We start from the raw sequence: 55,355 nt of genomic DNA, 5'->3' as shown, positions 1-55,355 counted from the left end.
GATCCGGATGATTCTCGATGGCGTCCACGATGGGAACATCGTCATCTTGGAGGAGGGCCTGTCTCCGGACGAAGAGAGCCGACTCATCGAGGTGACGATGGCTGAGATCAGTCCTGACGAGTTCAACGGTATCGAGATCGAGACGTATCCGAAATCGGAGGCGCGCAGTTCCTCGCTGCTTGGCCGCATCATGGGCGGCGACGAGTCAGCGGCGAAGCTGACCGTCATCGGTCCAGCTAATCAGATCGAAACGCTCCACAAGGACGAAACGCTGATCAGCGCACTCGTGTCTCGAGACTAATGCCACACGAATGTACGAACTGCGGCCGAACGTTCCCTGACGGATCCAAAGAGATGCTGTCAGGGTGTCCGAACTGTGGTGGGAACAAGTTTCAGTTCGCACCCGCTGGGACGACGAGTGGGCCGACCGAGTCGGCGCCGTCGAAATCAGCCGCTTCGAACGGTGAAAACGCCGTAGATACTTCCGGGACAGGCAACTCCTCCGGAACTGTCAAACGCGCCGCAGAGACTGTTCGTGGGTGGGTTTCGTCAGAGTCGGAGCAGTCGGTCGACCACGGTGTGACAGATCACAATCTGTCAGCTACGCCGACTGAGCCCAGTGAGCAGGCACACTCCGACGAACGAAGCCGTTCGGCCGACAAAACTCCGCACGAGCAGCCTGACGGTACCTGGCCTGGACAGGAGAATCCAGTCGAAACCGACCAGCCCGCCGAGACAGCGGAGTTCAGCGAGTGGCCAGAGACGGCCCGTCGACCCGAGAACCGATCGACAGCACCGAACGGTGAGTCTGGCCACACCCAGCGTGAGCGCGCCACCTTCGAGCCCGCATCTCCCGTCGATGCGTCGTCTGATCCGTCGAACACGAACGTCGGTCACTCGACACACGAAGAGAGCGAAGACACGGCCCAGGCCGACGCCCGAAGCGAGGTGGTTTCGTCGGCCGATCTGCCCACCGACACCGCTCAGCATGAGCCGGCTGCAACGACTGGCGAGCCGACGCCGTCGACTGATCCAGCCGGTGACGTGGAATCACAGCCACCGGAGCATGGCCGGGTTGTCAGCGAACCGTCGGGCGACCAGCCATCCATCGAAGAGCTTCGGGCGGAGCTCAACGAGCAGTTCGAGAGCATCAAGATCGTCAGCCCCGGCCAGTACGAACTCAACTTGATGGAGCTGTACAACCGCGAGGAATACATTATTTCGCTGCAAGAGGATGGCCGCTACATCATCGACGTTCCTGACTCGTGGCATGCCGATGACGGCGCATAACGGCTCTTAATTCTGCGTCAGTGACACCCCTCTGTTTCGACTGTAACCCTCTATTACACCATCTTCCGTGTGTGTTTGTGGCCAAATCCGGCTCCAGATGAACTGGTGGTGTGTCTGTCGATCACATAAACTGGTGAAACGATTTTCTATCGCGACTCGTCAAGGGCTCCCCGTCCCGTGTTTTCTCGAGACCGTTTCGGTCGAGAAAGATGGATTTAAGCGACGTGACTGAGTGGGGTTCTGTATGAGCACACCAACCAAGGTCGTCCTCACGACGATCGCTGCATCGGCACTGCTGTCGCTGCTGGTCATCTCGCAGATGGTCCTCGTCTGATGTTCGACGGCCGCGAGCTCTCGAGTCCGGTCGAGGCAGTTCGGGACGTCTACGCGCCCGACGTGCAGGTACTCGACTGTGAACGTGATTTCGAGACGCTGCCGCCTGCACAGGCGGAGGATCTTGGCCTCCTCGTCGACTCGCTCGAGCCCGCGAGCTATCCGACAGCGTGGCTGCCCGACGACGCACCAACCCTGCTTGCTCGCTACGCGAGTTCGGACCTGACGATCGGGATGCCTGGCGATGGCAGTGTTGTCTGGACGCGCCAGACCGATCCGCCACTCGTCATCGTCAAACCTCGTGTTGAGGGGTCGCCAGACGCCTTCGTCGACTTTCTGCTTGCCGAGGCGTTCGTTGAACTCGATCTCGAGGTGCCCGAACAGTTCCTCGGCTTTTTCAAGGCCGACTACCGCGAACTCGATCGAGCGGTCGCGCTCGGCCCGAGTAGCACGTATCAGGTGGCGGCAGCGCTGTACGATGGCTGGGTCGGCCTCCAGACACGGGACGTCTTTGCGGGCTGGCACGATGATCATCCCGAACTCGCTGCGGCCTGGCAGGACGCCGGAACTCGACTCGAGGATCGCGTTTCGGGGCTGCCGCGTGCGGTTGCCCGCGGCGAGACGGAGTTTGCGGACGCGACAGAGCTTGCGTGTGCAGCGATCAAACACGCAATCGAGTTGCCAGCGCCGTTTGCGGCGCTTGACACCGACGCCTACCGGGATCATGGTCCCGAGTACGCGATCAAGTGGGCTGAGAAAACGTTTGAATCGCTCGCTGACTAACGGCCAGACGAGTTATTTACACCGTCTGTGACCACCGCGGGTACCGGTTCGCTGTGACTGAAATCCACGCAGCGATCAGTGCAGAGTGTGGCCGTGGCCACGCCCCTCTATTTCGCGTCGACCGTCGTTTCGGGGCGTATTTTTTGGGTCGAACGGCAGCTCGCATGTGCTACGCAGTGCGTGGCACGATTTGTCTCGAGTGGATGAGCCGAACCCAGTCGTCGCTGTGCGATTGCAGTTTGGGACCGAACCAAGAGGTTGACAGCGAGTCGCGACGCCGGTCAGAACTCGGCGTCGATGCTGCCGTCTGCGTCCAGATCGATGATACCGTCGAAGCGAGTGCGGAACTCGTCGACGAGTGATTCGTCGTGCGGTTCTTCGGAGACGTGGAAGAGCCCGACAGCGTCGTGTTTCTCGAGCAGGTTCAGGATGCGTTCGACGGCGTCGAGCGCTTCGTCGTCGCCGGCGTAGTAGGCGAGTTCGGTGACGGAGTCGAAGCTGAGCCGGAGTTTGCCGTCGTGGGCCTCGAGGAAGCCATCGATGTGTTCGACGATGCCGTCGACGTCGTCGGGGGCGGCGACGTAGTGGACGGTGTCACTCGTTCGTCGAGAGTAGCCTCGTTCGATGCTCAGCGTGTCGAGAATTTCGGCGCATTCTTCGTCGACGTCGTAGTACTCGAGTTTCTGTCTGACTTCGCGGGCAGTTGTTCGGGTGGAGACGACGAGGAAGTGGTCGGTATCGGTTTTGAGGAAATCAGTGTCGATACGGTCGGTTTCGCCGGTGCTTGGATGCAACAACAGAACGCCTGTCCCGCCAGGTACTGTGTCCGGTGTGCCGTCGATCTCGAGCGAGTACTCCATTATTGGCGTGAACAACTTTCGGGATTGACTTAAGATTGCGGGTGTGGCTCTTGCTGGTGGTGCACACTCGCGTCGTCTGTTTCAAGTGGGAACCAGGCGAACCCGTGATCGGCCGCGAGTTCGACGGTCACCGGCGCGTTGAGCTCGAGGCGATCGGAGTGGTTGTGCATCGCCTCGACGACCTCACCGCTCTCGAGTTCGACCCGATAGAGGACGGTTGGGCCAAGATACCGGCGATAGATGACCTGACCATCGGCGTCACTGGCCGCCGCTGGGCGAGCCAGGAGGTCATCAGGGCGGACCAGAACGTCGATTTCGGTTCGGTCGTATTCGACTGAGAGGCCGTGGATTCGGTCCCGACCGATCGGGCCGAGCGTGGTTCGGACGCGGTCGCCGTCGACGTCGCCGGACAGAAAGCTCGCGTGACCGAGGAACTCGGCGACGAATCGAGATTTCGGCCGCTGGAACACCGCTTCAGGAGTGTCGACCTGCTGGAGTCGGCCATCGCTCATGACGGCGACCCGATCAGAGATCGACAACGCTTCTTCCTGGTCGTGGGTGACGGAGATGGTCGTAACACCCGCCTCCTTGACGATTCGCCGTACTTCCTCGCGCATCTCGACGCGGAGATCGACATCGAGGTTCGAGAACGGCTCGTCGAGCAAGAGGACGTCGGGTTCGGGTGCAAGCGAGCGGGCGAGTGCGACGCGCTGTTGTTGCCCCCCAGAGAGGGTCTCCGGGTAGGCCTCCTCTTTGTCGGCCAGTCCGACGAGCTCGAGTAACTCAGTGACGCGGTTGTCCGTGCTGTCGTCGTCTAACTCCTGGAGGCCGAAGGCGACGTTTTCGCCGACGGTCATGTGGGGAAAGAGTGCGAAATCCTGGAAGACGACGCCGACGTCCCGGTTTTCGGGCGGGGCAAACGTTCCACTCTCGGGGTCGGCGACGCGGTTGCCGTCGAGGTCGAGCCGCCCCTCGTCGGGGCGCTCGAGACCCGCGATCAGGCGAAGGGTCGTCGTCTTCCCACAGCCGGAGGGGCCGAGGAAGGTCAGAAACTCCCCGTCCCGGACCGAAAGGGAGAGTTCGGAGACTGCTGTTTCCGCGCCGAAGCGTTTCGTGACGCCGGCGACCTCGAGGATGGTCTGACTCGAGGTCTTCGTTCTCGCGGCGGTCTGTTCGTCGGTCGTCGGTTCCCCGTGCTTTGAGAGTTGGTTATCAGTTGACATCGTTGTCCTCCTGTCGTAGCAAGACGAGCATCGAGAGCCCCGAGATGAGAACGAGGATGAGCGCCGGGAGTGCGGCGTAGCGGTAGTGGGCGGTTCCGTGGGCGCTCCAGATGAGCGTTACCAGGGTCTCCATCCCGATCGGCTGAAGCATTAGGGTCGCAGGAAGTTCCTTCATCGTGGTCAGGAAGACAAGGACGCCGCCGGCGACGACCCCTGGCGCGATCAGTGGCAAGGTAACCCGACGGAAAGTCTCGATCTGACCCGCGTTGAGTGTCCGTGCGGCCTCCGGGAGCTTTTTGTCGACCTGGAGGACGGACGTGCGCGTGGTGCCGACGGCCTGTGGGAGAAAGCGGACAACGTAGGCGAACACCAGCAGTGGCACGGTCCGGTAGACCCACGAGGCGTAGTTCGCGCCGAAGAACACGAGTGCGAGCCCGATGACGATCCCCGGGACCGCGAAACCGACGTAGGTCCCCCGCTCGAAGAGCCGGGCAAGCGTCGAGTCAGAGCGCGCCGAGAGGTAGCCGACGGGAAGCGCGAGGATACACGCGATCAGTGCCGCCAGCGCGGCGAGGTAGACGGAATTGATCGCATAGCCCCACTCGAAGGCGTACGACGGCGCGTCACCGCCCGTCCCGCGAACAACCCACATTCCGAAGATCGCGACCGGAACGACCAGTGTCACGATACCGAGCGTTGCGACGCCACCCATCGCGGGCCACTTCCACTTGCCAAGCCGGATCCGTGCGCCACTTGCTCCGCCGCCGCTCGCGTCCTCGTCTCTGCCGACTTTCGCTTCGATCAGCAACACGACGGCGGTTACGGCGAGCAACTGCAAGGACAGCAAGGCCGCATACTCCACGTTGAACGCGCCGAACTCCCAGTAGATCGCGCTCGTGAAGACGGTGACCTGCATGAACGCCGGCGTCCCGAAGTCCGAAATCGCATAGAGGGCGACAAGCAGCGAGCCCGCGGCGATCGCCGGGCGGATCTGTGGCAGGGTCACCCGGCGGAAGGCTTCGAGGCGGTCGGCGTTCAGTGTCCGGGCGGCGTCGACCAGTGACGAGTCCATCGAGAGCAGTGCCGCCCGCGTCGTCAAGAAGACGTAGGGATACGTATAGAGGGTAATCACGAGCACTGCACCGGGAAGGTTCTGAACGTCCGGGAGGCCGAGACTGAACACGGAACTCAACTCGCCGCGGGGCCCGAACGCGGAGACGAACGCGAACGCCCCGATGTAACTCGGGATCACGAGCGGCAAGGCGGCGACGATCGTCCACAGCCGTCGATAGGGAAGGTCCGTCCGCGTCGTCAGGACTGCTAGTGGAACTCCGATGAGAATCGAGAGCACCGTTACCCCGGCCATCAGGCCGAGGCTCGTCCCCAGAATCTCGGCGGTTCGAGTCGAGAACACGAGGGACACGGCCCGTCCCGGATCGACCTGTAACGCTCGCAGGACGATCCAGATAAGCGGCGAGGCGACGGCGACGGCGATCAGTCCACTGAAGACGAGTAAGGCGGCTGAGGACTGGTCTTCGTTCACACTCGCTAGGTTTTCGAGGCGATTCGATCCCACGGTAGACATCCAATAGGTGATCCCGGAGGGATTTAGGCTTTCCTAAAACAGTGGTCCCGGTCGATCGTGGTGACAACAGCGGTTCCGTCCCCGACAACTGCGGTGTTGTCCGAGCTCAGAGCATCCCCTCTTCACGCAGGAGGTCGTTGACGTGTTCGGTGTCCCCGAGCTTGTTCAGGTCGAACTCGAGGGGGTCGATCTCCTCGAGAGTCGGCAGGTCGCCGACGTACTCGACGCCCTCGAGGACGGGGTACTCGCCGTTCGTTTCGACGAAGAACTCCTGGCCTTCCCTCGCGAGGAGGTGGCGGGTAAACTCCGCGGCGAGGTTCGGCGTCTGTGCGCCCTCGAGGATCGCGACCCCGGAGACGTTGAACAGACAGCCGGGGTCGTTTCGGGTGAAAGCGACGTCGATCGGTGCGTCAGGATCGTTCTCGAGGATGCGTCCGGCGTAGTACTGGTTACCGAGGGCGATCTCCTGTTCACCGTCCGCGACGGCCTCGGCCTGTTCCGTTCCCCCGTTGTACAGCGTCGCTTTCTGGTCGTCGACCATTGCCCTGACCCACTCACGAGTGCGATCTTCGCCTTCTTCTTCGATCATCGCGACGATGAACGAACGGAAGGTCCCGGAGTTCGGACGCGTCGAGATGACGTCTCTGAACTGCTCGTCTTCCGCGTACGCGAAGATGTCGTTGGGAAGCTCGTCGCCATTGAAGTGGTTCGTATTGTACTGGACGGCACGAACGCGACCGGAGGCACCCGTCCACTGGCCGTCGGTGTCGCGGTAGTTGTCCTCGACGGCGTCGACGATGTCGTCGGGGAGGTCGCGTGCGAGCTCGTTGTCTTTCACCTGTGCGAGTTCACCCGAGGACTGCGTGTAGAAGAGATCGGCCGGGCTGTTTTCCCCTTCCTCGAGGAGACTCGCCAGCTGGTCGCCCTCGTCGTCGTAGTCGATGCTGATCTCGAAGTCGTCGTACTCGTCTTCGATCCGCCCGAAAAGCGGGTTGATCTGGTCTGAGGTTCGCGCCGAGTAGATCACCAGCTCGCCCTCGAGGTCGCCGAGATCGTCCCAGGAGACGGCACTGGCTTCGACGGGCGACCCCTGTGGTCCGTAGTCGTCGAAGGGGTCCTCTCTCGCTCCGCCGAGACAGCCCGCAAGCCCCGTAACCGCAGCCACGGAGACAACCGTGGTGGCGATAAAGCGTCGGCGGCCGATCGCCGAACTCGTCCCCGATGTCGTGTCGTCGTGTTCTGGCATATCTAGTTTTAGGCCGACCTAAAACATAAATACCTTCCGAAATTACACGGTACAGTAGATGAAGGGCGAAGGAAGCAGGAGCTGGTTGGTCGATGAAACCCGGATGCCCACGGGTTTTCGGCTGACCTAAACCCTCCGAGACGTGTCTTTTTAGGCTATCCTAAAGAATGTGTCGGTGGTTGACTTGCCGAGGGTCGAACCCGTTTAGTCACGCGCGGACGAATCGCTCGATATGAGCGTTCGCGAGGAGTTCGACGACTGGGCTACGGAAGGACGTGACAAGGGAATGGAAGCGCGCCACTGGCACACTGCCAAACACGCGCTCGCGCGGATGCCGGTCGAAGCCGGCGACGTCGTCCTCGATATGGGCTGTGGCAGCGGCTACGCCGGCCGTGCCCTGCGGGATACCTACGATGCGAGTGCGGTCTACGGGCTCGATGGCTCCCCCGAGATGACCCGAAACGCCGCCGACTACACCGACGATCCGCAGGTCGGTTACGTCGTCGGCGATTTCGGTTCGCTCCCGTTCGCCGACGACTCGATCGACCACGTCTGGTCGATGGAGGCCTTTTACTACGCTGCGGACCCGCATCAAACCCTCGAGGAGATTGCCCGAGTTCTCCGGCCTGGTGGAACGTTCTACTGTGCGGTCAACTACTACGAAGAGAATATCTACTCCCACGAGTGGCAAGCAAACATCTCGATCGAGATGACTCGCTGGGATCGCGATCAGTACCGAGAAGCGTTTCGCGACGCCGGCCTCTACGTTGCCGAACAGGACCACGTTCCGGATCGTGAGATCACGATCCCCGATGCGGATGCGTTCCCGACCGACGACTGGGATGCTCGCGAGGCGATGGTCGAACGTTACCGCGAACTCGGCACGCTGCTTACTGTCGGCGTCGCCCCCTAATTTCGACTCGACACCCCGCCGACTGGCAACCCCTTTCTTTCGACTCGAGCCACGCCTCCCTCGGTGGGTTTTCAAGCTGAGACTCGAGTGGAAGCCACCCTCTACTCGAATCGCTCGCCGGCCGGAATCGTTATCTCGAGCCAGTTTTCTTCCGGTGGGAGTGGGCAGTCGAACGTCTCGCTGTAGGCACAGAACGGCGAGTACGCCAGGTTGAAATCGACGACGAGTTCGTCGCCATCTGCGGGGTCCTGATCCGGCGACAGTTCCATGTAGCGGCCGCCCTGGTAGCTCTGCTGGCCGGTCGTCTTATCGCGGAACGGGATAAACAGCGGTTCCTCGTTCGGACTCTCGAGTTGGTACGCCGCGAGTTCGTAGGTGCCGTCCTCGAGGGCCTCGTCCTCGCGCTCTAAGTCGAACTCGAGGGTCGCCACGCGCAGATAGCGCATCTCTCGGCCCGCGCTCGTCTCCATCAACACGACGTCGGGGTCGTCGTGGGCCTCGACGGTCGCGGTCACGCGGTACTCCGGGTCCGGCGTGAAGTACTCGAGGCCGTCGAACGCGTCGCGTTCCTCGGGTGGGATCGGCGACTGCGGGTGCTCGGCGAAGAAGTCGTCTTTCTCGTCGCGTTTCGACTCGAGTTCGTCGCGCCAGCGCTCGACATCGACGTCGCTGTCAGTGTCAGTGGAATCGCTCATACTGGACCTACCGTCGCAGCAGGGGAATGCGTTGTGTTTCGCTCGAGCCGATTTCGCACTCGGGGATGCGTGTCAGTGCTAGTGGCTGCGTCTCAGTCCGGTGTCGACGGCAGGACTGGCGTCAGTCCTCGATCGTCAACACGCCGTTGTGGACCGAGACGTCGCTGGCTTCCGGCGGCAGTTCGAACTCGAACTGCTCGTCGTCGGTGACGATAATCGCTATCGAGCCGACGATATCGACGGCGATATCGGAAGCCGAGGTTCCGAAGTCGACCGCGATGACGCTGCCGTCTTCGTACTCGAGGGTTCGAACGACTGCGCCGCCGTCATCGACGTTCCGGAGGGATTTGGGGACTTTCATAGCTATACTAGGGGCTCACCGAATTAAAGTGACACCCCTACACACGCTCCCGGTGGTACCGACGGTCGGTTGCCGAATTTGACCCAGCTGCGAGACCAAGTCGACACCGACGAAGGTTTATAACCGATGACGCGGCCAACACACTCCGTCAACGCTATGCAGGACCGACGATGAGTACGGGAGACATGACGGACTGGCGCTCGATCTTCGGCCACGCCGAGCCCTACGACGAGCAGGTCGACGGCATCGAGACAACGATCGACACCGCTCGAGACGACGGCTACACCGTCGTCGAGGGGGCCTGTGGCACCGGCAAGACGATGATCGCGCTCACGGCGGGGATCGACCTCGTGCGCGATCCCGAGACCGACTACGAGCGGGTGTTCGTGCTCACGAGCGTCAAACAGCAACTGCGCCAGTTCGAAGCCGACCTCGAGACGATCAACGAGAACCTGCCCGACGACTGGACTCCGGTTTCGGGGCTCACCCTCGTTGGCAAGGCCGACGTCTGTCCGTACAACCGCGAAGGGGCGGGTGGGATCGACGACGGCAACGTCTACGACCGCTGTGAGACGCTGCGGGATCGAACTCGTGATCTCTCCGGCGAGGGAGGCGAGACGACCGCTGCAAGCCTCGCCGCAAGCGCACGCCAACAACAGACCGGCCTCGCTGACAGCGGCCGCTCCGGTCCGAGCGGGCGGTTTCTCGAGACTGCCGGCGAGACGGCTGCCTACCCCCCGGAGATGCCGACCTACTCGGACGGCGGCCCCGTCGGTGCCGAAACAGAGTACTGCCCATTTTATGCCCAGTATCTCGAGGATCTCCCCGAGGAAGGCAGTGACGGCGACGCGAGCGAGGCGATTCCCTACGATTTCACCGAGGCCGGCATGATCACGCCCGAGGATCTCGTCGCACGCTCAGTAGCTCATGGCAGCTGTCCGCACTCGATCATGGGGGCCGTCCTCGGCCACGCCGAGGTCGTGCTCGGGAACTACTATCACGCGTTCGACCCGCGGACGACTGGCTCGTTTACCGGCGCGTTGCTCGATGACTCGACGTTCGTCGTCTGTGACGAGGCGCATATGCTTGAGCCGCGCGTGCGCGATCTCGTCAGTGACGGCGTCGCCGACACGACGCTGCGCGACGCCGAGACCGAACTCTCGAGAGTTATCCAACCGATAACGTTCGAACGCGAAGGTCGACATGCCGAGGGTGGCTCGAAGACGGCCGACGCCGACCTCGTGCGCGCGGAACTGGACGACAGCGACGTCTCCTTCGAGGAACTCAACCGTACCCTCGAGTTCATCCGCGACCTCCGGGAGGAACTCGATCGTCGAGTGACGGCGTATCTCGAACGAAATCACAGAGGGTGGCGGTCAAATCTCCACGAGCTTTCCGATACAGAAATTCCGCTTCGCGATCCAGCCGAGCCGGCAGAAGACGAACTCACCGCGTGGGCGCGCGAGGCAGGCCACAGCGACGCCGAGTGGGTCCGCGCCGAATCCGTCGGAGCCGTCGTCGAACGGATTTTGAACGAGGCTGAAGAAGAAGACCGAACCCGTGCTGCGCCCGCGGTGGGTCGCATCCTCGGGGAGTGGTACCGACGAGACCATACCGACTACTTCCGCGAGATCGAACTCGAGCGCACGTGGGACGAAACCGAGCCAGCCGACTCCTGGCGCCGGGCTTACAGCGCCCGACTCGCTCTGCACAACTGCGTGCCAAGCGACGCGATCGGTGACCGGCTTGGATCCTTTGGCGGCGGAATTCTCATGAGTGCAACGCTGGAGCCGATGGACGCGTTCACCGAAGTGACGGGTCTCGACTATCTCGCTCGCGAGGAAGACAGACCCGTCGTCGAGCGACGCTACGGGTTACACTTCCCCGCGGAAAACCGCGAGAGCTTCGCGGTGTCCGTCCCGAAATTTACCTACGATAACCGCGGGAGACCGGGTGAGGAAAACCCAACCAGAGCGGCGTACACCGATGCGATTTCGAGAATCGGCCGCCTGCCGGGCAACGTCCTCGTCGGAATGCCAAGCTACGCCGAGGCCGAGTGGATCGCCGGTCAACTCGAGGCTCGCCTCGAGAAACCGGTGTTGCTCGACGCTGCAAGCGACGATGAGACGACCCAATCGCTCAAACACGAGTTCTTCGCGGGCGAGGGGAAGACTCTCGTTACGAGTCTTCGCGGCACCCTGACTGAGGGCGTCGACTACAGCGGCGACCGGCTCTCCGCGGCTGTTATCTGTGGTGTGCCGATCGTCAACACCTCGAGTCCACGAACCAAAGCTGTGCGACGAGCCTACGACGACGCGTTCGGGGACGGCTTTACGTATGCGCTAACGATCCCCGCCGTCAGGAAGGCTCGACAGGCGATCGGTCGCGTTATCCGCTCGCCCGAGGACATCGGTGTTCGTGTCTTGCTGGACGAACGGTACGCTCGCGAGAGCTGGGATTCCGTGCAGTCGTATCTGCCCGACGACGGCGAGTTCCAGACGGTGAGTCCCGATATGCTCGAGTTCGGCCTCGAGCGGTTCCGATCTCGACTCGAGTCGGGGTCGTAGTCAGCTCTCGAGGCGTCTGCTCGTCGTTGTCGTCGTCTGGCCGAGTGGCTGTTGGCGCTGTCTCAGTCGGAGCGGCGCAACGTCACTGTCGTCGTTGTCGTCGTCTTGGCATACAGCGAGTACAACAAGATCATGAATCCTCCAGCGGTGAACGAACTCTGGATCGTCACGCCGAGTGCGACGCTTCCCCCGAAGAGGTGGGCGATTGCACCGCCCAGCGAGCCGACGACGATAAAACTGAAGCCGATGGCGACTGCGCGTAACGCCCCTGATCCAGTTCGCCGAAAGGCTCGGTAAGCGAGCAGTGCAACGGCGCCACCAGTGAGCAGTGTTGCGGTGTTTGCGACCGCGATGAGGAGGCTGTATTCGTTCATGGATCGTCTGACTCGACGGCGTGTCCAGATTGTGGACGACCGGCGCTCGCTCGAGCACCAGCGTTGTTATCGAGCAGTCGGCTACTCTCCCACTTTAGTAACGCTGTCTGTTCTCAGTTTGAGGGAATTCGTGACGGAAGGCAGAGTCGTTGGGCTCGAGCGCTGGCAACCCACCCATGCCGATCAGTCACGTCGCATCGGTCCGTTCTGCCTCGAATCGATCTGTCCAGCCTGTGAGCCACTCGTCGATCTGCCCGCGAAGTTCGGTGTAGCTCGTTGCAACCGACGCTGGTGGTTCGCGCGCCGCTTCTTCGAACAGTGGTCGGGGGCCGACGTCGTCGACGGCCGGAAACTGGACGTTCCGTCGGGCGAGTTCGAGCTGGGCCTCATCAGTGAGGAGGAACTCGAGAAACGCGTAGGCGAGATCGGGCTCCATCGTCGCGTCGAAAATCCCCATCCCTTCGGGAACTGCATACCCTTGCTCGTTCAGGAACGCGACCTGGTGGCGCTCGGGGTCGCGCTCTTCGACCGCCGCAAAGACGGGATCGGTCGAGTAAGAGACCACCATCGGTCGATGCTCGTCCAGATAGGCGTTGTAGTAGGCGTCGCTCCAGGAGTCACGTATCTCGACGCCGTTTGCCACGAGCTCTTCCCAGTACTCGAGGGCGTTTTCCACTCCCATCGCGTCGATCGTCCACAGCAAGAACGCCTGGCCTGGCATGGAGTGGGTGGGATGTTGGGCTAACAGCGTCTCTGCGTACGCTGGCTCGAGCAAGTCGTCGAACGTTTCGGGTGCGTCAACGACGGTCTCGTCGTAGACGAGGCTGACGTATCCCGTGTCGTAGGTGAGTGCGCGGCTGTGTGGATCGCCCCACTCGAGTTCATCGCGGAGACGCTCGCTCCTGTCGATCCGATCGAGATTGAGCTCACGGAGCAACGCACCCTCTCCAGGGCTGTCGTCGATCCGCGCGAGATCGCCGACGGTGAATCCGAGGAGGACGTCGACATCGATCTCAGCACCGTACTCGCCGCGTCGAACGTAGTGTTCGACACCCTTCTCCGGAACGATCCACTCGAGGTCGGCATCGGGATACGTTTCTAAAAACGCCTCCTCGAGCCACGGACCGGCCGGATTCGGTCCCGTGACCATCGATCGGTAGGTGGCGATTCGGAGCGTGCCATCGTACTCTGGCTCATCAGGCTCTGGGTCGCCGTTTTCGGGGCCGTTCGGTGGCTCATCATCGCCGTTTCTGGTGAGACAGCCAGCGAGGCTAGCCACTGCGCCGACGCCTGCTGTTCCAATTGTCCGAACGGCCGTCCGGCGGTCCATTCACCGGATGTATGCAGTCGAGACATAAGGCTCGTTCCCAACCTTCTGTTGCACAGAAAGGTTTTATCGCAGCAGTGTGAGCCATGGGTGTGACAGCGAATCCGAACGCGACTGCAGACCGGACTCGCCGATACGTGCTCGGGGGGATCGTCGTGCTACTCGGGCTCGTAACTGGCGCAATCTTGCTCGAGGTACTCGGCACGATCCTGTTCGCGCTGACGGTCGCCTACGTTCTGTTGCCAGTGCAGGGCTGGCTGGTCAGACGCGGCTTCTCGGAGTGGACCGCGGCGGCTGCCGCAACGCTGATCGGCTTTGCCAGCGCCGTCGCCGTTTTCTCGCCGATTCTCGTCACGCTGTACTTCCGCGTCGATCAGGTGATGTCCATCATCGAGGATCTCCCTCGATCGGTTCCGATCACGGCGTTCGACATGACGTACACGGTCGACATCGCCGAAATTCAGGCACCCGCACTCGACGCGCTGAGCAGTATTGCAGTCTCGTTTGCCTCGGCGCTGCCGGTGCTTGCGATCAAATTCGCACTCTTTGTTATCCTGCTGTTTGCACTCTTGCTCAAGGGTGATGCGGCTGGGCGGGCCGCGATCGCGCCGATCCCACACGAGTATCGCGACGTCGTCTACGCGCTCGCCAAACGCGCCCGCGAGACGCTGTATGCGATCTATGTCCTCCAGCTTGCGACGTCGGTCGCGACGCTGATCATCGGCTACCCGCTGTTCTGGTTGCTCGGCTACGAAGCGGCCTTTACGCTCGCGATCGTTGCGGCGATCTTGCAGTTCGTGCCGATCATCGGTCCAAGCCTGCTGATTCTCCCGATTTCGATCTATCACGTCGCTGTCGGCGAGCTCGCTGCGGCCGTTCTCGTCGGCGTCCTCGGAATTGGGCTCGTCGCCTGGTTCCCCGACGTCGGCGTCCGGCCACGACTTGCCCGTCGCTCCGCCGGCCTGCCTGGAAGTCTCTACTTCGTCGGCTTCACCGGCGGCCTGTTCACACTCGGCGCGATCGGGATCGTCGTCGGCCCGCTGATTGTCGCCGTCTTCGTTGAGGCAGTTGATCTCCTCTCGGACGAGGTCAACGGCGAGGCCACGTTCAGTGACCTTGTTGAGGCCGAACCCGAGGAGCCGCCAGAGGAACACGCCGGAACCGAGACCACGATGACGAAACCCGAAGAGTCCGGTTCACGTCCGGCTGACGACTGAGTCGGGTCGCTGTCCCCCATCATTTTTCGCCATCCCGCTCGTTTATGTCGTATGTCAACCACAAAAACGCTCATTAACGCCGTCATCGGTGCCGTCGTTGGGATCGTCCTCTCGTTTATCCCACTCTCGACTGTCATCGGGGGCGTCGTTGCGGGCTTTCTCGAGGGGCCAGACGTTCGCGAGGGAGCGATCGTCGGCGCGCTCGCAGGTGCGATCACGTTTCTGCCGTTTGCCGGCCTTGCAATTATCGGGCTCAGCGCCCTCGGGTTCGGAATGGGGATCGCTGCAGCTCCGATCGAAGGGTTCGCCGTTGTGGCGCTTGCAATCCTCGTGTTCGTCTCAGTCCTGTTCGTTTATACGGTCGGATTGTCGCTGTTTGGTGGCTATCTTGGCGCATATCTCGCTCGAGAGTATCCAGACCAGCACGTCCGAACGCGACGGGCGATCGGCTTCTCGCCATCGACGGGTCGATCGGGATCGATCGAGCCGACGCAACCGCCAAGACCGCGGTCAGACCGACCCGAGGACCACGACCGCGAGATGGATCGATTTGACACGGATGCAGACGACTCGAGTCGTGACCGCGATACCGGGCGAGACCAACGGTAATGTCCCCTCTCCGTCGCGGATCGTCAGCTCACTCGTATCTGAGTGCGTCGATCGGGTCCGTTCGTGCCGCTTTCCAGGCCGGGTACAGCCCCGAGGCGATCCCGACGAGAATCCCGACGGCGATCGCCAGCGCGACGTACTCGTATGGGTAGACCAGCGGCAGGTCGATGTACCACACGCCCAGATAGCCGGCGACAAGACCAAGCACCGTCCCAAAGACTGCTCCGATCACGCCGAGAATCACCGCTTCGGCCAGGAACAGCCCTAGTATTTCTCGGTTCTGGGCGCCGATCGCTTTCATAATCCCGATCTCGCGGGTTCGTTCGGTCACGGAGACGAGCATGATGTTGGCAATGCCGATCGAACCCACCACAAGCGAGATTGCTGCGATTCCGACGATGAAGTTCTGTAACAGGTCGAGGACGTCCTGAAGCTGCTGGAGGAGATCTGCGCTCGTCTGCAGCGTTATCTCGAGGTCATCACCCAGCAGTTCGCCCGCGTCCGACTCGTCGCTCTCGAGATACGCGATCGCGCTCTCCTGGGCGCGATCGACCGCCGCCTCGTCGGCTGATTCGGCTTCGACGACGATCGCAAGGAACAGTGCGTCCTCACCCATCGGGGTGTCTGCCCCGTCTTCGTCACCGATCCCACCCGGGAGCGCACCGGCAGCGTCTTCGGTGTAGTACGGATCCGTCGGCACGTAGACACGCGGCGACGGCTCGAACCCTTCGAACGGGCTCAACCCCTCGGAGGTGTCGGTGATTCCGACGACAGTGACGGTCGTCTGTTGGCCACCCTGTAAGGCGATGGTAAGCTCGTCGCCGACGCTGACGTCCTCCTCGAACTGTCCGGCGACAGCCGGGTTGATGACCGCCTCGCGTTCGCCCTGCTCGAACTGGCGGCCCTCCTCAAGCGTATCCTCCCTGATATACGGCGGGCCGGCCGCGACCAAGGCGTCACTTTGGGGTGATATCTCCCCCTCGTAGACGAGCGCTTGCGTCGATAACGGCATATAGCCGTAGGCCGCCTCGATATCGTCGTCAGCGTCCAGTGTCTCGAGATCGTTCTGACTGAACACGGGCTGAGCGCCGGCGAGTGGGCCGCCTTCGGTATCAGGATCGGCAGCCCAGCCGTAGCTGTTGCGCTGATCGTCGGGGCTGATGTCGCCGATAATGCCTGCCTGCAGGCTCGCCCCCAGCGTAACGAACGTGATCACGGCCGCGATACCGATGATGATCCCGAGTGTCGTCAGCGACGACCGAAGTTTGTGCCCGCGGATCGAACGCCACGAAAGCCGCAGGCTCTCGAGTGGCCGCATCAGGAACTCGCCTCGCTCCCGGCGTGACTCGAGGCTCCGCTACCCGTGTCCTCGAGGTCCTCGATACGCTCTATTTTCCCATCAAGGAGGTGCACGATCCGTTCGGCACGTTCGGCGACGTGACGTTCGTGGGTGACGACGACCATCGTCGTCCCGGCCTCGTGAAACTCCGCAAAGAGGTCGAGGATGTCGGCTTCGGTCTCCGTATCCAGGTTTCCAGAAGGTTCGTCAGCAAGCACGATCGCGGGATCGTTGACCAGCGCGCGAGCGAGCGCCACCCGCTGGCGCTGACCGCCCGACAGCTCGTTTGGCAGGTGGTCTGCTCGATCGGCGAGGCCGACTCGCTCGAGCAACTCCCGGGCCCGGTCGCGTCGCTCGGCGCGATCGACGTCCTGAAACAGCTGCGGGAGCGCGACGTTTTCGAGGGCGGTCAGCCTGGGCATGAGATTGAACGTCTGGAAGACGAAGCCGACCGTCGTCCCACGAAGCGTGGTTCGTTCCCGGCTGTCGAGTGCAGCGACGTCCTGTCCGTCGACGACGACAGTGCCATCCGTCGGCGTGTCGAGACAGCCCACGAGATTCATCAGTGTCGATTTCCCTGACCCGCTCGGACCCATGATCGCCGTATACGACCCGCGTGGAATCTCGAGGCTGACGCCGTCCAACGCGTGGACCGGCTCGCCGAGCTGGTAGATCTTGCGAACGTTCTCGAGGGAGACTGCTGTCCCGGTTCCGGGCTCTCCCTCGGTTGCGGGTGTTGCCATACTGACTCGTATACAGCCGCGACGAAAAAACCTCGAGCCAAACAGGAGTAATATCGTTTCTGATAATTTTCGATCGGACACACTCCGTGTGGCTGTGGACGGCCACGATATTGCAACGTTTTTCCCGTCGCCGTGCGCCGTACAACGCATGAAGACGGAGGGCGGATCAAACACAGCGAAGCGACGCGCTGGTGAACGCGCAGCCGAAGCCGTCGAAGACGGGTTCGTCGTCGGGCTTGGAACCGGCTCGACGGCCGCCTACGCGATCGACGCGATCGGACGGGCCGTCGACGACGGCCTCGAGGTACAGGGAATCTCGACCTCGTTTCAGTCCCGCCGGCGGGCGCTCGAGGCAGGAATTCCGTTGACGACACTCGACGCAGTCGACGGCGTCGATCTCGCGATCGACGGTGCGGATCAGGTCGCCGACGACCCGGACGCGAGCGGCTACGGCGCGCTGATCAAAGGCGGCGGCGCTGCACACACCCGCGAGAAACTCGTCGACTCGGCGGCCGACCGATTTATCGTCGTCGCCGACCCCTCGAAACTCGAGTCGGTGCTCGAGCGGTCGGTCCCGGTCGAAGTCATTCCCGACGCCCACACCGTCGCCGCCGACCGAATCCGCGACCTCGGCGGCGAGCCGACGCTTCGCGACGCCGAACACAAAGACGGGCCGGTCGTCACGGACAACGGGAACCTCGTTGTTGACTGTGCGTTCGGCCCGATCGAGAAGCCGGAGACGCTTGCAACGCAGCTCTCGCGGCTTCCGGGGGTCGTCGAACACGGCCTGTTCGTCGGGCTAGCCGACGAGACCTACGTCGGGGCGGCCGACGGCGTCGACGTGCGGGAGTACTGACCGCTACTGTTCTGGTGGCGACTGCGCTGTGCGGGGCTCATCTTCCCGCGTGGCCCCACGGTCAGCGAACACGCCGGCGGCCACGTCGAGTGTCCCGAGGAGCCGCGTTGCCGGTATTGCCTACGATTTCGTCTCGAGTGCCTCGGGGTTCTCGTAGGTGACCTCGAGCAGTCCGAACCCGGTCGCCACTGCTCGCATCATGTACGCTGCTCGATCACGTCTTCGCTGTCGTCGGGTTCGGTGCCCGACGCCGAGAGCGCGACAACGAACAGATACAACACGCCGAGCAGGCGGGCCGTGGGTTTCACCACCGGTTTCAACTTGAGGTCGTCGGCGTTCGCGTAGACCAGCTGCTGGCTGTAGTCGATGATCGGCTGCGGGAGGACGACGAGTACGACGCCGGCGATCCCAAGCAGCCAGCTGGCGGGTGTCCAGCCCGACTCCCGTCGAGCGAGTAGCCAGACGAACAGGGCACCCTCGAGTCGGGCTCCCCAGAGCGCCCACGGTCTGAGCTCTGCCTCCTCGGCGTTCTCGAGGCCGATTCGCTCGCAGGCGTTGATCACTGGCTGTGGTTTCGCGATCTCGGCGATTCCGAACGCGATCAGTAACGTTCGTAACGGGTGGAACATATCCGTCGTACACTAGCATGGGTGAAAAAACGCCAGTCGGTCTCGGCTGAGACAGCGCCACTCGACACGCGTCGATGGACACCTTTTCAACCTCCTCATGCTATTTTCCACTGGAGACGATTCGATGCCCGAGACATCCGACAGAAAAGACGATCATATCCGAATTATCGAAGAAGAGGACGTCGAAACCTCGGGAACGGGGTTCGCCGATATCGAGCTCGTTCACGATGCGCTTCCGGAGATCCATCGCGACGAGATAGACACATCGACGACGCTGTTCGGCCACGAGCTGGCGGCCCCAATCGTCATCGAAAGCATGACCGGCGGCCACCCGAACACGACGAAAATCAACCGCAATCTCGCTGAAGCCGCCCAGCAGATGAACGTCGCCATGGGTGTCGGCAGCCAGCGTGCCGGCATCGAACTCGACGATGAGGCGCTGCTCGAGTCTTACACAGTCGTCCGAGACGTCGCTCCCGACGCCTTCCTCTATGGCAACGTCGGCGCGGCACAGTTGCTCGAGTACGACGTCGACGACGTCGAACAAGCCGTCGAGATGATCGACGCCGACGCGATGGCGATCCATCTGAACTTCTTACAGGAAGCCGTCCAGCCCGAAGGCGACGTCGACGCCCGTGGCTGTCTGGCCGAAATCGAGCAGATCGCATCCGACCTCTCAGTCCCCATCGTCGTCAAAGAGACTGGAAACGGTATCTCTCGGGAGACGGCGACGCGACTCGCCGACGCCGGCGTCGATGCGATCGACGTCGCCGGACAGGGCGGCACGACGTGGTCCGGCATCGAGTCCTACCGGGCGGCCGCCGTCGGCGCTGACCGACAGGAAGCGATCGGACAGCTCTTTCGCGCCTGGGGCGTCCCAACGGCGGTGAGCACACACGAGGCCGCTTCGATCCACGACTGTGTCATCGCCAGCGGCGGTGTCCGGTCGGGACTGGATATCGCCAAGGCGATCGCGCTCGGTGCCCGCGCTGGCGGCCTCGCAAAGCCGTTCCTCCGGCCTGCGGGGCAGGGAACCGAGGCTGTTGTCGACTTGCTCGAGACGCTCGAACTCGAACTCCGAACGGCGATGTTCGTCACCGGCTCGGCCTCGGTCGAGGAGCTACAGTCGGCCGACCACGTCGTCCTCGGGCGAACGAAAGAGTACCTCGACGGTCGACAGCAGTAACTCCCTCATACGGATCGCTATCAGTCAGTTCGACGCGACCACGACCAGTCCTGCGGTACACCGGTACAGCAGTCCGCATCACTCCGTTTTCGACGACAGCCGAGCCAACGGCTCTCTACCGTAGCGTCAATAAAAAATACTCGAGTGGCGAGCCTTACAGGTCGCGGGGCTGGACCGTCTTCCGGTCGTTTGCTTCTGCACGTCGTGCAGCGTCCTCGAGAAGCTCGTCGACTTCCTCGTCGAGTGCTTCGTAGAAGTCCGAAGCGACGTTCTTGTCATCGAGCGCTTCCTTTACGGCGGCTTTGACGATAAGATCTGCCATACGATGTACGGGTTCCTCTTTCCCCAATATAAATGCTCTGGTTACTTTCGGGAATACGGTGTCTGCAGCGGTTGACCCGCCTGTTTCGACGGCACCAACCACCGGAAAGTATATGTTTGATGAGCTACCGACCTCGATTTGACCGTTGTCGGCGGGAAGAATCCCGCTCGCGCGCGGTGTCGGATCCGTGCGTACTTCGCCTCTCGGCCGTCTGTGTTTGTCTCTCGCAACGTCGTCGCCGTAATCGCCACTATCGACTGGGTTTCTCACCTCTTGACAGTCACCCTCATCGATACGACGGTGATCGGTCACCATCTCGAGCGGTCACGGATACGGCTGAAACGGGAGTACATCGCTTTCGACGAGACACCAGTCGTGTCGCGTTCTCGATGCCGGCACTGGATTCGGTACCCTATACCGGTAGTATTGATCGATTGTCGAACCAGTGACAGTTATAACCGAAACTCGTGTGCCGATTCCAGAAAATATTATGTGCAGATCAAAAAGCCAAACTCTGTTTGGAGAAGCTTATTTACCTATTCACCGGGTAGGTTGTGGTACCGGCTTCGGCCGGTGTGACCACTGTCCAATGCCCAAGTGTGACCACTGCGGCGCGCACGTCTCCGAGCGCTTTGCGCGTGTGTTTGCCGACCAGAACGGCGAAATCCGCGCGTGTGTTAGTTGCTCGGCCAATGCTGGGATCGCAGAAGCCGCGAAAGAACGCGCTCGCGGCGCTTGATCCCTCCCGAGAACCGAACCCAATCACCACGTGCCCCCACTGCGTGTTGCTTTTCCCGCCTCGGTATGATCGTCCTGCGCCCCTCACAACTGTCCCTGTGACGGATCGCTGAATCGGTGGACCGAAATCTGTCTCCGCCGTACGTCCGCCAGGACATGTCTGATCATGCCGTGTACGTACTCGAGTGTGCCGATGGCTCGCTCTATACCGGGTATACGACCGACCTCGAGCGACGGGTTGGCGAACACAACGCTGGTGAGGGCGCAAAGTACACCCGTGGTCGAACACCCGTTGAACTCCGTTACGCTGAGCGATTCGACTCGAAATCGGCCGCGATGTCTCGCGAGTATGAGATCAAGCAACTCACACGCCAGCAAAAAGAGCGACTCATTGGCCTCGAATGAGGTCGTTGAGGATGAACCCATTAGCGTAGTGATGGGTGCAAAAAGCAGATACTCCTCGACCACGTTTTTTTGGTACCATATGGATATCGACATCGTCGACGATCTCAAACAGCCGGCGTACACCGGTGAGAACCGATGTGAACCGTGTACGATACTGAACCTCCTTATCGCCGGCGCGGTCGGCTCGCTCATCGCACGCAAGTCCAGACTCGGCGGACTGCTCGCGGTCGGGTTCTCTATCGCCCTCATCTATCTGCGCGGCTATCTCGTCCCCGGAACACCGACACTGACGAAACGGTATCTGCCGCCCGGAGTCCTGCGCTGGTTCGGCAAGGACCCAGAGCCTGACCTCGCCAGCGGCTTCAGTGCTGGGGAACCTGGCTCGGCACACAGCGCCGAGCGCTCGGAACCAGCCGACAGTGACCCGGCACCTACCGAGACCGAAGAGTCCGCTGGCGAGGCGGGTACCGCCACATCAGCGACCAACACCACCGACTCGGACGTCGCTACTGCAGAGACGCCTGCTGCAGACGCCGAACCAGTCGTCACCGACCCCGAGACGTACTTTCTCGAGCACGAGATCCTTGAGCCGTGTGCCGACAAAGACGACCTCTGTCTCACCGAGTCGTTCGAGGAGTCGTGGTTCGAGCAGATCGAAGCCCTGACCGACTCGGGACTCGACGCTGCAGCCCCCATCGACGCGTTCGGATTCGACGCTGATCCCGAGGCGTTCGACCTCGAGCGCCACGACGACGCTTATCTCCTCCGTTCCGAGCAGGGAGTGGCCGGCCGCTGGCCATCCCGCGCTGCGTTGCTCGCTGACGTCGCCGCCAGCCGTGCTCTCGAGACGTGGACACCCGTCTGGGACGACCACGACCCCGAGACGAAAGGTCGGATCTGTAACAGCCTCCGGATGTTCCTCGAGACGTGTCCGACCGGCGGCACGGTCAGCATGGGCGAGGACGTCGTCGAATCCTGCTGCAGTGCACACGATGTGGTCGCCGTGACCTGCGATGAGACGGGCGAGCGGCTTTTCGAACAACGGCTCGACACCGTCGACGTCTGAGACGAGTGCCCAGCCGTCCGAACAGCCCACTCGTGTCAGCTGCCGTGTGACAACGTCGCCTTTTTCGCCGGTGGCATAGACGAACGTGTATGGAGACGATCAGCTTCGGTACTGATGGCTGGCGGGCGACGCTCGAGGAGTTTACGACGCCGCGGGTTCGGATGGTCGGACAGGCCGTCGCGACGTATCTACAGGATGAGGGACTCGAGGGAACAGTCGTCGTCGGCTACGATGCGCGTGAGACCTCGCGTGGCTTTGCCGAAGAACTGGCCCGGACGTTGTGTGCCAACGGCTTCGATGTCATTATGCCAGCGCGCGACCGACCGACGCCGCTGGTCGCCCATGCCATCGTCGAGCGTGAACTCGTGGGCGGGTTTGCGATCACGGCCTCACATAATCCGCCGGAGTACAACGGCGTGAAGTTCATTCCCGCTGATGGCGCGCCGGCGTTGCCCGAAGTGACAGACGCCATCGCGGATCGCCTCGCCGAACCCGAGGCGCTCCCCGAAGCCCAACACGGCACCGTCCGGGAGGTCGACCTGACGACGCCACACGCTGACGCCGCCCTCGAGTTGGTCGAGGAGATCACCGGCAGTGCCAACCTCTCGGACGCGGGGCTGACCGTCGCCTACGACGCCATGCACGGCAGCGGCCGTGGGACGACCGACGCCATCCTCGAGCGCGCTGGCGTCTCTCTCGAATGCCTGCGCTGTGAGCGCGATCCGACATTCGGCGGTGGGGCACCCGAACCCGCGCCTGAAAACCTCGAGGCGCTGATCGACCTCATCACCGCCGACGAGACCGCACCGACGCTCGGGATCGCAAACGACGGCGACGCAGATCGTCTCGCCATCGTCACGCCCGAACGGGGTTATCTCGACGAGAACCTGTTTTTCGCTGCGCTCTATGACTACCTGCTCGAAGACGATTCGGGAGCGGTCGTCCGAACCGTCTCGACGACGTTCTTGATCGACCGTATCGCCGACGCCCACGGCGAGTCAGTTCACGAAGTCCCCGTTGGCTTCAAATGGGTCGCACAAGCGATGGCCAACGGCGACGTCCTCGTTGGCGGCGAGGAATCCGGCGGCTTCACCGTCCGCGGCCACGTCCGCGAGAAAGACGGCGTCCTCATGGCAGTGCTCGCGGCCGCGATGCACGCCGAAGAACCCATCGACGAGCGCGTGGATCGACTGCTCGACGAGTACGGGACCGTCGTCCAGGACAAGATCAGCGTCGCCTGTCCCGACCACGAGAAGGCGCGCGTCCTCTCTGATCTCGAGGACGAAATCCCCGAAACCGTCGCCGGAACCGATGTCGAGGGCGTCAACACCGCCGACGGCTTCAAACTCCAGCTCGCCGACGGCTCGTGGCTGTTGATCCGTCCCAGCGGGACCGAGCCCGTGTTACGGGTCTACGCGGAAGCTGCAGACGAAGAACGCGTCGGAGCGTTGCTCGAGGCTGGCGAGGCGTTGCTCGAGCCGCTGGTGTAACGGTCGAGCCACGGCAGTGTGCTGACGTTGTCGAGACGGCGGGACTCGAGTGTGTGCTGCGGGTTGCGTGCTCCGGGCTCCTCTTTACCACTGTTGGCCCGTAGGCTAGAGCCATGAGCGAACACTCCCGCGAGGACGCCGCCTACACGGAACTGACTCCTGACTCGTGGCATCAAAACGACGAGGGCAACTACTACATCGACTGTCCGGAGTGTGGCTCCGCGGCGACGCTCATGAATGTCGTCGCACACGGTCGCTGTAACGGCTATCTCGACCAACGAGAATCTGAGACCAAACTCGACGAGGAAGCGTTCGACTGTACGGCGAAACTCTGGTTCGAACTCGGTTATACGTCCGATCCTGAGCCAGAGGCGACGGACTCGAATGCCGAGCAATCCGACGAGAGCGTCACGACGGGTGAGGGGGTTCCGGCAGAAGGCTCACCGCCGGGGACGGACGGCACAGTCAGCGATACGTAGGAGCGAGCGGTTGTCCGTTTCTTGTGCTGTGTCAGTCGACGCGTTCGGCCGGGACGCCGACGACCGTCGCACCCGGTTCGACATCTCGAGTAACGACCGATCCGGCGCCAACGGCGGCGTCTTCTCCGATCGTAATATCGCCGAGCAGCGTCGCGTTCGTCCCGATCGTGACACCGGATTCGACGGTTGGATGCCGTTTGATGGGTTCGTTTGCGTCGCCCCCGAGCGTGATACCGTGGTACATGTGCACGTCGTCGCCGATTTCGGCCGTTTCACCGATAACGACACCCATCCCGTGATCGATTGTTACCCGGCGACCGATCGTCGCGCCGGGATGGATCTCGACGCCCGTGAGCACGCGTACGATGTGTGCCAACAGCCGCGCGACGAGTCGAAAGCCCCGGTTCCAGAGCCAGTGGATTCCCCTGTGGGCCCAGACGGCGTGTAAGCCGGGATACGCGAGGATGACCTCGAGACAGCCCGTCGCGGCGGGGTCGCGCTCGCACATCGTTCGGGCGTCTTCACGGATACGTCTGAACATGTCAGTGACTTTCTGAAACGGCGCTGGCGCGATACTGGTCTGCTCGTCCCGCCGACCGAGTCGGTGCTCGACAACACCGGGCCACAGCGTGACGCGGGCGTTTGCTGTCGGTACACGCGGTGTGGCCGGTGGATACCATACCCGAATCTAGCGGCGCAGGCCGTGTAAAAAGATTCGTTTTCTACGTCTCATCGCCAGCGCTCACTTTCCACGAGCCAGTCGCCGGCCGATTCGGTCCGGCAGCCCCGCGTCCGCGACGGCGTCCTGAACCGCCTCGAGATCATATTTGACACGAGAGGTATCGACAGTCATCGCCTCGAGATCGACCACCGCGTAGCCCGCCCGTGGATCGCCATCCCGTGGCTGGCCGACGCTACCCGGGTTGACGACGATTCCCTCGGCGTACTGTTTGACGCCCTGCACGTGGGTGTGACCCAGCACCAGCACGTCTTCCTCGTCGAGCAGCCGTGGCGAGAACTCAGACGGCCGAGTGTAGCGCGTGTACCGCATCGGATCGTCCGGATGGCCGTGGACGACCTTCACCCGGTCGTTACATGCGAGGCGTTCGGTCGGCAGCGACTCGAGCCACGCGAGCTGGTCGTCGTCGAGTTGTTCGCTGGCGTGTTCGACGCCCGCTCGAGCCATCCGGTTGAAGCCGCTTGCGTCCCCTTCGACGACTGCGGCGTCGTGGTTGCCCATCACCGTCGGCACGTCCCGCTCGCGGAGTTCGTCGACGCACGCTGCTGGCCACGGGTTGTAGCCGACGACATCGCCAGCACACAGTAGTTTGTCGACAGCGGCCATCTCCTCGAGGACGGCCTCGAGGGCGACTCGGTTGCCGTGGATATCGGAAACGAGTCCGACTCGCATGCTCAAAGGTAACACGCTCGAACGGTTTGTACGTTCGCCGCGGACCAGTCGCGAGTCACAACAGTCGCATCCGCACTCCAAAAATCGTCGTTGAAACGGACGTCAGTTGCCGTTCTCGAGTGCCGTCTCGAAGCCGTCGTCGGTGCGGGCGATACCAGCCGCACAGACAGCGTGTTCAAACTCGCAGTCGAACGCCTCACTCGCGGCGGCCTCGGCGCTGTCGGCCTCGAACTCGAACGACTCGGGAGCGTTCGTCTCGTAGGTCGCGACCAGCGTCGGTTCCTCGACGGTCTCGACGAGCAGCGCGTCCTTGCGAACCGTGCCGATCAGAGCCTCGCCGTCGTCGCCGATCGTCGCCGCGATTCGTGGCGTGTTGTAGTCGTCTTTCTCGTAATCCAGCGCCAGCAGGCTCTCGGCGAGCGCGTCGCGGGCGGGGTAGCCCAGCTCGAGTTTCTCCGCGATTGGATCAACGTGCGAGCCGTTACCGAACGCGGCCGTCTCGCCCGTGGGGGTGTCGACGACGCGCAGGCAGTTGTAGGAGACGTAGGGGTTGTCCGTCCCCGGCGCGTCGTCGGTGGGACCGACAGTGAGCGCGTCCTCTCGAGCGGTGAGCTTGCGGTTCGGGAACGAGCGTGATGAGACGCGGTAGGCGCCGACATCGGGGCCGACGACGACGAATCGTCCAACGTACATACGCGAATGTGTACAGGCACGACGAAAATGTGTGTCGATTTGTGCATCATCGTCGCTATTCTGATATTGCCCGGGACTGACCGTCAGCGAACGCGCGGTGGCTGCACCCGATGTGCAGAACAAGACCATGCATGTCTCGACGTTCAGCATGTGACCGAAGACGAGACATCGATGGCTGTCGGAAAGATGATCTCTTTGGGTACTCCAGAGATCGAATCAAGCCTGAGATCGAGAACTGCATGTGCGAACTGCCATCGAAAGGAACACGACAACCCACCGCACGACTGATCGCCATTCGTTCGCAATCACAGTCGAGTTCGTAACACTCTAATATAGATACCTCCTACGAGTAGGTACGTCGTCGGAAACGAAGCCGACGAAAACATATCAGTCCATTGGGGTAGTGGCCAATCCTGAAGCCTTCTGGGGGCTTCGACCCTGGTTCGAATCCAGGATGGACTACTTCTTCCGAACTTTCAACTCGAGAATAATCCTCTCCCCGTCTTCGCTTTTCCAGTGGAAACGAGGGGGTCTCTCGACCGGCGTGGATCACAGAAAATAGACTGCGCACTCGAGTCGAACCAATCAGCAAACACTCGACAAGCAGTGAGTCACTAACAGTGAACTCGCGCTCGAGAACACCTCGCTTTCGTCGTTGCTACCGCTCGTAGACACCCTCGCGCTCGAGGTCACCCCGTTTCTGCAATACCTGGGGTGTCCGACACATCCCCGGTGCACCGGTCACCTGTGGGACGGTACAGTTGTTACAGCTTTCACAGAGCACGCGAGTCTCGTCCGGGGCGTCCTCGAGCAGTCGCGCGCCGAGGCGGGGTTCGGCGTAGAACGGACGGGCCAGTCCGACCATCTCGCAGGCTGGCTCGTCGCTGTCGTCGCCGCCCAGTAGTCGATCCATCTGGCCGCGTTCGCGAATCCCGCCCTCGGCGAGCACTGGGATCGAGACCTGTTCGCGGACCCGTCGACAGAACGCTTCGTTCCACGCCGGGTCGAAATCGTACTGTAGCGACTGGATTCGGTTTGCGGCGGCGACGAGTTTCCTGCGCGCTGTCCCACCGAACGCCGCGTCGTACGCGTCGTGTAACCCCTCGTTTTCCCAGGCCCGTTCAGGATACGCTCCGCGAACGATGCTCATATCCCAGACGACTGATGTCTGGACGGGGACAACCGCGTCGTAGCCGATTGCCTCGAGTCGTCGGGCGATTTCGACGCCGTCCTCGAGCGAGAGCTTTCGCCGGACGACGGGTGCGGGCGGTGCGGGCGTTTCTGCCGGCACTTTGGTGAGCAGCGGTATGTCTCCGGTCCGCTCGCGGATCTCGTCGTGAACAACTGCGAGGAACTCGAGTCGGGCCTCGGGTGAGCCGCCGAACTCGTCGGTCCGGCGGTTGTAGAAGGGAGACAGGAACTGCTGGACGATGCCCATGTTCGCGCCCGCGAGGTGGATGCCGTCGTAGCCCGCGTCAGCGGCGTACGCTGCTGATCGGCCGAAATCGGCCGCGAGCTCGTACACTTCGTCGGTCGAGAGGACGTGTGGGTCGTACGAGAGAAAGCCGAGTCGATCGAGCAGCTGCAACTGCCATGGCGGCTCGGAGACAGCGAGTTGCTCGAGCTCCGGATGGTCTTTGCGGTGTTCGGCATGCCAGGTCTCCATGCTTCGGAGGCCGCCGTGCTCGAGTTGGACGACGATCCGGCTGCCGTGGTCGTGAATCCGGTCGGTCAGCCGCGACAGTCGCTCGACGAACGCAGGGTCGTGGACGCGGGTCATCCCCGGGGCGGCACAGCCGCCATCGCCGCGGACGATCGTCGCCCCCTGACAGATGAGGCCGACGCCCGACTCGGCGGCGGGTTCGAGGTCGTCGATCAGCGTGTCGACGGCGTCGGGACCGTTGCCAGCACACTCGAGCAGCGGCGCGCGATAAAGCCGGTTTGGGATCGTGACGCCGCCGATCTCGATTGAGTCCTCGAGAGTGGCCATGCAGGCCGTATCACGGGACCGTACAAGAGCGTGCCGTCGACTGCCAGCCAGTAGTTCCGTAGGCCTTTCCGTTCGCCCATTGTGCAAGCGTCTATGGCCCCGATACGACGGCTCGTACTCGACGTGTTGAAACCACACGACCCAAACGTTGTCACCTTCACGACGCAACTCGGCGATCTCGATGGGATCGACGCGGCCACCGCGACGGTCGTCGAAGTCGATGAGAACGTCAAGACCCTACGCGTTACCCTCGAGGGCGACGATCTCGACCTCGAGGCAGTCCGTGCTGAAATCGAGGACCTGAGCGCGTCGGTTCACTCGGTCGATCAGGTCGCGTGTGGCTCGCGAACGGTCGATGATCCGTGGTTCGGTAGCTGACGATGGCTGGCCGACGTGCCCGACTCCGTCGCGTCCTCGGCAAAGAAGACGTCCGGTCGATCTCTCGGCGGTACTTCATCGCCAACGGCTTCGACGGCACACTCACGAGCATCGGCGTCGTCGTCGGCGCGTATCTCTCTGGGATCGATGACGGAGTCACCGCGATCATGATCGGCCTCGGTGCGGCTGTTGGCCTCGGAACCTCGGGTGTCTGGAGCGTCTGGGAGATCGAGCGCGCGGAGGCACTGGCTGAACAGGAACGACTCGAGCGGGCGATGCTCACCGAACTCGAGGACACACGTGTCCAGCGCGACCATCGGGCTGCCCAGATCGTCCACGCTATCGCCAGCGCAACCGGACCGATTCTCGCTATCGTCGTGACCCTCTCGCCGCTGGCGCTCGAGGGCGTCGTCTTCACGATGTTACAAGCCGTTCTGGCGTCGATCTGTGTCGGTATCGCGATCCTAGCAACGTTCGGCGTCTATCTCGCCTCAATCTCGAAACAGCGGTGGTACGTCGCCGCGGCTCGGATGGGGCTGGCAGGGATCGTCGTCGCCGCGATCAACCTCATCCTGCCGGGGTAGTGCGGGCTCGGAAGAACTGCGGCTTAAGGTGGGAGGACGACCGCACGACCCTCGATCTCGTTGTGCTCGAGGCGTTCGGCGACCGTGTTGATCTCGCCGAGGTCGTGGCGTTCGGTACGGAGTTCGACGTCGCCGCGGTCGACAAGGGCGACGAGTTCCTGGAGTTCGGCGTACTTGCCGACCAGCGTGCCACGGAAGGCGAACTCGCCGTTGACCAGCGCCTGGCTGGGTTCGTGGATGTGGCCGCCGTAGCCGACGATGTGGTGGTCGCCGCCGGCGGCGACGATCTCGGGTGCCAGCGCGGTCGTCTCGTCTCTGCCGACGAAGTCGATCACCTGCTGAGCGCCCTCGTCGTCGGTTAGATCCGCGATGACGTCGGCGAGGTCCTCATCGGCGGAGTTGACGGTGTGGCGCGCGCCGAGGTCTGTGGCCAAATCGAGCGCGTCGTCTTTGATGTCGGCGGCAACGATATCCGCGGCGCTCATCGCGTCCAGACACTGCAGGCCGATATGGCCGAGGCCGCCGACGCCGATGACGACACAGGTGTCGCCGGGGTTCAGTTCGCGGACGGCCTTCTTTGTGGCGTGATAGGCCGTAATTCCCGCATCGGCGTGGGGAGCGATCTCAGTTGGGTCGACGCCGTCGGGCAGCGGAATGACTGCACGCTCGTTGGTCTGGAGATATTCGGCGAAGCCGCCGTCGGTGGTGAGACCGTTGAACGCACTGTTCTCGCAGTACATATCCTCGCCAAGCCGGCAGGGCCGACAGATGCCACAGGTCTGGACCGGATGACAGATGACTGGATCACCTTCTTCGACCAGCGTTACTTCGTCGCCAGTTTCGGCGACGATGCCGGCGTTCTCATGACCGAGCGTTATCGGCAGGTCCTGTGGCGCGTACTCTTGCCACATTCCCTCAATGATATGGTTGTCTGTCTGACACCACCCTGCGCCTTTGACCTCGATCAGTACGCCATCGGACCGCTCGAGGGTGGGTCGGTCGATGTCGTCGATCGAGAGTGCGTTGCTCATGTCGTCCGTGTACTCGTGGAGACGGGCTGCTTGCATGCTACCAAGTCACAGTTCAACACACGAGGAGAAAACGTTCTCCCAAAGCGTCGCTCCGTGTGAATCTATAGCTGCTGAGACAGTAGGTTCGCCTCTATCTGTACACAGTACACAGAAATTATAACTCATGAAACTCTGAAAAAGACTGATGACTTGTGGTACCAATAATCATGGTACAATGTACCGCTATAACGGCGAAGAGATCTTCGTCATCGACGGTCACGTGCACCTGTGGGACGCGACGGAGGACAACATCACACACCAGGGTGGGGAAGAGTTCATCCAGTGTTTCTACGACTACCACACGACGTTCACGCCCGAGGACCGCCAGTGGGACATCTCCGAGTACCGGAAATACGGCGCTGATCGGATGGTCGAGGACCTGTTCGCCAATGCTGCCACGGATATGGCGATCTTCCAGCCGACGTATCTCACGGACTTCTACACGGAGGGGTTCAATACCACCGAACAGAACGCCGAACTCGCGACTGAACATCCCGAGCGGTTCATCCTCAACGGGACGTTCGATCCGCGCGACGGCGAGGACGGACTCGAGTACCTCGAGAAACTCCACGACGAGTACGAGATTCCCGGTGTCAAACTCTACACCGCCGAGTGGCGCGGCGAGTCGAAGGGCTGGCGACTCGACGACGAGGAGGCGTTCAAGTTCTTGGAGAAGTGCCAAGAGCTCGGTATCGAGAACATCCATGCCCACAAGGGGCCGACGATCCGTCCCCTCAATCGTGACGCGTTCGACGTGAAAGATGTCGACGACGCGGCCTCGTCGTTCCCGGAACTCAACTTCATCGTTGAACACGTCGGCTTACCTCGACTCGATGATTTCTGCTGGATCGCCGCCCAGGAGACGAACGTCTATGGTGGGCTCGCGGTCGCCGCACCGTTCGCCCAGAACCGACCGGGCAAGTTCTCCGAAATCATGTCCGAACTCCTCTGGTGGCTCGGTGAGGATCGACTCCTCTTCGGGTCGGATTATGCGCTGTGGAACCCCGACTGGCTCGTGAAGGAAGTTCTCGAGGCCGAACTCACCCAGGAACACCGCGCAGAGTACGGCGTCGAGTGGGATCTCGAGACGAAAAAGAAGGTGATGGGCGAGAACGCTGCCGAACTCTACGACATCGATATCGAGGCGAAACGCCGGGCGTTCCAGGACGACGAGATCAGCCAGCAGTTCGGGCTCGAGGACCACTACGCGAGCGAAGAGCCCGCCGCGGCGGACGACTAATGAGCGCCCAGACGTCCGACGGCCCGACTCGAGCGGCCGTTCGCGACCGACTGGACCGCGTGACTGATCCGGAACTCGACCGGTCGATCGTCGACCTCGAGTACATCGATTCGATCGAGATCGACGGCGGCCGCGTCAGCGTCACGTTCACACTGCCGACGGCGTGGTGTTCGCCGGCGTTTGCCTGGATGATGGCAGTCGACGCTCGCGACGAGGTCGAGTCACTGTCAGCGGTCGAGACGGCTCAGATCACGCTCGCAGAACACATGCACGAGACGGAGATCAATCGTGGCGTCAACGAACGGCTGTCGTTCGCCGACGCGTTTCCCGATGCCGACGGCGACGTCGAGGCCGTCCGTCGGGAACTCGACGAGAAGGCACGGGTCGCACGGCAGTACGACGCGGTCGAGACACTGCTCGAGGCCGGACTCGACGCCGAGACGATCGTCGACCTCCGACTTCGAGACCTCGAGGCGGCCGACCTCGGGCCCAACACGGCTCAACCGGACCGTCCCGAGACAGTGACCGACGACGACACGGTCGCCATCTATGCCGCTGATCGCTCGTTTGCCGTTTCAGTTCCCGCGACACCGCTCGAGCGCTATCTCGAGAAAGCCCGTGAGACGTCTCTCGTGACGGACCCTGACGACCGCCTGTTCCGAACGCCCGAGGGTGAGCCGATCGATTCCGAGTCGTTCGAGCTCGTCCACCAGCGCGGGCGACTCGCACAGGTCAACATGTCGAGTCAGGGTGGGATCTGTGACGGGCTTCGAGAAGCGAGGGAGAGTCGGCTCGAGAAGACTGCTGACGACTGATACCGTTCGTTGTAACGATTTATCGGTGGGACTGCAGGACGGATACCGGTCCCACCGGAACTGACGTACAGCAGACAGTATGACGACGGGAGTCGACGCCGACTATTTGTCGACTTCGAGCAAGACGACTCGTTCGCGGACCAGCGCGGCCAGCGACGCGTCGGTCGCCTCGCGTTCGGCGTCGGTGATCTCGAAGAACGCACACAGCGTCGCCTCATCTCGTGGCTCGAGTGTTGGCTCGGTTCTGACGACGGCATCCAGTTCACCGAGTGTCTCGAGAGCAGCCGCCGCTTTGCCCTCCCGAACCCCCCCGTTTCCGGTCGAACTGCCGTCGACCAGGATCACGGCACGATGCCTGCCTTCGCCGACACCCATCTCGAGGGCGTCGTCGATCTGTCGGCGGCCGGCGGCGTACAGCAGGATTTCGACCGCCCGATCTCGGGCGATGTTCTCGCCGCGGGCGATGGCGCGGTCGGCCAGTTCCACGGCGTGCTCGAGGTGAGCTCGGCCAGCGACGTAGCTGGCGTCGAACGCCTGAATCGTCACGTCGTGGCGCTCACCGATCTCGCCGAGTTGGCTGACGAACGCGTCGATATCGTCGATCTCGAGTACGCATTCGAGGAGTTCCATTAGAAATCACCCAGACTCGACTGACTGTTGTCGGTGTCGGTTCTGTTCGATGCCGGTTCGGTGTCGCGACTCGAGTCGGCCCCCTCGCCACCGTTGGCCGACGTCGTTGGCTCGATGCCTTCCATCGAGGGGTCTTCCCGGCCGGCGTTCTCGAGGATGGTTTCGGCCGTCTTCGCCCCCTTGAGCGCGTTCAGCACGACCCCTTTGTCCGCGCTCCGGAGATCGGCCGGCTCCTCGATGCCGACCTCGTACAGCCGGCGGGCGCGTTTGCGGCCGACGCCGCCGACCGAGACGAGTTCGAGCAGTTCCTCACCAACACCGTGTTCAACGCGCGCGCGAGCCTCGCGGACGGCGACGGTCCACTCGCTATCGATTTCGCGTGCCAGTGATTCAGCCGCTCCGAGCAGCCACTCGGCGGTGTCGACTTTTCCCCGGAGGTCGCCGGGCCCGATCTTGTACCGTTCAGTGAGTTGTTCCTCGTCGTCCTCGCTGGCCCAGTCTGCGAGCAGCTTGCCCGTCTTGAGCGCGGCCAGCCAGTCCTCGAAACGGTCGTCTTCGTACTCGCTTGGCGCGTCACCCAGCAGTTCGGCCTCGCGTTCGTAGAACAGTTCGCCGAACGTGTCGTCTTCGCCCGACCGGAGGTAGAGTTCGTACATGTCGGGCGTCCGCGAGACGAGTTGGTACAGCCCGAGTGCGGTCGGGCGCTCGTCGGCGTCTTCGAGGCCGTGGACGATCTCGGCGGCGCTCATCGGATCGAGATACAGTCGGGAGACGGTGTGGCCGAGGCTGGTCGCCTCGAGCCGTTCGTCAGTCTGTGCAGACTGCTGTGCAGCGAGGTCGGCCGCGGAGGTGAACGCGCCGGCGTCGTCGTCGGTCGTCTTCTCGGTCCCGCCCTCGCGTTCGATGAAGTCGTTTGACTCGAGATACTGCAAGACTGTCTCAGTCACCTGCTCGAGTCGGCCTGCCTCGGTCGACTGACTCGCATAGAGGGTCGCCTCGAGGAACTCGAGGAGTTCCTCGCGCGTGCGGGCGAAGCCGGAAGCGATGGTCGCGAGCACGTGGGTTCGCAGGGCTGGCTCGGCGGCGAGTTTCGAGCGGACGGCCTCGGGGTCGGCCCAGATGTAGCGGTCGAACAGCTCCTGACTGTCCTCGTGGCTTTTCGCAAGCAAGACGGCCTCGCCGTAGGGGTCGAGCCCCGGCCGGCCCGCCCGCCCCATCATCTGGTGGACCTCGAGGACGTCGAGCGGGGCCATCCCGCCGGCGCTGGGATCGAATCGCCGCCAGTCGCGGACGATGACGCGCCGGGCGGGCGTGTTGACGCCGGCGGCGAGCGTCGGCGTCGCCGAGATGACCTTCAACAATCGGTCGCGGAAGGCGTCCTCGACGAGGGTTCGCTGGGTGCTCGAGAGGCCAGCGTGGTGAAACGCAGCGCCCTGTTCGACGCAGTCGGCCAGATCCGTGCTCGTCTCGGTGTCGCTGTCCTCGCGGATCTTCTCGGCCAACTCAGTCAGTTCGGCGCGCTCGTCGTCGGTGAGCTCACGAGTCGAGACCTGCCCCAGCCGACGCGCCGCGGCTTCGGCGTTACGCCGGGAGTTGACGAAGACGAGCGAGGAGCCGCCTTCCTCGAGGATGTCCCGGACCAGCGCAGCCTCTTGTTTTTCGCTTCCCTCTACGGGGACTTCACGTGTCGTCCCATCGTCGAAATTGAGGGCGTTGCCGTAGTGGACACCCATCTGCAGGTCGATCGGTCGCCAGTCGGTGTCGACGAGCGCGGCATCGAGCCAATCGGCGATCTCGTCGGCGTTGCCGACCGTTGCCGAAAGCGCGACGACCTGCATCCCGGGGTTGAGTCGCCGGAGTTTGGCGAGCGTGACCTCGAGGGTTGGCCCCCGATTGCGGTCGTCGATGAGGTGGACCTCGTCGCTGACGACGCAGGTGAGATCCGAGAGCCAGTCAGCGCCGTTTCGAACGAGCGAGTCGACTTTCTCGCTGGTCGCGACGATGATGTCTTTCGTGGCGAGCCACTCGCTGGTCGATTCGTAGTTGCCAGTCGTGACGCCGACGGTGACGCCGAACTCCTCGTAGGCCTCGAACTCGGCCTTTTTTTCGCTGGCGAGCGCTCGCAGGGGGACGATGTAGAGTGCTTTCCCACCGCGTTCGATCGCCGACAGCATCGACAGGGCAGCGATCATCGTCTTCCCGCTGGCGGTTGGGACGGCGGCGACGAGGCTGTCACCGTCGGTCGCGCCGGCCTCGACCGCTTCGGCCTGTGGCGGGTAGAGCTCCTCGATGCCGTCGCGCTGGAAGTGGTCGATGGCACCGGGTGGGAGCCCCGACAGCTCCTCGAGATTCATTATCCGCCTTTGGCGCGTCCCCCGGTTTAAAGTATCGTCTCGAGAAGCGCGCTCCCTGCACCCGCCCGCCGATAGACCGATAGGGGTCGCGACTGAACACGGCCGTATGGCTCCCGATCACGTCCTCGTCCCCACGCTCGGCCGGCCACGAGAGGACGAGGCGCTTGCCTATGCTCTTGAGACGTTCCCCGACGTAGACGTGACGCTGCTGGCCGTCGTGACACCGCTCGACGCCCCGTTGAGCGAGGGTGGGGTGCTCGAGCGAGATGAGGATCGTCTCGAGCAGACACGCCAGCGCGCGACTGCACTGCTCGAGGCGGTCGCTGGCGACGCGGCGCGCAAACGGGTTCAAATCGACGTCCTCGAGGGACGGCCCGGCACAGTCATCCCCCAGTACGCGAGCGACGAGGATGTCGATCACGTGGTTATGCACGGACACGGAACGACGACAGCCGGATTCATCCGGCGGTTTCTCGGCCGCAACGTCGCCACGACTGTCGTCGATCGCACCGACGAGCCGGTGACGGTTCTCGAATGAGTCGCCGCGTCAGCCGCCGATAACCGCTTCGAACAGCTGATAGACGCCGTAGCCGACGACGATCGAACTGCCGAGGGTCAACAGCCAGAACGTGATCGTGAAGCCGATTTTACGCCGCGAGACGCCCGCCGAGCCGGCTGCCAGTCCGCCGCCGATGACTCCCGAGAGGATGATGTTGTTCAGCGAAATGGGAATCCCGAGCGCGATCGCCAGTTGGGCGATAATGAAGCCGGGAACGAGCGCCGCGATCGAGCGCCGAACGCCGAGTTGGGCGTACTCTCGAGAGGTCGCCTGCAACAGCCGCGGTGCGCCCATCCACGCGCCGGCGAGGATGCCGGCCGCACCCAGCGCGAGCAGCGTGATGCCCGGCAGACCGAGTTCGATCCGGAAGAGGTTCTCGAGCGGGCCGGTTGCCAGCCCGACCTGCGAGCCACCGGAGGAGAAGGCGACGATGCCGCCGAGGACGAGCAGGAACGACCGAATACCGCCGTCGACATCGACGAGGACGCGTTTTCGAACCCAGTAGAAGGCGAGCGCACCGAGTGCGATCGTCACGAGCACGGTCCCGAGGTCCGCGCCTGCGACGAGCGTTGGGCCACCACCGAGCTGGCGGGAGACGAAACTCGCGAGACTGCCCTGGTCGGCCGTCGGATCGGGGATGACGCCGAGGCGGATGTTTGCGACGATCGCACCGACGATGCCCGCCAGTAGCGGCACGCCGACCGATTCGGGGATGTCGTCGCGGCGCAGGGTGACTGCAGTCGCATACGCCAGCCCACCCGACATGAACGGCACGAGCAGCCAGAACGTGCCGAGTCGCTGGTAGGTCGCCATCGCCGGATCACCGCCCAGTGAGAGGCCGACACCGACCATCGCACCAGTTGTCGCGAACGCCGCGGGGATCGGATACCGCGTATAAATGCCGATTGCCATGAACGTCGCCGCAGTGAGCAGTCCCGCGGTGGCCGCAAGCGGCGTGATCGTCACGCCGTCGATGAGGTCAGCACCGACCGTCTCGGAGATACTGCCACCCTGCATGAGCGCCCCCGCAGCCGCAAGCAGGCCGATGACGAACGCGGCCTGCATCGTTGAGATCGCGTTTGCGCCGATCGCGGGCGCAAACGGCGGCGAGTTGCTGTTTGCACCAAGCACCCACGCCATAAACAGACAGGTGACGATAGCAGCCCCGACGAGTACTACGAACGACAGTGCGACCATTCCGTCCACTACTGTTGAGCCACCGCCGGCAAAAGCGTTCCTTTGGGAACACCAGTTGACGGCACTTTCGGCCGATCGTCATAGGGTGTCGCACTCTGCATCGATGCGCTACTCCACCGAGCAGTATCCTGTATGACGCCGCCCACTCCTACTCGAGGATCGCGTCGAGGCCGGCAACGACGCCGTCGGCGACGGCCATCCACTGGGTCTGTCGAACGTCAGTCGGCTGCTCAAGTTGGATCGTCTGCCCGATTGGGGCAACCTCGTTGAGAATGTTGCTCGGTGCAGCGCCGCCGTAGTCGGTCGCGTCAGCGCTCGCCAGCACGACCTCGGTTCCATCGACACGGTCGTCAATCGCGTCAGCGACGAGCTGTCTGTCCGACTCGCTGGCGGTGCCGCCGATGAAGATGTTCTCGTCTGCGTAGCCATGAAACGCAACTGCCCAGTCGGCGGGCTCGTCGGACAGTCCCTCGAGCAACGGGAACGAGCCACGGTCGAGTTCGGTCGATGGGACGTGCCAGCGGTCGAACGAACCGCCGCCATCGTTGAATCCGGAACAGATCCATCCAACGTCGTCACGCTGTTCGGCGACACGCTCGGCCTGAAAATCAGTTCCGTACTCGATGAACCCCCCGTGGGGCGCGATCGCGAACACGTCAGTCTCCTGGTCTTCCTCACCGACGACGTACTCGACGTACTCGTTGTTGTACTGACCGGCTCGGCGCGTGTCGTACTCCGGATGGACTGCCTGTCCACCGACGGTCGCCGTCGACGAGTCGCTCGCACCGATCCGATCGAGTCCACTCCGGGCCAGCCGAACGGCCGCCCCCTCGTGTGTCGAAACAATCGTATAGATCGCGTCGGGAAACCCATCGCCCTCACTCTCACCGGCACTGATTCGGACCTGTTGTCCGAGCTCGAGTTCGGTGTCGTCGGTCGTCCCACAGGGGACAGAGCAGTACTTGCTCGAGTCCGATCGGGTGCTCCAGTCAGCGGTCGTTTCCTCGAGTGTAATTTCCCAACTCGGCATCATGTTACAGTCCCCATCGTCGTCGATCGGCTGCCACGCGGTCGTCTCGTCGTCCGTCCCGGAGACAATCGTGCTGTGTTGGAGTCCGGTCGCTGCCAGACCCACACCCGCTATACCGCCACTCAACCCGATCACTCGGCGTCGGCTCAGATGGCGTGGTGGTCCTGGGCACTGACTCTGATTATCCTTCATTCCAACAAGAACAATTTTGTTTGTGCTGTTTAAATCTAACCTAGTCAGTATTGATATTTACCTCACGGCGGGGAACTTCGTCTCTCTCAAACTTCCCGTCAGGGCTTTATTGACGACCGCCGAACGACCGCACATGAAGATCGAATACGACGAGGATACGTGTATTGGGATGTTTCAGTGTGTCGCCGAGTGGGAGGGGTTCGAGAAGGACAAAACGAAAGGGAAAGCAATCCTGAACGACTCGGAAGAGGCCGAGGACGGCGTTTTCGTCCGTGAGGTGCCTGAGGACGCGGAACTCGACGCGAAGTTCGCCGCTCGAACGTGTCCCGTCGACGCGATCAAAATCTACGACGACGACGGCGAGCAGTTGATTCCCTGACGCTTCTACCGCAGTAACGCAGCATCGACCAGTTCCGCCTCCGCAGATCGCAGCAGCGTCGACGCCGCACTTTCGGAACACTCGAGTGCCTCGGCTACCGTCGCCAGGGCACCACTCCGTGGCACCTCGTAGTACCCTACGTCGCGGGCAACCTCGAGTGCCTCGAACTGTCTGGCCGTGAGCCGGCCGGCCAGCGTTTCCGAGCGTCGCTGGTGTTCGCTCACGCGCGTGACCTCGATGTCGACCTCATTGGGGGCGCGCTCGAGCAGTCGCGACATGGCCTCAGGTTCTCCGAGGACGGTGATGTGGACGTTCTCTCGTCCGGTGTAGACCATCGGTGGGACGATTACCAGCCCGGGTACGTCAAACGTTCCCAGCAGGGTGGCGTCGGCGGCCCGCAGGTCCATCTCGACGTAGCCGTAGAACGTGTCCTCGTCGACGGGTGTGATGTCGTATCGGTGAACGGACTCGAGATTCTCGGCTAGATCCCCGAGCGCGCTGGGGTCGCCGACGACCAGAGAGAGAAAGCGGACGGTTTCGGATTGCCGGTCGACTTCCCAGGAGAGTACCTCCTCGCGCTGGAACGACTCGAGCGGCTCTTCGGGCGCCGGCAGTTGCATCGACGGTGGGAGTTGGAGAGTGAGGTCTGCCGACTGCATACGTGTCGTTCGACGGCTATACCTAAAGACGTTCAGTGCTTCGGGAGAGCACCCACACTCATTCGCTCCGAACGAACGTGTATGAACGAGAGACGTCCGACAGCGGACGACCGAGAACCGACGATCGACGCGGAGGGGGAAACTGGATCGACGCGAGCAGCGGTCGGAACGCCGCCGCCGGGTCCGCGCGGACGTCCCGTGATCGACAGCACTCTCGGGTTCGCTCGCGATCCACTCGCGTTTCTCTCCTCGATTCGCGAGTACGGCGATGTCGCCCACTACGAGGCGTTCGGCCGCGAGTTCGTGGTCATCTCGGACCCCGGCCTCGTTGAGACGGTACTCGTCGCCCGCGACGACGAGTTCTGGCGCGGTGAGTTCGAACACGAGTTCAGCGAGGTTCTCGACGTGGAGGGGCTGTTCTTCGCGGAGGGTGAACGCTGGCGAAACCAGCGTCTGCTCCTCCAGAACGCGTTTACGCTGGCACGAATCCAGTCCTACGCCGACGACATGGTCGACGAAACCGTACGCCTCGTCGAGGACTGGTCGGACGGCGAGGTCGTCGATGTCCGAGAGGCCATGTCGACCCTGACGTTGCGGGCACTGACGCGATCGCTGTTCGATCTGGAGTGTGTGGAGCCACGCTCCTCGGAACCCAATCGCGGGTCACACCCGCGACCGTTCGGTGGCGACCGTGCCGACTGCGTGCAGCGCTGGGTTCAGGCCATGGGCGCGTACAGCGACAGCGAATTCTTCGGCATCCGTGCCGTGCTCCCGACGTGGCTTCCGAGCCGGGCCGAGCGCGAGTACCGGCGTGCGACGGCCGACGTGGAGGCCCTCATCGAGGAGATGGTCGCCGAGCGTCGCCGCTCCGACGCAGCGGGTGACGACCTGCTGTCGCTGCTCGCGACCGGCGAGTACCCCGACGGCTCGAGGCCGACGGCCGAGGAGATCACCGACCAGTTACAGCTGTTCCTGCTGGCCGGCCACGAGACGACGGCGACCGCGCTGACTTACGCCTGCTGGCTGCTCGCCGCCGCCGACGTTGAGGACGTCCGGTCGCGACTCGAGCAGGAAGTCACGACCGTCTGCGGTGACCGTGACCCAACGTTTGCAGACCTGCCCGACTTGGCAGTCACCGAGGCCGTCGGCCGGGAGGCGATGCGGCTCTATCCGCCGCTGCCGTTCCTGCAGCGCGAGCCCCACGAGACAACAACACTTGCCGGCTACCGGATCGGGCCAGCGACGACGGTCCAGTTGAATATGTACGGCATCCATCGCGACGAGCGATGGTGGTCCGAGCCCGACGCGTTCCGGCCGGATCGATGGCTGTCGAACGACGAGGACGGCCGATCCGTAGTCGCTGACCGCGACGACCGGCCCGAGTACGCCTACTTCCCCTTCGGTGGCGGTTCGCGCCACTGCATCGGGATGCGATTCGCAATGACCGAACTACAGCTGTCGCTGGCGACGATGGTTCGACGCGTCGACCTCGAGCGAGTGACGGAGTCGATCGACCCCACGCCGAGGGTGTCGCTTGACCCCGGTCCGGTCGAGATGCGAGTTCGTCGACGATAGCCCTGCAGCTCTCGAGCGAGGGACGAAAAAACGAAAGACGTGGCGTTGATCGCTTACGCGATTTTGTCGTACTGGTCGGAGAGCTTCTCTGCGGCCTCGCCGAGCTGGTTGCGTTCGAACTCGGTGAGGTCCCACTCGACGACCTCCTCGACGCCGTTCGAGCCCAGCTTGACGGGGACGCCGAAGGCGGTATCCTCGTGGCCGTACTCGCCGTCGAGGACGATACTGCCGGGGAGTACTTCGCCCGTATCTCGCAGAATGGCCTCGACCATGTGGCCGACACCGGTCGCCGGGCCCCACTCCGTTGCGCCTTTCTTCTCGATGACGTTCATCGCGGAGGCCTGGAGTTCCTCGAGCAGTTCGTCTTTTATTTCGTCGGTGAACTCGAGGTCCCGGCCGTCGACGCGGACCTTCGAGAAGACGGGGACCTGGGCGTCGCCGTGTTCGCCGAGGATGGTCGCCTCGACGTTCTGGACGGGTGCATCGTAGCGCTGGGAGATGACGTACCGGAAACGCGCGGAGTCGAGTCGGCCACCGAAACCGATTACTTTCTCACGTGCTCGATCGCCCGCCTCGTAGAGGTGGCGATTGAGCAGGTCGACGGGGTTCGACGTCGTCACCGTCACGAAGTCGTCGTTGTACTCGGCCAGCGAGGAGCCGATATCCTCCATGATCGGGGCGTTGTCGCCAGCCAGATCGATTCGGGTCTGGCCCGGCTGGCGTGGGATGCCAGCCGTGATGACGACGACGTCCGACCCCTCGGTCGCCTCGTAGCCACCTTGCCGGATCGTCGTGTTCGAGTCGTAGGCCGCGCCGTGGTTGGCGTCTGCAGCCTGCCCGATCGTCGTGTCTTCCTGGTCCGGAATGTCGACGAAGACGAGTTCATCCGCGATGTCCCGAAGCGCGATGTTGTAGCCCGCAGCGGCTCCGACCGTTCCAGCCGCGCCGACCACGCTAACTTTCGTCATACCACGTAAACCTCACCCGTCCTCCGCGTTAAATCCGTCGGAATGACACTCGTTCGCACGACTTGACGATGCCGTTTTCGACAGCTGCCGAACCACCGGCTATCGCATCCGGCGTCCTCGAGAACGTCTCGCCGGCTCGAGACCGAACCGATCATGATCGTTGCCTGCGGGCACTCGACCATGCGTGTCAGCGTTATCGGCGGCGGCGAGATCACCGATGAGCAGGCAGCCCGCGCCGAGGCTGTCGGCCGCGAACTCGCGACTCGAGGCCATACGGTCGTCTGTGGCGGTCGTGGCGGGACGATGGAAGCCGTCTGTCGCGGAGCCAAAACGAAAGGCGGCACGACGATCGGCATCCTGCCCAGCGAGCGCCGCGAGCAGGCAAACGAGTACGTCGACATCCCCATCGCGACCGGGCTGGGCCACGCCCGAAATGCGCTCGTCCCGCTGAACGGCGACGCGGTCATCGCGCTCGCCGGCGGCGTCGGGACGCTCTCGGAGTTGGGTTTCGCCGGAATCTACGACCGGCCCGTCGTCGGCCTCGAGACTCACGACGTTCCGGCTCTCGAGGACGTCCTCGAGAGCGTTACAACGCCCGAGGCAGCCGTCGACGCCGTCGAGGCCGCCGTTGGAGAGCCATGATCTTTTTGACACTTCGCCCGAAACAGGTCTCGCGTGCACCGCAGAGCCCTCCTCCGCAGCGGAAGCGTCGTCGCCCTCGGCGTCACCGCCGGCTGTCTCGACACCGTCGACCGAATGACGTGGTCCAGCGGCGTCGGCTCTCTCCATCGTCCCGGTGAAATCAGACTCGGCGATCGCGATCCAGCCGACGGCGTCGGTGTCGGCGCGATCTACCGGGACGCGGACGCGACTGACGAGGTCTCCGCTACGGCCGACCTGCCGGCGGCCAAGGCGATCACCGACACCGACTGGGAGCGAAACGTCCTGCTGGTCGTCCAGCTCGGCCGGCCGGCCGACACGGCGGCGTCGATCGGCTTCGGTCCGGGTGGGCCGGAGCGATCGGGGCTGCGCGGGCTGTCCGCCGACGCCGACAGACTCGAGTACACCTTTGTTCAGGGGTTCGAACGGCCCCGCGCGTTCGTCCCTCGTTCCGCGACGATCACCCTCTCCGGCCCGGATGGACGGACACTCGGGCACATCGATGCCTGAGTTCCTCCAACACACCGTCGATTTGATCGGCCCGCGATCGCCTCCTGTCGTCCTCGCTTGACCACTGTCGACTTCGCAGCTTTTTCGACGTTCCACAGCGTCTAGATGGGTATGAGCGACTTCGATAAGGAAGCCGAGCGCGAGAAACTTCGGGAGAAGTACGAACGCGACAAACAGGAGCGGCAGGCGACCCAGCGGATGAGCGACCTACTGCTCAAGGGCGCGACGATGACGAACTCCCACTGTGGCACCTGTGGCGATCCACTCTTCCAGCAGGACGACACCACCTTCTGTCCGAGCTGTCACGGCAACCCCGACGCCGTTCGGGGAACCGACCTCGAGGCCCAGCCGGCCGAGGAGACCGACGACCAACCGGCGGCCACGGAACTGCCTGCCCACAGCGAAGACCGCGAACCGACAGCTGAGTCCGGTGTCGCGGATGACGAAGCAGCTGCTAGCGACCGCAATGGCGACGACCAGCCACAACGACCCGCCGAGACGACGGCGAACGAACGCCACACTCGAGCGACTGACTCGTCCTCAAATGCCGACGCGACGACCGACGCCGCGGGCCGAGCCGAGGACCCATCGCCCGCCGAGACCCAGCCACAGGCTGACTCGCCGGACCGGAACACTGCAACGCCCGCGACGGGTGACATGCGATCCGCACGCCGCCCGCCAGCCACCTCCCCGTCTGCCAGCGACGACCTCGAGGCCGCCCACGCCTCGCTCGTGCAGGCCTTAGAGAAGTTCGCGGCCGAGGCGGCCGCCACCGACGACCCTCGATACGCCAAAGAGTGCCTCGAGGCTGCTCGCGAGGCAAGCGAGACGCTCGAGACGCTCCGGTGAACGTCTCGAGACTCCATCGCCGACTCAGCCGGTGTAGTCGCTCCCAATAACCTCTCGCATCCGTTCGGCTGTTACGTTTCCGACGCCGTCGGCGGCCTGTAGCTCGTCTTCGCTGGCGATCATCACCGCCTCGACGGTTCCGAACTCCTCGAGCAGCGACCGGGCCGTGACGGGGCCGATTTCGGCAATCGAGGAGACGACGTACTCCTGTTGTTCGCCGATCGTCTTGGACTGTTTCTCGCCGTGGACCGACACCTCGCGGTTGGCCGTCTCCTGTTCTCGGCCTGCGATCACGGCGAGCAGTTCTTTCGTCTCGTCTTCGCCCTCGGTCCGGAGCACGCTCGCACCGAAATCGACGGCGAGACTCGAGAGCGCGCCCCGAATCGCGTTCGGGTGGATGTCTCGCTGTTCGTAGAGGCCATCTCCCTCGACGACCACGATCGGTCGCGAGTAGTGTCTGGCCATCGCGCCGACCTGCTCGAAGACCGATCGGTCGCCGTCGACCAACGAGTCGACGAAGTCGGCGACGGATTTGCGCTCGACGACGACCCGATCCGACAGGACGTAGTCGCCCACGTCGAGCGTCTCGAGGCGGATCTCGATCTGTTCTCGCTTTGAGAGCTCGCGTGCGATAGTGGCGTCCATCTCGCGCTGGTCGGCGACGATCTCGATCAGGTCGCCCTCGGCGTGGGGCTCGTGGGTCTCGACTGCCTTGCCGTCGTCATCGTCGTCGTTCTCGCCCGCTGTTTCTCCCGCGAAATCCGTCAGTCCGGGCTGTGTCCCAACCCCTTCGGTTCCACTGGAACAGTCGCCGACTGCGTCGGGGTTGCCCCCGTTACCAGCTACTTTCACTTCGCTCTCGCCGTCGAAGTCCGTCAGCGCCTGCTGGGAGTCGTCGAGTTCTTTCTCGAGGTCGTCAGCGACCCCTTTCAGGTCGCGCAGTTCGGACTCCATCTCCTTTTCGCGACGCTGGGAGATCCAGAAGTAGGCCTCATCGCGGGTGTCCTCGGCCATGAGCACGACGACGCGGCCCTCGGACTGGCGGCCCGTTCGTCCCTTGCGCTGGATCGACCGGATCGCCGTCGGGACGGGTTCATAAAAGAGGACGAGATCGACCTCGGGGACATCGAGTCCCTCCTCGGCGACCGACGTCGAGACTAGCACTTCGAACTCCCCTGCACGGAAGTCATCGAGCACCGCCTGTTGTTGCTTCTGGGTCATTCCATCGGACCCCTCGCGGTCGCCTTGCCCGACGAACCGCTTGGCGTCGAAGCTCTCGCTCAAAAACTCCGTCAGCGCTTCTGCAGTGTCGCGAGACTCCGTGAAGATGATGACGCGTTCGCCGCCCTCGAGCCCCAGCGTCTCGGCCAGCAGCATTCGCGTCTTGCGGTATTTGGGATGCAGTTGGTCGAACGACTCCGCTTTCCGCATCGCCTCACGGACGCGCGGGTCGGAGACCATCCGTTGGCTGGCCTTCGACGCGCCCGATGAGCGGGCCTGATTGCGCTGGCGGTCGAAGTACCGACAGACTGCCTCGACGCTCTGGGTTTCGACGAGCGTGACTGCCTGGCGGAGCTTCATCACCTCCGCGTGGATGGACATCCCTTTGAACCCCTTCGACTGGTCGTTGTTGATCAGCCCCTGGAGTTCCGCGCGCATCCGGTTCAGATCCTTCTGCGACTGATCTGGTTGGGTCGAACTCGCGACACCCAACTCTTTGAGCTTTTCGAGGCGGTCTTTGATCACGTCGTTCAGTGTATCCCGGATCTCGAGGACCTCATCGGGGAGGTCGATGCGCTCCCACTCGACGTCGGTGTTGTGGGTAAACTTCGAGACGTCGGCGTCGTCTTCAGTCATCACCTCGACCTCCTGGATGCCGAGGTTTTCACAGACCTCGAGGATGGCTTCCTCGTCGCCGCCGGGCGAGGCACTCATGCCCGTCACAAGCGGCTGAGTGGCGTCTCCGTGATAGCGTTCGGCGATGTAGTTGTAGGCGTAGTCGCCGGTTGCGCGGTGGCACTCGTCGAAGGTGATGTGAGAGACGTCGGCCAGCGAGATCCGGCTGCCGACGAGGTCGTTTTCGATCACTTGTGGAGTGGCCATCACGACCGTTGCATCGGTCCACAGTTCGGCGCGGTCATCCGGGCTGACGTCGCCGGTGAAGACGACGATCTCCTCGTTGGGGATCTGGAGTGCTTCGCGATAAAAGTCGGCGTGTTGCTGGACGAGCGGTTTCGTCGGCGCGAGCATCAGCGACGTTCCACCCACTTCGTCGAGTCTGCGGGCGGTAACGAGCAGACTGACGGTGGTTTTGCCGAGCCCGGTGGGGAGACAAACGAGCGTGTGGTCGTTCGCCGCGGTGCCGGCGAGTTTCAGCTGGTAGAGTCGACGCTCGAGGAAGTTCGGCTCGAGGAGCGGATGCTCGATCGAGGGCGGTTCCTCGTCCTGTGCTGCCATTGCCAGTGGTTCACCGTCGTCGTGAATAAGGGTTCTCGTACCGCGGTGAAAGTGAAACTGTGCTAGCCCATGGTGTCGGATTCGACCGGTGCTGTCGATTACGGCGGCGGCGCGAGCACTGTCGGCTCGGTGTCGTCACAGCCGTGTCGGTATAGTTCCGTATACGTTCGCTCTCGGTTCGACGGGTCGTCGACCGTCTCGTGTGTGATCTCCTCACTGACTAGATACATGTTGATGGCGACGAGTTCTTCGCCGTGCTCGTCGGCCCACTGTGCACAGAGATGGTCGGCCAGCAAGACCGGAACGTCGTTGTGGAATCCGCCGCGGCGAACGCTGTTCATGTAGAAGCGCTCTCGATACGTGTCGTACTGGTTCTGTAACTCGTCGTGGGGTCGCTCGTAAGTCACCGGCCGCTCGTTGTAGGCATCGACGAGTTCGCCGTCTTCGGTTTCGGCTGGGAAGACGTAGTAGCGATCCGTCGTCCGTGGATCGGGTCCGGCGAAGACGCCCCAGCCCATCGGTTGGTCGATCCCGATACTCGAGGCGACCAGCTCGACCTGTGTCACCCCAGTTCGCTCGTCCATCGTCTCCTCGATTGCGCTGTCGACCCGTTCTTCCATCGAGCGCTCACTGTCGCTATCGAGTGCGATCGGGGCCAAACTGAACAGCAAGAGCCCCATTACGAACAGGATGGTGACGACGATGATCCCGAGGCCGGCAGTGTGTGCGTATGCTCGAACGCTTCTCACACGCTCGCCGCCCAGCCGATAGGTCGGGAATCGCGCTGCATACACGCCGAGGCTCGACACTCGAGTGGCCAGCCACCTGTCGAGCCCGACTCGTCTCGTCACTGTGTTCGCATCTGTCCAGAACTGCCCCTGTAAGAACAGCAAGACGCCAGCGAGTGCAACGTACGGAAACGCACCGATTCGAACCGTGAGCGCGAAGGCCAGATGGCCGCCGACGAACAGTCCGACCAGCAGCATCCGTGGTCGCCCACGCAAGGCGAGCAGAAGCCACGAGCCGACGAGCATGTAGAACCAGAGGAGGCCACCGTACTCGAGCAGCGTCGGAAACCCGCGGACGATATCGCCGAGTAGGAACGTCATCTCGTCGAGACCAAACACCAGCGGGGCTGCGTCGCCGCCGGTCCAGACGGCGGACTGGGATTTGATCAGCCCGTTCGAGAAGTACATGAAGACCATCTGCCCCAGAATCAGTGCAGAGGCGACGTTTGCGACGTATGGCCGAGGGTTGTGGCCAGCATGGACGGCGTCGACGGACCAGCGCTCGCCAAGCGGGAGGAAGATCGCCCAGAACAGCAGGAGTCGAAACAGCGTGTCGGCGTAGCTCAACACGAACGGGTTGTGGTGATCCAGCGAGACGACGAACAGAAACGAGAGCACGGTCGCCACTCGTGTCTTGTAGCCGACGATCAACTGGAGCGCGATCAGCCCCTGGAGGATGAATAGGGCCGCGATGACCGTCGAACTTGTCGTCAGATGGTAGACTGAGAGTGCATACTCTGCAGTAAACTCCCGTGCAAGCGAGCGCGGAACGACGCCGTCGTCGGTATAAAAGTACGAGAAGTTCCGCGCACGGAGAAACAGATCAGCGACGATGAGCACGCCGACGAGGACCCGAAAGACAGCCAGCGTTCGGGTGTCGATTCGAACACGCCGTTCGAGAGCGCGTCGGAACCGATGGCCCGACTCGAGGAGGGGAGACTGTGCGGAGGGACGCATCTATTCACGTGACGTTGAGCGAACAGTATAGCTGTTCCTGTCGCCGGCAGTAATCCTTTCTCCACTCGAATCGTCCGTTCCAGTATGGCCACCGACTTCGCTCGCTTGCCAGGAGCACTTCCAGACCGCGATGCGCTCGTTCGAGCCGCGGTGTTCGTCGTGGCCGTCAACGTGATCGGCGGGCTCCCCGGCATCCTTTCGTCGCCCGACAGCGCGTGGTTTCGGAGCCTCGAGAAGCCGTGGTTTTACCCACCCGAGATCGCGTTTCCGGTCGTCTGGACGGCGCTCTTTACACTGCTCGGCATCGCGCTGTGGCTGGTCTGGCGCAGCGACGCCCCCGGTCGCCGCCTCGCACTCGGGCTGTTCGCGGTCCAGATGCTGTTCAACGTCGTATGGACGCCCGCGTTCTTCACGCTCGAGGCACTGGGTGGTGCGTTCGGGATCATCGTCGTCCTCTGGCTGGGAATCGTCGCCACGATCGCCGCTTTCGCCCGCGTCGATCGCCGTGGGGCGGCGCTGCTCGTGCCGTATCTGGCGTGGGTGACGTTCGCTGCAGTGCTCAATTACGAACTCTGGCGGCTGAACGGCTAACGTCTTACAAGAACTCGAGCGCGAGCCAGGCCAGCACCCCGGCATAAATGGGGATCGTCAGGTTGTCATCGACGATGTAGTCCCCGATACGGAGCTTGATGCCGTCGGCGACGGTCGCGCCGACCGCTGCCGCGACGACGGCCAGCGGTGTCTCGTAGAGAAACGGCGCGGCGATGATCGCTGAGACGACGAACATCGTGACCAGCACTTTCGGGCCTTTGATGAACTGGAGGCTGTCGTCGGAGACGGCCCCACTGATCGGGTCGCCGAGTGCGAGCATCAACATCGCCGGCAGCGCGATTTCGGGCGGAAAGACAAGGACGGCAACCGTCATACTGAGCATGTAGTAGCCGTAGCCGGCGAACTGGTCCTGTTCGTACTCTCGAGTGAGTTTGTCGTACAGCACCCACTCGAGGCCGACGCGAAGCCGGAGGAACTCGAGGCCGATCACGCCCAGCGAGAGGACGACCATCAGGACACCGAACCGCGCCCACGTCAGTCCGAAATCGAAGTAGTTCGCGAGGAGATAGAGTGCGACCAGTCCCGAGCCACTCGCATGGACCAATCGTCGTTTCAGTTCGTCGGCCATCACGGGAAGCCTCGAAAGAAGATCCCTTGAGTCCGTCGGTTCGCCGATATCCCCTCGGCTGTCCGTTGGCGAGTTGGTGTCAGTTGATGGCGCCAGATTTAATGAACAGTTTCAGCCGACAGTGTCGGTGGTCAACCGCCGCTCCTGTTCGGCCCAGTCACTCCTCGAGCGGTTCGACGACGATGCTGCCGTGGCTCGAGGCGGTCACGTGACAGCCTTCATACTCAAACGTCACCTCGATATCCGTCTCTCGAGTCGAGATCAGGAGGTTGGTGAGTGCTTCAGGGTTGATCGTCTCGAACAGCGGCGGCATGGACACCGGATCGCAGTTCGTGACGGTGCCCACAGCCTCGACGATCGTGACGACAAGCGTCTTGGGATCACCGTCGAACCGTGCGTGGAACGTCCCTGTCGTGGGATCGTAGCCGACGGAATCTTCGCCAAATGGGTGCGTTGTGCTGGAATCAGAGTGGGTCGTGTCAGTCATTGGCTTGAATACAAGAGACGTTGTACTAAGAGGGAACGCTGACCAGTCAGCGTGCATCCGCGCCGGACTTCTCGAAGAGGTGTCGGAAGACGGTTCGCTGGGCTTTGCGAAGGTGCTGGTTGAGAGTCTGGCGCGTGACGCCGAACCGGTCTGCAAGTTCGTCGCCGGTGCTGGTCCGCGGTGTGTCGAAGTAGCCGCCGAAGTAGGCCGAATCGAGCACCGCGAGCTGTCGATCGGTGAGCGCGTCGGCAACGACATCGTACAGGAGGTGTGGCGAGTAGACGAGTTCCTCGGACACCAGTTCGACTTCGGGGTGGAACTCCCGAATCCCGTCTGCGGCCAGCCGTGGATCGACGTCACCCGGCAGCTCGCCGAGGAATCTGACCTCCTTTGGCGTGATGATGACGGCGCGGGCGCGGCCGCCAAGGGTTGGAAACACGTGGGACACCGTCGTCGACTCGGCGTGAGCTTCGATGCGGCTGTAGCCATCGATCGAACTGAGCAACCGCGCGTCGAGATAGTGGGGCACCTCTTCGACGGCGGTGACGAAGTCACTCGCGGAGAGATCATCCGTTCCCATGTACTGGACGGTCGTCCCGTCCGGCAGCGGGACGACGGAATCGACCTCGATCCGCGTTTCGTCGCCGTTGACGCGGAGGGTGGGCGGGACCGCCGACCGATTCGTACAGAACTCGAGCAGGCGCACGTGATTGCTGGTCAGCCGCTCTTCGCGCTGTTTCAATGCAGTCACGTCCTCGAACGAGACGACGACGTACTCGACCGTACCCTCGTTGTCCAGGATGGGTGACGAACTGCTCGAAAGCCATCGCTCGGAGCCGTCCGGTAGCTCGATCCAGTGCTCGAACCCATACTCGGGCTCCCTGGTTTCAAAGACACGCATGACGGGGTTTTCGTCCACGGAGATGGGTGTTCCGTCGTCCCGGAAGAGATTCCAGTCGGCGATATTGCATGCGCCGCTGGTAAGCACGTCACACGTGAGGCCAAGCGTCTGCGCTGCCCGCCTGTTCCCGAAGGAGATCGTTCCCGTCGTGTCGACGACGACGGTACTGATCGGACTCACGTCGAACATGCGCCGCGCGAGGTCTTCGGGCGGTGCGTGTGCGAGCGTCGCATTCCGTCGATCGGTCGCTCTGTCGTCACGCTCACTTGATTGCGGTTCCGTCATCGTTTCACTGTTCGTTGGAACTGTTGACGGTCCCCTCGAGCCGATCGTTGTTCATACAGCCGATAAGCCGCCACCAGATAAATGTGTTACACAGGTTATGAACTGGAACGGTCGCGGCTGCTCGAGGGGCACGCCGCCGACGTGGCTCGTCACGTCTTCCCCGCCTACCGACGACGCGGCTCCGGGAAGATACTTTCCGGAAGATAGGCGGAAACGGCCCAGTTCGGGGCGTTGACGACCTCGTTGAGCTTCAGATCGACGGCCACAGAACACAGCATGTAGGCCTCGGCTCGGGTGAGGCCGCGCTCGTCGTGGAGGTGATCGATCATGTGCCGGATGGCCATCCGGCTTGCATCCATGAGGTCGTCTGCAATGCCCGTTGTTCCGTACATCGGTTCGTCTCGGCCAGTCGAAGTGAACGGCCCCGTAGTTTCGAACTGCGGTCCGTCGATCGATCGGCCCGATTGCACGTCGAACCGGCAGGTGACAGTGAGTGGTGCTTCGATGCCGGTGCCACAGACCTCGCCGTCGCCCTGTGCAGCGTGGCCGTCGCCGATACTGAACAGCCCACCATCAACTTCAATGGGGAGGTAGAGTGTCGATTCCGCCGTGAGCTGTTTGATATCCATGTTCCCACCGACCGATCGGGGTGGGAACGTGCTGTGTGCACCGTTTTCGGCGGGCGCAACGCCGATCACACCGGGGAACGGGTCGATCGGAATCTCGATCCCATTGACAAAGTGGGCGACATCATCCTCGAGGTCCCAGACGTGTAGTGCCGGCTCCGGGAACTCGTCGGCCAGCAGGCCGAGTTCCATCTCCCCCGGGAGCACCAGTGTGCATCCCCAGCCCTCGTGGTCGATCTCGAGGAGGTCGACCTGGAGCACGTCGCCCGGCTGTGCGCCCTCGATCGCGATCGGCCCGGTCAGCGGGTGGACGGGATCGATGTCGAGCGTGGCGAGGTCCGCGACCGTCGAATCGGGACCGAGTTGCCCGTTCGTGGCGTCTCGGCACTCGAACCGAACCACATCGCCTGGTTCGACCGTACACACCGGCTCGAGTTCGTTATCCCACGCGCTGTGCACAGCGTCGTCGGCGCGTACCCGGTGATCTACCGCGTTGGTCTCGCTGGCCATTTGAACGCACGCTACGTGGCCAGCAAATAAAACAATCGCCCCGAAACCGCACCGGTGTCGGTCGTGCTGGCGTTACAGATCCTCGAACTCGAGGTCGCCGTCGCGGATCGCCGCCAGCGTCTCCGCGAGTTCGTCGACAGGAAGGCGCGTCTGGTCGGTCGAGTCCCGTTCGCGGACCGTGACGGTCGTCTCGTCGGCCTCGACGGTTTCGTAGTCGACCGTCACACAGAACGGCGTGCCGACCTCGTCCTGCCGACGGTAGCGTCGGCCGATGTTACCCGAATCGTCATAGGTAACTGAGAGGCCGGCCTCGCGCAGGTCGTCGACGATGTCGTCGGCCTGGGACTCGAGTTCTGCGTCGTTCTGGAGCGGAAAGACGCCGACGAACGTCGGGGCAACTTCGGGCTCGAGCTCGAGGTACGTTCGCTCTTCGCCGTCGACCTCGTCCTCCTGATAGGCGTGGTGGAGGACGGTGTAGACGAGTCGATCCACACCGAAGGAGGGTTCGACGACGTGTGGGATGATGTGCTCGCCGGATTCGGTCTGTGCTTCGACCGCGAAGCCAGTTTTCTCGACGGGGATCTCGTGGGTCTCACCCTCGAGTTCGAACGCGACCGTCTCGTCCTCGAACGCCGCTCGGTCGCGGCCCGCAAGGGACTCGAGTTCTTCCACGACGGCCCCTGCGTCGCCGCCGAACTCGGGGCCGAGGTAGCTCATGTCGGGGTCGACGGTGGCGCGCTCGACCGTCTTCGGTTCGTCGTACTGCTTGAAGACGGTAAAGCGGTCGCCGGAGTGTTCGCTGTGTTTCGAGAGGTCGTAGTCGCCACGGTAGGCGAAGCCGGCCATCTCGATCCAGTTGCCGTCGATTTCGCTCTCGGCGTCCCAGCAGTCGCTCGCGTAGTGGGCGCGTTCACCCGAGAGATGCTGGCGAAAGCGGAACCGATCCATGTCGACGCCGACGGCGTCGTACCACGGTTTGGCGACGCCGAGGAAGTAGGCGACCCACGGGCTGGCGATCACGTCGTTGTCGACGGCCTCGCCGATCGTCGTCTCGATCTCGTCGCCGTCTTCGTCGTTCTGTTCGGTTGCCGGGTAGAGTGTCACCTCGACGTCTTCGACCGCTGAGAGGTCGGGTTCGTCTTCTTCTGGGTCGATAAAGTACTCGAGTTCGGCCTGGGTGAACTCACGGGTACGGATGATCGACCGCCGTGGGCTGATCTCGTTGCGGTAGGCTCGGCCAATCTGGGTGACGCCGAAGGGGAGCTGGTTGCGGGCGTACTCTTTGAGCCGGGGGAACTCGACGAAGATACCCTGTGCCGTCTCGGGACGCAGATAGCCCGGCTGGGAGTCACCGGGGCCGATGTTGGTCGCGAACATGAGGTTGAAGTTCTCGACGGCGACATCAGCGAGGCCAGCACCGCATTCGGGACAGGCGAGTTCGTACTCGGCGATGACCTCCTCGACCTCGGGAATGGGGAGGCTCTCTGCGTCCTCGTATTTCGTGTTGTCCTCGACGAGGTGGTCCGCGCGGCTGCTCGTCCCACACTCGGGACACTCGATCAGCATGTCGTCGAAGCCATCGAGGTGGCCCGAGGCTTCGAAGACGGGTTCGGGCATGATCGTCGGCGCGTCGATCTCCATGTTGCCTTCAGCGAGTGCAAAGCGGTCACGCCAGGCGTCTTCGACGTTGCCCTTTAGCGCTGCACCCTGTGGCCCGAACGTATAGAAGCCGCCGACGCTGCCGTAGGAGCCCGACGACTGGAAGAAGTAGCCGCGGCGTTTGGCCAGTTCGACGAGCTTCTCGCTTGTGTGGTCGGCTGTCGATTCGTCTGCATCCGCCTGTTGGTGTTCACTCATACAAAGCCTCCAGCAGATCGATGTCTCGGACGATGCCGACGAGCTGTTCGCCGGTGAGCATCGGGATCTGTTCGATGTCGTTGCTGATCATGCGCTGTGCGGCCTCCTGAACGGACGTCTGAGCCGAGACCGTCACCACGTCGTCGGTCATGAAGTCGCTGACGGGGCCGGTCGGAAGCTCGATGTCCCGCGTCGGGAGATAGCGGCTGCCGACGGCTTTGATGCCTTCCCAGGACCACTCCGAGTCCTGATCCGGGAAGTTGTCGCCCGTCGACTCTTCGCCTTCGACGATGCGGGCAACGTCGATGATATCGACCTCAGTGAGGACGCCGCTCATCCGTCCGTCGTCGGACAGCGCGATGGTGTAGGGCACGTTCGCGTAGTAGAGTTCGCGCTCGGCGACCGGCAGCGGTGCGCCTTCGTAGGTCGTGTTCACGTTCTCGCTCGCGTAGTCATCGAGGACTCCATCAGTCTCCTGGTCGCCCGCCGCGATTGCGTGAATCACGTCCGTCACCGTCACGATCCCCTCGAACTCGCCGTCGACGACTGGCACGCGCCGCGCCCCTTTTTCGACCATCGTCCGCGCGACGTCCTCGAGCGACGTCTCGGCCGTCGTCGTCGGCACGTCGTCCATGAGCATGACGAGTTGGTCCTCGTCAGGCTGTTCGATCAGTGCGTCTCGAGAGACGAGTCCTCGGTACTCCAGGCCGTCGTCGGTCGGTTTAATGACCGGAACGGAGGAGAACGACTGCTCTTGGAGATACTCGAGGACGTCCGAGCGAGTGCCCGGCAGTTCGACGGTAACCACGTCCTCGCGCGGCGTCATCGCGTCGGCTACGTTCATGTCCTCAGGGTACGGCCAAAATAAGTATAAACCCAATGTTTCGTGCGCCCACGACGGCCGTCCGCCAATCAGTTGTTTCAACGG

Annotated in this window: 55 protein-coding genes and 1 tRNA gene (1 of these 56 only partly in view); 25 read left to right on the top strand and 31 right to left on the bottom strand. The window is 62.9% G+C overall.

The annotated features are described in order from the left end of the window. The 3 genes from ACERJA_RS14490 to ACERJA_RS14480 all read left to right on the top strand — a co-directional run. Positions 1-301, top strand: partial view of a DUF2073 domain-containing protein gene (locus ACERJA_RS14490; RefSeq protein WP_373608972.1) — the 3' portion only. Its footprint begins 101 nt before the window's first position; 301 of the gene's 402 nt are visible here — the last part of the coding sequence; its start codon lies off the left edge, out of view; its stop codon occupies positions 299-301. Next, the gene (locus ACERJA_RS14485) at positions 301-1,290 is read left to right on the top strand and encodes a Zn-ribbon domain-containing protein (RefSeq protein WP_373608971.1); all 990 of its coding nucleotides are present in this window, start codon (positions 301-303) and stop codon (positions 1,288-1,290) included. Before ACERJA_RS14490 ends, ACERJA_RS14485 begins: the two co-directional genes overlap by 1 nt. A 333-nt stretch (positions 1,291-1,623) precedes the next feature. Continuing rightward, positions 1,624-2,406, top strand: a complete 783-nt coding sequence (locus ACERJA_RS14480) for a hypothetical protein (protein ID WP_373608970.1) — start codon at positions 1,624-1,626, stop codon at positions 2,404-2,406. A gap of 281 nt (positions 2,407-2,687) precedes the next feature. On the opposite strand, the gene ACERJA_RS14475 is transcribed toward ACERJA_RS14480, so the two are convergent. The 4 genes from ACERJA_RS14475 to ACERJA_RS14460 form a co-directional block, all read right to left on the bottom strand. Then, positions 2,688-3,266 (bottom strand): hypothetical protein, encoded by a 579-nt coding sequence (locus ACERJA_RS14475; RefSeq protein WP_006065375.1) that lies wholly within the window; start codon positions 3,264-3,266, stop codon positions 2,688-2,690. A 29-nt stretch (positions 3,267-3,295) separates the two neighbouring features. Continuing rightward, a complete protein-coding gene (locus ACERJA_RS14470; protein WP_373608969.1) occupies positions 3,296-4,489 on the bottom strand; it encodes an ABC transporter ATP-binding protein in 1,194 nt (397 codons plus the stop codon). After that, on the bottom strand, positions 4,479-6,074 hold the full coding sequence (locus ACERJA_RS14465) for an ABC transporter permease (RefSeq protein WP_373608968.1): 1,596 nt from the start codon (positions 6,072-6,074) through the stop codon (positions 4,479-4,481). The genes ACERJA_RS14470 and ACERJA_RS14465 overlap by 11 nt, the downstream gene beginning before the upstream one ends. A 106-nt stretch (positions 6,075-6,180) precedes the next feature. Beyond that, positions 6,181-7,320, bottom strand: coding sequence for an extracellular solute-binding protein (locus tag ACERJA_RS14460; protein WP_373608967.1), 1,140 nt, complete (start codon positions 7,318-7,320; stop codon positions 6,181-6,183). 232 nt (positions 7,321-7,552) lie between these two features. Here ACERJA_RS14460 and ACERJA_RS14455 point away from each other — a divergent pair, with 232 nt between their 5' ends. Further along, positions 7,553-8,233, top strand: a complete 681-nt coding sequence (locus tag ACERJA_RS14455) for a class I SAM-dependent methyltransferase (protein WP_373608966.1) — start codon at positions 7,553-7,555, stop codon at positions 8,231-8,233. Positions 8,234-8,334: 101 nt separating this feature from the next. Here ACERJA_RS14455 and ACERJA_RS14450 read toward each other — a convergent pair whose 3' ends face one another. Continuing rightward, positions 8,335-8,928: a DUF1684 domain-containing protein gene (locus tag ACERJA_RS14450; RefSeq protein ID WP_373608965.1), complete on the bottom strand. Its 594-nt coding sequence runs from the start codon at positions 8,926-8,928 to the stop codon at positions 8,335-8,337. Positions 8,929-9,049: 121 nt separating this feature from the next. After that, a complete protein-coding gene (locus ACERJA_RS14445) occupies positions 9,050-9,289 on the bottom strand; it encodes a hypothetical protein (protein WP_373608964.1) in 240 nt (79 codons plus the stop codon). A 185-nt stretch (positions 9,290-9,474) separates the two neighbouring features. On the opposite strand from ACERJA_RS14445, the gene ACERJA_RS14440 reads away from it, so the two are divergent. Then, a complete protein-coding gene (locus ACERJA_RS14440; protein WP_373609063.1) occupies positions 9,475-11,856 on the top strand; it encodes an ATP-dependent DNA helicase in 2,382 nt (793 codons plus the stop codon). 62 nt (positions 11,857-11,918) lie between these two features. Here the strand turns inward: ACERJA_RS14440 and ACERJA_RS14435 are convergent, their stop codons facing one another. Further along, on the bottom strand, positions 11,919-12,230 hold the full coding sequence (locus ACERJA_RS14435; protein ID WP_373608963.1) for a hypothetical protein: 312 nt from the start codon (positions 12,228-12,230) through the stop codon (positions 11,919-11,921). A gap of 187 nt (positions 12,231-12,417) precedes the next feature. After that, the gene (locus ACERJA_RS14430; RefSeq protein WP_373608962.1) at positions 12,418-13,560 is read right to left on the bottom strand and encodes a thiamine ABC transporter substrate binding subunit; all 1,143 of its coding nucleotides are present in this window, start codon (positions 13,558-13,560) and stop codon (positions 12,418-12,420) included. Positions 13,561-13,643: 83 nt separating this feature from the next. Between ACERJA_RS14430 and ACERJA_RS14425 the strand changes: the two genes are divergently transcribed. Then, complete coding sequence (locus ACERJA_RS14425; RefSeq protein ID WP_373608961.1) at positions 13,644-14,774, top strand: AI-2E family transporter; 1,131 nt, start codon at positions 13,644-13,646, stop codon at positions 14,772-14,774. 51 nt (positions 14,775-14,825) lie between these two features. Then, positions 14,826-15,383, top strand: a complete 558-nt coding sequence (locus ACERJA_RS14420; protein WP_373608960.1) for a DUF5518 domain-containing protein — start codon at positions 14,826-14,828, stop codon at positions 15,381-15,383. A 28-nt stretch (positions 15,384-15,411) separates the two neighbouring features. Here the strand turns inward: ACERJA_RS14420 and ACERJA_RS14415 are convergent, their stop codons facing one another. Together ACERJA_RS14415 and ACERJA_RS14410 are read right to left on the bottom strand one after the other, a co-directional pair. Further along, positions 15,412-16,701, bottom strand: a complete 1,290-nt coding sequence (locus ACERJA_RS14415; RefSeq protein WP_373608959.1) for an ABC transporter permease — start codon at positions 16,699-16,701, stop codon at positions 15,412-15,414. Beyond that, positions 16,701-17,465 carry an ABC transporter ATP-binding protein gene (locus tag ACERJA_RS14410; protein WP_373608958.1) on the bottom strand — a complete coding sequence of 255 codons (765 nt, stop codon included), beginning with the start codon at positions 17,463-17,465 and terminating at the stop codon, positions 16,701-16,703. The genes ACERJA_RS14415 and ACERJA_RS14410 overlap by 1 nt, the downstream gene beginning before the upstream one ends. A 148-nt stretch (positions 17,466-17,613) precedes the next feature. Between ACERJA_RS14410 and rpiA the strand changes: the two genes are divergently transcribed. Next, complete coding sequence (gene rpiA, locus ACERJA_RS14405; RefSeq protein WP_373608957.1) at positions 17,614-18,321, top strand: ribose-5-phosphate isomerase RpiA; 708 nt, start codon at positions 17,614-17,616, stop codon at positions 18,319-18,321. Between the two features lie 197 nt (positions 18,322-18,518). On the opposite strand, the gene ACERJA_RS14400 is transcribed toward rpiA, so the two are convergent. Further along, positions 18,519-18,950: a hypothetical protein gene (locus tag ACERJA_RS14400; RefSeq protein ID WP_373608956.1), complete on the bottom strand. Its 432-nt coding sequence runs from the start codon at positions 18,948-18,950 to the stop codon at positions 18,519-18,521. Between the two features lie 124 nt (positions 18,951-19,074). On the opposite strand from ACERJA_RS14400, the gene fni reads away from it, so the two are divergent. Further along, complete coding sequence (gene fni, locus ACERJA_RS14395; RefSeq protein ID WP_373608955.1) at positions 19,075-20,136, top strand: type 2 isopentenyl-diphosphate Delta-isomerase; 1,062 nt, start codon at positions 19,075-19,077, stop codon at positions 20,134-20,136. A gap of 154 nt (positions 20,137-20,290) precedes the next feature. Here the strand turns inward: fni and ACERJA_RS14390 are convergent, their stop codons facing one another. Continuing rightward, positions 20,291-20,458, bottom strand: coding sequence for a DUF1931 family protein (locus tag ACERJA_RS14390; RefSeq protein WP_005578700.1), 168 nt, complete (start codon positions 20,456-20,458; stop codon positions 20,291-20,293). Between the two features lie 894 nt (positions 20,459-21,352). On the opposite strand from ACERJA_RS14390, the gene ACERJA_RS14385 reads away from it, so the two are divergent. From ACERJA_RS14385 to ACERJA_RS14370, 4 genes are all read left to right on the top strand, one after another. Then, complete coding sequence (locus ACERJA_RS14385; protein WP_373608954.1) at positions 21,353-21,601, top strand: GIY-YIG nuclease family protein; 249 nt, start codon at positions 21,353-21,355, stop codon at positions 21,599-21,601. Between the two features lie 79 nt (positions 21,602-21,680). Next, a complete protein-coding gene (locus ACERJA_RS14380; RefSeq protein ID WP_373608953.1) occupies positions 21,681-22,667 on the top strand; it encodes a hypothetical protein in 987 nt (328 codons plus the stop codon). A gap of 89 nt (positions 22,668-22,756) precedes the next feature. Then, positions 22,757-24,157 carry a phosphoglucomutase/phosphomannomutase family protein gene (locus ACERJA_RS14375; protein WP_373608952.1) on the top strand — a complete coding sequence of 467 codons (1,401 nt, stop codon included), beginning with the start codon at positions 22,757-22,759 and terminating at the stop codon, positions 24,155-24,157. 113 nt (positions 24,158-24,270) lie between these two features. Next, positions 24,271-24,636 (top strand): hypothetical protein, encoded by a 366-nt coding sequence (locus ACERJA_RS14370; protein WP_373608951.1) that lies wholly within the window; start codon positions 24,271-24,273, stop codon positions 24,634-24,636. A 31-nt stretch (positions 24,637-24,667) separates the two neighbouring features. Here the strand turns inward: ACERJA_RS14370 and cysE are convergent, their stop codons facing one another. The 3 genes from cysE to ACERJA_RS14355 all read right to left on the bottom strand — a co-directional run bounded on the left by cysE (position 24,668) and on the right by ACERJA_RS14355 (position 26,740). Further along, positions 24,668-25,177, bottom strand: a complete 510-nt coding sequence (gene cysE, locus ACERJA_RS14365; protein WP_373608950.1) for a serine O-acetyltransferase — start codon at positions 25,175-25,177, stop codon at positions 24,668-24,670. 201 nt (positions 25,178-25,378) lie between these two features. Further along, a complete protein-coding gene (locus ACERJA_RS14360) occupies positions 25,379-26,047 on the bottom strand; it encodes a metallophosphoesterase (protein WP_373608949.1) in 669 nt (222 codons plus the stop codon). Between the two features lie 102 nt (positions 26,048-26,149). Then, on the bottom strand, positions 26,150-26,740 hold the full coding sequence (locus tag ACERJA_RS14355; protein WP_373608948.1) for an IMP cyclohydrolase: 591 nt from the start codon (positions 26,738-26,740) through the stop codon (positions 26,150-26,152). A 389-nt stretch (positions 26,741-27,129) separates the two neighbouring features. On the opposite strand from ACERJA_RS14355, the gene ACERJA_RS14350 reads away from it, so the two are divergent. Beyond that, positions 27,130-27,202: transfer RNA gene (locus tag ACERJA_RS14350), tRNA-Gln, on the top strand. Positions 27,203-27,398: 196 nt separating this feature from the next. On the opposite strand, the gene ACERJA_RS14345 is transcribed toward ACERJA_RS14350, so the two are convergent. Next, complete coding sequence (locus ACERJA_RS14345) at positions 27,399-28,730, bottom strand: NADH:flavin oxidoreductase (RefSeq protein ID WP_373608947.1); 1,332 nt, start codon at positions 28,728-28,730, stop codon at positions 27,399-27,401. Positions 28,731-28,823: 93 nt separating this feature from the next. On the opposite strand from ACERJA_RS14345, the gene ACERJA_RS14340 reads away from it, so the two are divergent. Together ACERJA_RS14340 and ACERJA_RS14335 are read left to right on the top strand one after the other, a co-directional pair. Beyond that, positions 28,824-29,108 carry a DUF211 domain-containing protein gene (locus tag ACERJA_RS14340; RefSeq protein WP_373608946.1) on the top strand — a complete coding sequence of 95 codons (285 nt, stop codon included), beginning with the start codon at positions 28,824-28,826 and terminating at the stop codon, positions 29,106-29,108. Positions 29,109-29,110: 2 nt separating this feature from the next. Beyond that, positions 29,111-29,692: a VIT1/CCC1 transporter family protein gene (locus ACERJA_RS14335; protein WP_373608945.1), complete on the top strand. Its 582-nt coding sequence runs from the start codon at positions 29,111-29,113 to the stop codon at positions 29,690-29,692. A gap of 23 nt (positions 29,693-29,715) precedes the next feature. On the opposite strand, the gene ACERJA_RS14330 is transcribed toward ACERJA_RS14335, so the two are convergent. Next, positions 29,716-30,759 carry an NAD(P)-dependent alcohol dehydrogenase gene (locus tag ACERJA_RS14330; protein ID WP_373608944.1) on the bottom strand — a complete coding sequence of 348 codons (1,044 nt, stop codon included), beginning with the start codon at positions 30,757-30,759 and terminating at the stop codon, positions 29,716-29,718. A gap of 178 nt (positions 30,760-30,937) precedes the next feature. Here ACERJA_RS14330 and ACERJA_RS14325 point away from each other — a divergent pair, with 178 nt between their 5' ends. Together ACERJA_RS14325 and ACERJA_RS14320 are read left to right on the top strand one after the other, a co-directional pair. Further along, complete coding sequence (locus ACERJA_RS14325) at positions 30,938-32,002, top strand: amidohydrolase family protein (protein ID WP_373608943.1); 1,065 nt, start codon at positions 30,938-30,940, stop codon at positions 32,000-32,002. Next, positions 32,002-32,817, top strand: a complete 816-nt coding sequence (locus ACERJA_RS14320) for an iron-sulfur cluster assembly protein (RefSeq protein WP_373608942.1) — start codon at positions 32,002-32,004, stop codon at positions 32,815-32,817. Before ACERJA_RS14325 ends, ACERJA_RS14320 begins: the two co-directional genes overlap by 1 nt. Positions 32,818-32,919: 102 nt before the next feature. On the opposite strand, the gene cgi121 is transcribed toward ACERJA_RS14320, so the two are convergent. Both cgi121 and ACERJA_RS14310 read right to left on the bottom strand, forming a co-directional pair. Continuing rightward, a complete protein-coding gene (cgi121, locus tag ACERJA_RS14315; protein ID WP_373608941.1) occupies positions 32,920-33,447 on the bottom strand; it encodes a KEOPS complex subunit Cgi121 in 528 nt (175 codons plus the stop codon). After that, positions 33,447-35,801, bottom strand: coding sequence for an ATP-dependent DNA helicase (locus ACERJA_RS14310; RefSeq protein WP_373608940.1), 2,355 nt, complete (start codon positions 35,799-35,801; stop codon positions 33,447-33,449). Before ACERJA_RS14310 ends, cgi121 begins: the two co-directional genes overlap by 1 nt. Positions 35,802-35,907: 106 nt before the next feature. On the opposite strand from ACERJA_RS14310, the gene ACERJA_RS14305 reads away from it, so the two are divergent. Beyond that, a complete protein-coding gene (locus ACERJA_RS14305) occupies positions 35,908-36,339 on the top strand; it encodes a universal stress protein (RefSeq protein ID WP_373608939.1) in 432 nt (143 codons plus the stop codon). A 9-nt stretch (positions 36,340-36,348) separates the two neighbouring features. Here ACERJA_RS14305 and ACERJA_RS14300 read toward each other — a convergent pair whose 3' ends face one another. Both ACERJA_RS14300 and ACERJA_RS14295 read right to left on the bottom strand, forming a co-directional pair. Next, positions 36,349-37,557, bottom strand: a complete 1,209-nt coding sequence (locus ACERJA_RS14300) for an anion permease (protein ID WP_373608938.1) — start codon at positions 37,555-37,557, stop codon at positions 36,349-36,351. A 148-nt stretch (positions 37,558-37,705) separates the two neighbouring features. After that, positions 37,706-38,692, bottom strand: a complete 987-nt coding sequence (locus ACERJA_RS14295) for a poly-gamma-glutamate hydrolase family protein (protein ID WP_373608937.1) — start codon at positions 38,690-38,692, stop codon at positions 37,706-37,708. Between the two features lie 220 nt (positions 38,693-38,912). Between ACERJA_RS14295 and ACERJA_RS14290 the strand changes: the two genes are divergently transcribed. Next, positions 38,913-39,158: a ferredoxin gene (locus ACERJA_RS14290; protein WP_373608936.1), complete on the top strand. Its 246-nt coding sequence runs from the start codon at positions 38,913-38,915 to the stop codon at positions 39,156-39,158. A 5-nt stretch (positions 39,159-39,163) separates the two neighbouring features. Here ACERJA_RS14290 and ACERJA_RS14285 read toward each other — a convergent pair whose 3' ends face one another. Then, positions 39,164-39,817: a helix-turn-helix domain-containing protein gene (locus ACERJA_RS14285; RefSeq protein WP_373608935.1), complete on the bottom strand. Its 654-nt coding sequence runs from the start codon at positions 39,815-39,817 to the stop codon at positions 39,164-39,166. A gap of 81 nt (positions 39,818-39,898) precedes the next feature. Between ACERJA_RS14285 and ACERJA_RS14280 the strand changes: the two genes are divergently transcribed. Then, complete coding sequence (locus ACERJA_RS14280) at positions 39,899-41,392, top strand: cytochrome P450 (protein WP_373608934.1); 1,494 nt, start codon at positions 39,899-39,901, stop codon at positions 41,390-41,392. Between the two features lie 53 nt (positions 41,393-41,445). On the opposite strand, the gene mdh is transcribed toward ACERJA_RS14280, so the two are convergent. Then, positions 41,446-42,360 carry a malate dehydrogenase gene (mdh, locus tag ACERJA_RS14275; RefSeq protein ID WP_373608933.1) on the bottom strand — a complete coding sequence of 305 codons (915 nt, stop codon included), beginning with the start codon at positions 42,358-42,360 and terminating at the stop codon, positions 41,446-41,448. A gap of 180 nt (positions 42,361-42,540) precedes the next feature. Here mdh and ACERJA_RS14270 point away from each other — a divergent pair, with 180 nt between their 5' ends. The 3 genes from ACERJA_RS14270 (at position 42,541) to ACERJA_RS14260 (ending at position 44,379) form a co-directional block, all read left to right on the top strand. Next, positions 42,541-43,002, top strand: coding sequence for a TIGR00725 family protein (locus ACERJA_RS14270; protein WP_373608932.1), 462 nt, complete (start codon positions 42,541-42,543; stop codon positions 43,000-43,002). 33 nt (positions 43,003-43,035) lie between these two features. Next, on the top strand, positions 43,036-43,530 hold the full coding sequence (locus ACERJA_RS14265; RefSeq protein ID WP_373608931.1) for a hypothetical protein: 495 nt from the start codon (positions 43,036-43,038) through the stop codon (positions 43,528-43,530). A gap of 111 nt (positions 43,531-43,641) precedes the next feature. Further along, positions 43,642-44,379 carry an Sjogren's syndrome/scleroderma autoantigen 1 family protein gene (locus ACERJA_RS14260; RefSeq protein WP_373608930.1) on the top strand — a complete coding sequence of 246 codons (738 nt, stop codon included), beginning with the start codon at positions 43,642-43,644 and terminating at the stop codon, positions 44,377-44,379. A gap of 24 nt (positions 44,380-44,403) precedes the next feature. Here ACERJA_RS14260 and ACERJA_RS14255 read toward each other — a convergent pair whose 3' ends face one another. Then, positions 44,404-46,836 (bottom strand): DEAD/DEAH box helicase, encoded by a 2,433-nt coding sequence (locus ACERJA_RS14255; protein WP_373608929.1) that lies wholly within the window; start codon positions 46,834-46,836, stop codon positions 44,404-44,406. 98 nt (positions 46,837-46,934) lie between these two features. Beyond that, a complete protein-coding gene (locus tag ACERJA_RS14250) occupies positions 46,935-48,581 on the bottom strand; it encodes an HTTM domain-containing protein (RefSeq protein ID WP_373608928.1) in 1,647 nt (548 codons plus the stop codon). A gap of 84 nt (positions 48,582-48,665) precedes the next feature. On the opposite strand from ACERJA_RS14250, the gene ACERJA_RS14245 reads away from it, so the two are divergent. Further along, the gene (locus ACERJA_RS14245) at positions 48,666-49,172 is read left to right on the top strand and encodes a TspO/MBR family protein (protein WP_373608927.1); all 507 of its coding nucleotides are present in this window, start codon (positions 48,666-48,668) and stop codon (positions 49,170-49,172) included. 4 nt (positions 49,173-49,176) lie between these two features. On the opposite strand, the gene ACERJA_RS14240 is transcribed toward ACERJA_RS14245, so the two are convergent. The 6 genes from ACERJA_RS14240 to ACERJA_RS14215 form a co-directional block, all read right to left on the bottom strand. Continuing rightward, complete coding sequence (locus tag ACERJA_RS14240) at positions 49,177-49,761, bottom strand: dolichol kinase (RefSeq protein ID WP_373608926.1); 585 nt, start codon at positions 49,759-49,761, stop codon at positions 49,177-49,179. A gap of 157 nt (positions 49,762-49,918) precedes the next feature. Beyond that, complete coding sequence (locus ACERJA_RS14235) at positions 49,919-50,248, bottom strand: HalOD1 output domain-containing protein (RefSeq protein ID WP_373608925.1); 330 nt, start codon at positions 50,246-50,248, stop codon at positions 49,919-49,921. 46 nt (positions 50,249-50,294) lie between these two features. Next, on the bottom strand, positions 50,295-51,434 hold the full coding sequence (locus ACERJA_RS14230) for a bacterio-opsin activator domain-containing protein (protein ID WP_373608924.1): 1,140 nt from the start codon (positions 51,432-51,434) through the stop codon (positions 50,295-50,297). Between the two features lie 164 nt (positions 51,435-51,598). After that, positions 51,599-52,570 carry an acetamidase/formamidase family protein gene (locus ACERJA_RS14225; protein ID WP_373608923.1) on the bottom strand — a complete coding sequence of 324 codons (972 nt, stop codon included), beginning with the start codon at positions 52,568-52,570 and terminating at the stop codon, positions 51,599-51,601. 72 nt (positions 52,571-52,642) lie between these two features. After that, positions 52,643-54,427 (bottom strand): glycine--tRNA ligase, encoded by a 1,785-nt coding sequence (gene glyS / locus ACERJA_RS14220; RefSeq protein WP_373608922.1) that lies wholly within the window; start codon positions 54,425-54,427, stop codon positions 52,643-52,645. Further along, positions 54,420-55,271 carry a CBS domain-containing protein gene (locus ACERJA_RS14215; protein ID WP_373608921.1) on the bottom strand — a complete coding sequence of 284 codons (852 nt, stop codon included), beginning with the start codon at positions 55,269-55,271 and terminating at the stop codon, positions 54,420-54,422. The genes glyS and ACERJA_RS14215 overlap by 8 nt, the downstream gene beginning before the upstream one ends. Between the last annotated feature and the right edge of the window lie 84 nt (positions 55,272-55,355).

Origin of the sequence: Natronorubrum sp. A-ect3 (assembly GCF_041821125.1) — an archaeon.
Taxonomy (GTDB): Archaea; Halobacteriota; Halobacteria; order Halobacteriales; family Natrialbaceae; genus Natronorubrum; species Natronorubrum bangense.
The sequence above is the reverse complement of the archived record's forward strand: the minus strand, read 5'-3'. Positions and strand labels throughout refer to the sequence as shown.

Bases quoted from the DNA above. Each gene is read 5' to 3' on its own strand.
- ACERJA_RS14485 (WP_373608971.1), top strand. From the start codon at position 301: ATGCCACACGAATGTACGAACTGCGGCCGAACGTTCCCTGACGGATCC.
- ACERJA_RS14480 (WP_373608970.1), top strand. From the start codon at position 1,624: ATGTTCGACGGCCGCGAGCTCTCGAGTCCGGTCGAGGCAGTTCGGGAC.
- ACERJA_RS14475 (WP_006065375.1), bottom strand. From the start codon at position 3,266: ATGGAGTACTCGCTCGAGATCGACGGCACACCGGACACAGTACCTGGC.
- ACERJA_RS14470 (WP_373608969.1), bottom strand. From the start codon at position 4,489: ATGTCAACTGATAACCAACTCTCAAAGCACGGGGAACCGACGACCGAC.
- ACERJA_RS14465 (WP_373608968.1), bottom strand. From the start codon at position 6,074: ATGTCTACCGTGGGATCGAATCGCCTCGAAAACCTAGCGAGTGTGAAC.
- ACERJA_RS14460 (WP_373608967.1), bottom strand. From the start codon at position 7,320: ATGCCAGAACACGACGACACGACATCGGGGACGAGTTCGGCGATCGGC.
- ACERJA_RS14455 (WP_373608966.1), top strand. From the start codon at position 7,553: ATGAGCGTTCGCGAGGAGTTCGACGACTGGGCTACGGAAGGACGTGAC.
- ACERJA_RS14450 (WP_373608965.1), bottom strand. From the start codon at position 8,928: ATGAGCGATTCCACTGACACTGACAGCGACGTCGATGTCGAGCGCTGG.
- ACERJA_RS14445 (WP_373608964.1), bottom strand. From the start codon at position 9,289: ATGAAAGTCCCCAAATCCCTCCGGAACGTCGATGACGGCGGCGCAGTC.
- ACERJA_RS14440 (WP_373609063.1), top strand. From the start codon at position 9,475: ATGACGGACTGGCGCTCGATCTTCGGCCACGCCGAGCCCTACGACGAG.
- ACERJA_RS14435 (WP_373608963.1), bottom strand. From the start codon at position 12,230: ATGAACGAATACAGCCTCCTCATCGCGGTCGCAAACACCGCAACACTG.
- ACERJA_RS14430 (WP_373608962.1), bottom strand. From the start codon at position 13,560: ATGGACCGCCGGACGGCCGTTCGGACAATTGGAACAGCAGGCGTCGGC.
- ACERJA_RS14425 (WP_373608961.1), top strand. From the start codon at position 13,644: ATGGGTGTGACAGCGAATCCGAACGCGACTGCAGACCGGACTCGCCGA.
- ACERJA_RS14420 (WP_373608960.1), top strand. From the start codon at position 14,826: ATGTCAACCACAAAAACGCTCATTAACGCCGTCATCGGTGCCGTCGTT.
- ACERJA_RS14415 (WP_373608959.1), bottom strand. From the start codon at position 16,701: ATGCGGCCACTCGAGAGCCTGCGGCTTTCGTGGCGTTCGATCCGCGGG.
- ACERJA_RS14410 (WP_373608958.1), bottom strand. From the start codon at position 17,465: ATGGCAACACCCGCAACCGAGGGAGAGCCCGGAACCGGGACAGCAGTC.
- rpiA (WP_373608957.1), top strand. From the start codon at position 17,614: ATGAAGACGGAGGGCGGATCAAACACAGCGAAGCGACGCGCTGGTGAA.
- ACERJA_RS14400 (WP_373608956.1), bottom strand. From the start codon at position 18,950: ATGTTCCACCCGTTACGAACGTTACTGATCGCGTTCGGAATCGCCGAG.
- fni (WP_373608955.1), top strand. From the start codon at position 19,075: ATGCCCGAGACATCCGACAGAAAAGACGATCATATCCGAATTATCGAA.
- ACERJA_RS14390 (WP_005578700.1), bottom strand. From the start codon at position 20,458: ATGGCAGATCTTATCGTCAAAGCCGCCGTAAAGGAAGCGCTCGATGAC.
- ACERJA_RS14385 (WP_373608954.1), top strand. From the start codon at position 21,353: ATGTCTGATCATGCCGTGTACGTACTCGAGTGTGCCGATGGCTCGCTC.
- ACERJA_RS14380 (WP_373608953.1), top strand. From the start codon at position 21,681: ATGGATATCGACATCGTCGACGATCTCAAACAGCCGGCGTACACCGGT.
- ACERJA_RS14375 (WP_373608952.1), top strand. From the start codon at position 22,757: ATGGAGACGATCAGCTTCGGTACTGATGGCTGGCGGGCGACGCTCGAG.
- ACERJA_RS14370 (WP_373608951.1), top strand. From the start codon at position 24,271: ATGAGCGAACACTCCCGCGAGGACGCCGCCTACACGGAACTGACTCCT.
- cysE (WP_373608950.1), bottom strand. From the start codon at position 25,177: ATGTTCAGACGTATCCGTGAAGACGCCCGAACGATGTGCGAGCGCGAC.
- ACERJA_RS14360 (WP_373608949.1), bottom strand. From the start codon at position 26,047: ATGCGAGTCGGACTCGTTTCCGATATCCACGGCAACCGAGTCGCCCTC.
- ACERJA_RS14355 (WP_373608948.1), bottom strand. From the start codon at position 26,740: ATGTACGTTGGACGATTCGTCGTCGTCGGCCCCGATGTCGGCGCCTAC.
- ACERJA_RS14345 (WP_373608947.1), bottom strand. From the start codon at position 28,730: ATGGCCACTCTCGAGGACTCAATCGAGATCGGCGGCGTCACGATCCCA.
- ACERJA_RS14340 (WP_373608946.1), top strand. From the start codon at position 28,824: ATGGCCCCGATACGACGGCTCGTACTCGACGTGTTGAAACCACACGAC.
- ACERJA_RS14335 (WP_373608945.1), top strand. From the start codon at position 29,111: ATGGCTGGCCGACGTGCCCGACTCCGTCGCGTCCTCGGCAAAGAAGAC.
- ACERJA_RS14330 (WP_373608944.1), bottom strand. From the start codon at position 30,759: ATGCAAGCAGCCCGTCTCCACGAGTACACGGACGACATGAGCAACGCA.
- ACERJA_RS14325 (WP_373608943.1), top strand. From the start codon at position 30,938: ATGTACCGCTATAACGGCGAAGAGATCTTCGTCATCGACGGTCACGTG.
- ACERJA_RS14320 (WP_373608942.1), top strand. From the start codon at position 32,002: ATGAGCGCCCAGACGTCCGACGGCCCGACTCGAGCGGCCGTTCGCGAC.
- cgi121 (WP_373608941.1), bottom strand. From the start codon at position 33,447: ATGGAACTCCTCGAATGCGTACTCGAGATCGACGATATCGACGCGTTC.
- ACERJA_RS14310 (WP_373608940.1), bottom strand. From the start codon at position 35,801: ATGAATCTCGAGGAGCTGTCGGGGCTCCCACCCGGTGCCATCGACCAC.
- ACERJA_RS14305 (WP_373608939.1), top strand. From the start codon at position 35,908: ATGGCTCCCGATCACGTCCTCGTCCCCACGCTCGGCCGGCCACGAGAG.
- ACERJA_RS14300 (WP_373608938.1), bottom strand. From the start codon at position 37,557: ATGGTCGCACTGTCGTTCGTAGTACTCGTCGGGGCTGCTATCGTCACC.
- ACERJA_RS14290 (WP_373608936.1), top strand. From the start codon at position 38,913: ATGAAGATCGAATACGACGAGGATACGTGTATTGGGATGTTTCAGTGT.
- ACERJA_RS14285 (WP_373608935.1), bottom strand. From the start codon at position 39,817: ATGCAGTCGGCAGACCTCACTCTCCAACTCCCACCGTCGATGCAACTG.
- ACERJA_RS14280 (WP_373608934.1), top strand. From the start codon at position 39,899: ATGAACGAGAGACGTCCGACAGCGGACGACCGAGAACCGACGATCGAC.
- mdh (WP_373608933.1), bottom strand. From the start codon at position 42,360: ATGACGAAAGTTAGCGTGGTCGGCGCGGCTGGAACGGTCGGAGCCGCT.
- ACERJA_RS14270 (WP_373608932.1), top strand. From the start codon at position 42,541: ATGCGTGTCAGCGTTATCGGCGGCGGCGAGATCACCGATGAGCAGGCA.
- ACERJA_RS14260 (WP_373608930.1), top strand. From the start codon at position 43,642: ATGAGCGACTTCGATAAGGAAGCCGAGCGCGAGAAACTTCGGGAGAAG.
- ACERJA_RS14255 (WP_373608929.1), bottom strand. From the start codon at position 46,836: ATGGCAGCACAGGACGAGGAACCGCCCTCGATCGAGCATCCGCTCCTC.
- ACERJA_RS14250 (WP_373608928.1), bottom strand. From the start codon at position 48,581: ATGCGTCCCTCCGCACAGTCTCCCCTCCTCGAGTCGGGCCATCGGTTC.
- ACERJA_RS14245 (WP_373608927.1), top strand. From the start codon at position 48,666: ATGGCCACCGACTTCGCTCGCTTGCCAGGAGCACTTCCAGACCGCGAT.
- ACERJA_RS14240 (WP_373608926.1), bottom strand. From the start codon at position 49,761: ATGGCCGACGAACTGAAACGACGATTGGTCCATGCGAGTGGCTCGGGA.
- ACERJA_RS14235 (WP_373608925.1), bottom strand. From the start codon at position 50,248: ATGACTGACACGACCCACTCTGATTCCAGCACAACGCACCCATTTGGC.
- ACERJA_RS14230 (WP_373608924.1), bottom strand. From the start codon at position 51,434: ATGACGGAACCGCAATCAAGTGAGCGTGACGACAGAGCGACCGATCGA.
- ACERJA_RS14225 (WP_373608923.1), bottom strand. From the start codon at position 52,570: ATGGCCAGCGAGACCAACGCGGTAGATCACCGGGTACGCGCCGACGAC.
- glyS (WP_373608922.1), bottom strand. From the start codon at position 54,427: ATGAGTGAACACCAACAGGCGGATGCAGACGAATCGACAGCCGACCAC.
- ACERJA_RS14215 (WP_373608921.1), bottom strand. From the start codon at position 55,271: ATGAACGTAGCCGACGCGATGACGCCGCGCGAGGACGTGGTTACCGTC.